This is a genomic window from Vulcanisaeta distributa JCM 11217 (genome assembly GCF_001316005.1).
In the GTDB taxonomy this organism is placed as follows: domain Archaea; phylum Thermoproteota; class Thermoprotei; order Thermoproteales; family Thermocladiaceae; genus Vulcanisaeta; species Vulcanisaeta distributa_B.
Map to the genome: position 1 here is coordinate 1 of NZ_BBBJ01000002.1, position 53,629 is coordinate 53,629.

The window sequence follows — 53,629 nt, forward strand, 5'->3', positions numbered from 1 at the left end:
CCCCAGTATAGGCCTCCTCCACCGCCACCATACTCACAGCCCATACCAACCCCCCCCACCACAGCCACCCCCCCCAAGGCAGGTACCAGTTACTAGGCCTATAACTCAGCAGCGAGAATTGAGGAGTTAACACCGAGTTTGAGTAAGCTTGTGCTTTACCTAGGCGTACCACTGGCATTAATAGCCATTGTTTTCGTAATAACTGCCATAGCCCTATTCCCCCCCACAACAAGTGATGCCTACGTTCCATACTCATCAATAGCCTTCATGCGTCCCTAATAACGGTGGCCGCCGCATTGATAGTAAGCTTCATAGCCATGTACCAAATAGCCATGGGCCTTGATAGGAGGTTCGAATACCTAATAAGGATGGTAAGGCAGCAATCATCCACTGCCCAGACCGTAACAACCACACCAACAACCCCGCAATACCTGCCTCAACCACAGCAAAGCCCCCCCGAAAGAATACTGGCGCCTCCACCGAGACCACCGCAGGTAAAGCCACAGCAGGTTCAGCAACCTCAACAGCAGGCTACGCAGGAGGAAGGCGTTAGTGAGGAGCAGCAACAGCAGGAAGGTTCTGAGGAGGGGGGGCTTAATGAGGAGTGAGGTTAAAGTTCGAGACCTCATTAATTAATTCATTCTCATTAACAATCACGTACTTACCAAAATAATCCTCAAAGATTTTCGCTAACCTGGCTTCCCTGAATCTGCGATCCATGAGTATTATCAAGGCCCTATCACTCTCCGACCTAAACGCCCTACCAACTGCCTGCTTAATCCTAACAATGGCGGGCCATTGGTAAGTCAGCTCCCAAGCCAGCTTCCTATCATTAAGCCTGGCCGCAAGTATCTCCATGACATCATCCAGATAATCATTCGGTTCTGGGTATGGAACGCCAACGATTATTATAAGGCCGAGCAAGTTTTCGGTCCCGAGCCTATACTCAACCCCCTCAACGAGTTTTCCACCTGCTACGGCCATTATCAACCTTTTACGGTCATTCCTTAAATCCTTAATTAAATCATCGATTGAGGTACTACCGAGCTCCATTATGTACTTAACTCCTGGATTTAGGTACTTCCTAACGGACTTAAGTACTGTGTATGATGGGAATATTGATAATATGGCCTTATCAAGTGCGTATGCCTGGTAAATCCTGCTTAGCACATTGGCTATCTTCGCATACTCCTCCTCATCCCTCTCCACGTATCTTGTGGTTACGCCATCATAAATCAGTACGCCGTAGTTCTCAGGCCTTACGTAATCCCTAAAGCCAATCCTGTACTCCACAATACCCCTACTTATGCCGAGCATGCTCATTACGTAATCCCTCGGTGGTAATGTACCGCTCATGAGAACCACACCATTTGCCTCATTAATCACGGGACTACTCACCACTGATGGGTCAATACACTTATAGACTAAGGATACGCCCTGCTCGTCCCTAGCGAGGAATACACCGAATCCACTTACCTTATTAAGTATGGCTCTGTGGAAATCTAATAGTCGGGAGAGTGGCGTGTATGGTATTGGCACGCCGGCACTTCTCTTTTTCCTAATTATTTCGTAATAGGAATCAGTTATTGCCTGGAAGTCCTCAAAGAATTGAAGAACATCCCCCAACTCTAGGGATACCATAGTCTCCTCCTCAAGTACCTTGCTTAGCTTGACCATGTATGTTTGAAGACCCCTCAATATCTTAATGGCCCTATTCCTCAACTCCTCATCATCAACCAACTTCTTAACCTCGGTAATTGACGCAATCACCGAGGTTAGGGGGGGCAAGTCAATACTATTCAACCCACTTATCGCATCCGGTAGGTTATGTGCCTCATCAATTATTAACACGGAATTCCTTATATCGATACTTACGGATTCAGGCCTATTAATACTGAAGATGTAGTAATACGTCATTATACCCACCTAGCCCTGTCCAGGTACATCCTAGAAATCTCATATGGACAGACATTAAGCTTGCATAGGGTTGATACGTACTCCTTCACATTGCCTACCTCATCCATTATGTGAAGCATTAAGTCGTTGAGATTAATCATCCTAATATTAAGGTAGTATGGGCACTCACCACTTGATCTTAGGAACTTGCACTCCTCAAGGAATTCCTCATACGGGAGCTTACGCGTACTAGTTAGGCAGCACATGTCTGGCCTATTCCTAATTACCACGAAATCAACATCAACACCCTTGTCTCTTAACTTACGTAACTCCCTAATTGGCGCCTGAGCCTCATTCTTGGTCCTGACGAGAAACAGCACCTTAACGCCACTCTCCTCTGCATAAGCCAATGATGCAGCCAGGGCACTCGCGGTCTTGCCGACGCCCGTAGCGCCTCAATAAGCGCCACCTTACCACTCGATAATGCATCGTATATGCTCTTGGCTATCTCCCATTGATACCTCCTAAATACGTCATACGGGAAGTACCTCCTAATTAGTGTCTCGATCCCCGACACTACTAAATCAAAATAATAAGGCGCTTCTTGATTTAAAAACCTATGATGCGGTTACTAATGAATTATCACCTAGGCAGGTTGATAAAGCGTTTTAAAGGCCAATAAAGCCATAACTATGAATAATGAGCAGCGTTAATGCATTATTAAATAGGTTGAAACCGACCAGGACGATATCAGGGGTAGTCCCAATCGCCATAATGGTCGAGCCCGTGGCATGCCCATTCAACTGCACATACTGCTGGCGGGAAGAAAACAAACACCCCAAAGAGTTACCTCCCAGACTCGCCTGTGGTTCTTAGGGCTGCTCCATTGAATTACGACCCATATAGACAAGTCGTGGCCAGGATAAAGCAGTACGAGGCTCTCCACCACCCAGTATCCAAGGTTGAGTTAATAATAATGGGTGGTACGGTAACGTCACTACCCGAATCATACCTAACGTGGTTCATCGGCAATGCGTTCAAGGCCATTAATGACTACCCCCCCTTCATAAATTCAGGATCCGTGGATAACCCGGACATTGAGTATGAGCATAGGCGTAATGAGAAGGCCAGGATTAGGGTCGTAGCCCTTGAACTTGAGACGAGGCCTGACTTTGCGAGGCCAAGGCATATAGACCTAATGCTTAGGCTTGGATTTACGAGGGTCGAGATTGGCGTTCAATCGATATATGATGATGTCCTAAGGAGGGTTAAGAGGGGGTCACGGTGTTAAGGAGATTATTGAGGCAACGCAGTACCTAAAGGATGCTGCCTACAAGGTCTGCTACCACATAATGCCTGGACTCCCTGGCTCAACGCCAGATAGGGATCTTGAGATGGTCAAGACGATATTCAGTGACCCAAGCTTCATGCCCGACTGCGTTAAGGTTTACCCAACCTTTGTTGTTAAGGACACGGAATTATACGAGGAGTGGTTAAAGGGCCTATATAGGAGCTATGATGAGGAGACCTGGCATTGGTTATTGGCTAACATCATGGCATCAATACCCAGGTGGGTCAGGGTTATGAGGTTCGGCAGGGACATACCACTTCACTGGGTTGTTGACGGCCCGAAGATAGGCAATATGAGGGAGGTCGTGCTTAGTGACATGGAGAGGCTAGGCCTTAAATGCGTGGAGATTAGGTGCCGTGAGGTTGGCCATAAGTACGTAAAGAAGGGCCTAGTGCCAATGCCCAGGAAATTAATGATTAATAGAATTGATTATGAAGCATCCGGTGGTCATGAGGTCTTCCTGGAGGCGATCGATGATGACGACACACTCTATGGAATACTGAGACTTAGGATACCAAGTAGTAATGCGCATAGGCCTGAGATTAGGATTGGTAGGGCAGCCCTAATTAGGGAGTTGCATGTTTATGGGCCTGAGCTACCAGTTGGTAGTAGGGCGACGGACCTATTCTGGTGGCAGCACCGTGGTATTGGTAGGGCGTTGATGGCGAGGGCTGAGCACATAGCTCTTGAGGAGTTCAATGCCTATAGGATGTTCGTTATATCGGGCGTGGGCGTTAGAGAATACTATAGGAGACTTGGTTATAGGAAGTACCCAGGTAGCTTCTACATGTTTAAGGACCTTAGGAGATCAATATTGAGTGAGAACGATATAAACGAGGTGTTCTTAAGCAGCGAAAACCTGATAACGGGTTGATATGGACAAAATTAGGCTATCGTTGGCTCAAACCAGGAGGTTTGGTAATTATAATGACGGTATTACGTGGCTGAAATCCCAGGTCAGGGGGGGTCTTAACACAGACCTAATAGTATTACCGGAAAATTGGGTTGGTACGAGGGTACTCAGCAATGAGGAGTTTAATGAGTATGTAGAGATGCTTAAGGCCATTGCTAAGGATATTAATGCCTTGATAATTGGCGGCGCCGTCTACGTTAATATTAACGGAAAAAACGTGAGTGTATGCCCCCCCATGGTTAGTGGGAGGGGGGGCCTAATTAATTACTCAGAGAAGGTATACCCGTCAAGAGCAACCGGCGAGAGGGTAGAGATAAGTGGCGGTACTAGGCTTGGAATTGTTGAGGTTAACGGCTGGCGCGTTGGCTGCATCATATGCGTTGATGCAATGTATCCAGAATTAACCAGGCTATTAGCTAAGCACGGAGTAGACCTAATAGTTAACCCCAGTAGTATAAGCGTTGATAGGGTGTCCCTATGGAGGAGTTTAGGCTTAATTAGGGCCTTTGAGAACTCCGCATACTTCGCATCAGCCATGGGCACGGGGGGGTATAAGTACCCGGATGGCCGCGACGTACTTGGCGGAAGCTTTGCGGCATCACCAAATGGTGAGTTCGTATTAACGGTCGACTTGGTGCTGAGGGTTTATTCACGACGGTGATTAATTACAACGAAATAAAGTATGCACGTTCCAGGAGGGGGGGTTACGTTGATGATCTCAGGAATAACGCCTTAATAAGCAGTATTTTAGTGAGCATTACTAATGCTTAAGTTATCGCCCTAGCAACGTCTTGACTTACAACGCCCTTCTTCATCAACGTCCTTATCAACTGCCTAAAGGCAACGAGCCTCTGAATGTTGTTCGCACCCTCGTAAATCTCCGTTATCTTAACATCCCTAAGGAACCTCTCAATGCCGGTCTCATGAATAACGCCGACACCTCCATGAATATCTATTGCCCTGGAGATTATCCTTTCGGCGGTCTCTGTTGCGTAGAACTTCGCGAGACTAGCCACGTACTTAAACTCCTCCCTACCCTGATCAGCTAGGTAAGCTGCTAAATACACTAAATACCTGGCAGTCATTAACTCCGCCATCATCTCGGCAAGGCTGAATTGAATGGCTTCAAAACTAGCGAGGTATTGGCCAAAGGCCGTGCGCTGTAGTGAGTATTGGAATGCCTTCTCAAAGGCCGCCTGCGCCATTCCAAGTGCCTGGGCCGCAACCCCCCCAACTCTGGTCCTGTCGTAGGTCTCCATGGCTATTATAAAGCCCATGCCAACCTCACCAACCCTATTCTCATCAGGAACCTCGACATCATCCAGTATGACCTCCATTGCATGACTGCCCCTCAAACCCCTCTTCTCAAACTTGGCACCAATCTTGAGGCCGGGCGTGCCTTTCTCGACTATGAAGGCTGTTATTCCAAACCAACGCCTATTAGGCTGTGGCTCACTGGTCCTTGCAAAGACCATTATATAGTCAGCAATGTCAGCATTACTAATGAAAATCTTCCTACCATTAATAACCCACTTATCACCCTTTTTAACGGCCTTCGTCTGTATACCAGCAACGTCACTACCGCAGCATGGCTCCGTCATTGCGTGGGCACCAAAGGCCTCACCCCCCCTAGCTATTGGTGGTATGTACCTCCTCTTTAGCTCATCACTGCCAAATAAGAGTAGTGGTATTGCGAATAGGTCATTGGTGCCGCGGATGACCGCGAGAGGCGGCGCCACCCTACTCAACTCCTCCATTAATATAACGGCCGATATCGTATCGCCACCCTGCCCGCCAAGGCTCTCATCAATGCCGATGCCCCATAAACCCTGCTCACCAAGCTTCCTCAATACATCTCTAGGCACCTCATCCTTATCATCAAACTCAAGCGCATGCGGTGCAACCTCCCTCTCAAGAAACTCCCTGATGCTCTTCCTCAGCATTTCATGTTCTGGCTTAAATATTAATTGATAGTCCTGGAGACTATCGAGTGGGAATACCATATGAAAATCAACAATGACCTTACTTTATAAGTTATCTCAGAATATAGATTTAATAGGTCTGGACACTTACGTAAATTATGATGGAGCTTAAACTCGGTAAAGATGAAATCCTCGAGAACTATAGGGATGAATTAACGGATGCCGAGATCTACGCAGCATTAGCCAGGGTAGAGAGCAATGATAAATTAAGGGAGGAGTTGCTAAAGCTGTCTCAGTACGAGGTTAGTCATGCGGAGTTTTGGAAATTCATTGCGAAGCAGGCGGGTATTGATGTTGGTGGGATTAAGCCGTCGAGGTTCTCGGTGACGTTCTCGGTATTAATTAGGAGATTATTTGGTCTTGGCTTTCTCGTGAAGTTGAGGGAGAGTGCTGAGGTTGAGGCTATAAAGAGGTACGGTGAGATGGTTAGGAGAAAGGCGCTTGGGCCGTATACCGATAGGCTCAGGGAGATATTACTTGATGAGGTTTCCCATGAGGAGGTATTTAAGGAGGAGGAGTCGAGGTTCGAGGCTTTCATCGATAATATTAGGGATGCCATGTACGGAATGAGTGATGGGCTGGTGGAGGTACTGGCGGCGGTAGCGGCTTGGCGCCCGTCGTCGCCAACCCCCCCATGCTCATAACACTAGCCGGTTTAATAGTTGGTACTGCGGGCACGCTTTCAATGGCTGTGGGCGCCTACATGTCAACAAAGGCCCAGAGGGACATTAGGGAAACCATGCTGTCGAAAATAGACATAGAGCTTGAGAACCTCAACATGGAGGATAGGACGAAGAGGGTTAAGGATGCCCTAAATAAGATGGGCATTGATGAGAAGACAGCCAGCGAGATAGCCCCCCCTAGCCTATCGACAGACATAAACATTAGTAAGAAAATAACTGAGGTGAGTGAGGTGGGACTGTCGGAGGAGGCCCTTGAAAGCCTGGAAGGTCAGCCCTATACACGGGCATATTTTACCTAATAGGCGCATTACTCGTCATCGCGCCATTCCCACTGCTCGGCCACGTAATTGGGAATGTAGGCTCATTATACGTATCAATAGTGCTCGTGGCCCTTGCACAAGCCATAAGCGGTCTATTAACGGCAATATCAGGGAGTGGCCGCATAGCCCATATAATGGCCATGAACATAGCGCTATCCCTAGGTGCAGCCGCAGCCACATACACAATAGGCACGATAGCGCATCAAATACTGCATATAGCAATAACCTAACTAGGTGTGCATGGATTCCTAAAAAGCCTCCCTAACTCATCCCTAAAGCACCAAATGCCATTGTCGCGTCAATAATCACTATGCCTAACTCTGTCAAAGCCTTATCGCTAAGGAGTACGTAATCCACAGACTCAGAAACAATGGGCGTCAACCTAATGATGGGCGCATCTCTATCATCAACCAATACCTTAACGTTGATACTCTCCCTAAAACGATATATTGGAGGCGATCCCTGAAGCCGTACGAATGGCGTAAGCCTCAGCATCACCACCCGATAAGTTAAGCCCAAGCCTCTGGGCAGCATCAATAGGGATTAATACATCAGGGCCTAAACCTTCAAACCCAGTATTGGCTAGGGCACAAGTAATGACTTCATTATTTCCTCTTCTCATTACGATCCTTAACCAGGTGGTCATCCCTCCTCAAGCCCCCCCTAATATACTCATCATAAGTCCCTAAATAAGCAATATACCTAATATAACCAACGAAGCCCTTAACCTCAAGCTTGGGAAGCTCCTTCTTACTACTCATCTGCTGCACCAAGATAGTACTAAATGAGGATATTTAAAAGCTGACTCATTTCCTAGGTCAGGGATTTAAACACCCCTGTGTATAATGCACAGAGGTGAGTATTTCATGTTATTCGACATAGAGCCGAAAACGAGGAGAGAAGACCTCTTTAGCAGAGACAATGAGGTGGATAGCATCCTAAACTTCATAAAGGGTAGGTCAAGGTTCCTTGCGATATACGGAATTAGGCGTGTCGGTAAGACATCGGTGCTGAGGGTTGCCTTAAATGAATCAAACATACCGTATTGCTACATTGACGCTAGGGCTCTCGAGAATGACTTCACGAAAAGGAGGTTCTATCAACTATTATCGAATTGCCTAACTGAGTTATCCATTAAGTGGCGCCTTGAGAATGTCATTAGGAATATTGCGAAGATTATTCGAGGCATAAGCATATTCGGTAGCGGCATTGAACTTAATATTGAGGTTGATTGGAGGAGCATCTACCTAACAGACTTACTAAACGCCTTATCCAAGAACCTAGACCAAATAGTGATCGCGATAGACGAGGCCCAAACACTTAGGATGTTAAAGGGGGGGTTTGGCAAGATTGACCTCACGCAGATACTCGCCTACACATACGATAACCTAAGCAATATTAAGGTGATATTAACAGGCTCTGAAGTTGGTCTGTTACACGATTTCCTAGGTCTCGAAAACCCCAAGTCACCACTTTACGGAAGATTCATCGAGGAACTAACGATAACCCCATTCAACAGAGACGCATCAATTCAATTCTTAATAACAGGCTTTAGGCAATACGGAATCGAGATAACAATGAGCGAAATACTCGACGCAGTCGATAAGCTCGATGGCATTGTGGGGTGGTTAACGTACTACGGCAATGCCAGGGTACGCGGAATAACAAACATTGATGAGATTTACAGGAGGGCTATGGAACTCGTCAATGAAGAATTAAGGTCATTATTAAGTAGGTCCACGTACTATGGATTAGCACTTGAAGCAATAGCCAGAGGTAAGAAGCAATTCGGCGAAATCAGGGAATACATAACACTAAAACTCAATAAATACGTGGCACCAAGCGAAATCGAGAGAGTATTAAACAACCTCATGAAAATGAACATAATAAGTAGAGTCTCACACGGCGAATACGAGATAGCGGACCCAATAATAAGGATGAAATTCAGCCAGATTTAACTACGACTCGCCATGAAAGCCGTAACTAGGTATTAAATGGCGTTCTATAGTTTTGCTTCCTCGCCTCATACTCCTCAAGATCCTTCTTTACCCTCTCATACGTGAACCTGCTAATCCTACCCTCTATACGCCTCCTCAATCACACGCTTACTCTTCTCCTCAAGCCTATCAATGATTGGTATCCTAACACCCTTCTCCCTGGCAACCATTAAGGACTTCGGATAGCCAGCGTGGGCATGCCTAACAATGCCTGATCCAGGGTCTACAGTGAAGACCCTGAGAGCCTTCTCCTCAGCGAGCTCAGTACCATCAACAACCATGCCAAAACCAGCGTGGATGGCGTAACCGATACCGACACCACCACCGTGGTGGAAGCAAGTCCAGGTTGCGCCAGCAGCAGTGTTTAGCGCGTAGTTCAGTATTGGCCAGTCTCCAATTGCGTCTGAGCCGTCGAGCATTCCCTCGGTCTCCCTATAGGGTGAAGCGACTGATCCACTATCCAGGTGGTCTCTGCCGAACCATATTGGCCCACTCAGCTCGCCCTTCCTGACCATTTCGCTAACGATCTTGCCGAACAATGCCCTCTCCCCCCCATAGCCTAGGTAAACTACCCTGGCGGGTAGTCCCTGGAACTTCACGTACTGGTGAGCGTTCTTAATCCACCTGACCAGCCTTGGGTTCTTTTTCTCGAAAAGCGTTATTAATACGTCATCCAGCTTGTATATGTCGTTTGGGTCACCGACTAGGCTCGTCCACCTGAATGGTCCACGGCCCTCCTCAAATAACGGCCTCATGTACTCCATCTGTCCCGGTATCTTGAATGCGTCCTCAACGCCGGCATCATATGCCTGCTTCCTGAGGTTGTTGCCGTACTCGAAGGTCACGGCGCCCCCCTAGCCTGTAACTGGAGCATTAATTGCACGTGCTTCTTCATAGTCTCCTTAGCCAGTAGCATGTACTTCTCGGGATCACTCTTCCTCAACTGCTCAGCCTGCTCTACAGTAAATCCCTGGGGGGGTACATAGGACAATGGGTCGTGGGCAGGGGGGGTCTGGTCTGTTAGTATGTCGGGAACTATGTTCTCCTTAACCAACTTCTCGAGTAGATCCACGGCATTGGCGAGAACACCAATACTTGTTGCCTGCCGCCTCTCCTTGGCATCGAGTGCCATGTCTATGGCCTTGTCTAAGTTGTCTGTCCACGTGTCGAGGTAGCCGGTGTCTATCATCCTCTGTATCATCCTCTTATCAACATCCGCTATCAAAGCCACACCACCAAGCATCTTAATGGCCAGCGGCTGTGCGCCACCCATGTTACCGAGTCCAGCACTAACCACTAATCTGCCCTCTAGCGAGCCGCCGAAGTGCCTATCTGCGGCTGCCCCCCCAATTGTTTCGTAGGTTCCTTGGAGAATACCCTGGGTGCCGATGTAAGCCCAGCAGCCGGCAGTCATCTGGTGGAAGCTTATCAATCCCTTGGCCTCGAGCTCCCAGAATATCTTCCAATCAGCCCACTTGGGGACGAGCATGGCATTGCTCATTAAGACCCTCGGCGCTTGCCTTCCAAGTCTCCAAATGGCCACGGGCTGGCCACTCTGTATCACCAGCGTGTCCTCACTATCCATCGTGAGTAGGGAATCCACGATAGCCTCGAAGTCATCCCACGAGCGGGCAGCCTTACCCGTACCACCATAGACAATTAGGTTCTTTGGATCCTTAGCAACCGCGGGATCAAGCACATGGAAGAGCATCCGTAGTGGGCCCTCAAGCTGCCAGTCACGGCTATGTACATGAAGTTCTGTGCCGGTGATGGCGTGAACGGTCCTGGTCTCAGGATCATAATAACCAGCCGAGATCAACTCCTCAATGGGTCTACCTCTATATTTTTGAGGGACGGACATAATGTCTCGAATTATTTTATACCATGTTTCTTTAAAGTTTTATCTATTTAATATCCTTTTATATTAATTTAATATTATTGAAAAGAATAATATATTGAAAATTAATACTATAAAATATATCATTTTTACTTAATATATACGTTTTAATATTTATACTGAGAACAAGCCTAACTTGGCTATGGTCTCCGGTCTCCTTCTCTTCTCAATATAATATGCTACTATGCCCAAGGCTATCCATATAAATGCCGCATAGGGTGCGTAGGTTATCGGTGGAGGTGGTGCTGGGTATATTGAGAATACTATGAATGTTATTAAGGCACCAACTACTATAGCTGGTACTATTATATGCTTAACTATGCCAAAACCACCATATTTATGCCTATATCTCGCTATGCCTACTGCCGCTAATAAATGATTTAATGCCATGAATACGGCATTAAAGGTTATTAACCATACACCACCCATAATGGGCCTAGAGCTAATCCTGCAGCTATGGCAACTATGGCATTTAGTATTGCTAGGAATATTATAGCATCTCCAGGTACTCCATATTTATTAATCCTAACGAAACGCCTTGGGAATATGACACCATCTCTCGCCAAACCAAATGCCATCCTAACCTCATTATTGAAGAAGGCTAATGCGGATGAGTTAAAACTATTTATAACAAAGGCTATTAATAAGGCCGCACCAACAATTCCTAAGTACTTTTCATAAATTATAACGCCGGGATCAGGCAGTTGTGAATACTGCGACATATTACTTACACCATATATAATCTCTTGCGCATAGCCATTTAATATTATGGTCACACCAAGTATTATAGCTATGGCTGCTAAGGCTCTAGGTACGTTACGTTTAGGATCTTTAGTTTCTTCAGCCAAAGGAATTACTTGATTCATACCTCCGAAGGTGGTTATGCCAAATATCATAGTTGTTAAAATTAAGGTCCAATTATTATTAACGGGCTCTGCGGTGAACGGCAGTATACTATTCTTAGGACCTGCCATTGCTATTAATATTAACGCTGTTATTATTAAGAAGGGAACTTCCATGTAAAGGCCTGTATAGAGTATGTATCTATTCGATGGTTTTACCCCTAAGTAAGCCAATGCCGACGTCTCTATTATAATGATTAATGCTATTGGTATCCAAAGCCATGAAGGTGCCTTAGGTATGAGAAGGTAGATAAATGATGATAGTCCAAGTACTGCGAATCCCACGGAGCCCGTTAAATAATAAGCCCAATACGTCCAGCCAGCAAAGTACGCAGCTAATGTACTATTGAATCCTTTTCTTTGTATTACTGTCCAAGAATGAGCAGCAGCAACGTCCTTGGACCAGTCATAAATAACTACGGTCATAGCAACATAAATTAACCAGGCCAATAAGATATCAAGCATCATAGACCCGCCGACAAGTCCGGCAAGGCTAGTAAAATACAACGCGGTTACAGCAGCTGGTCCATTGGCACCAAGAGCGCCCGCTAAGGCTTCCCACATACTTAATACAGGCTTTAGCTGTGGGATTTCGGAATTATTTTGACTTGTTACCATGAAATAACTTATTTTTAATAGAAATTTAAAGTTTTACCTTAAAAAATTCATTGACTTTAATTATTATAAACTATATATTTAAGATTTAGATAAAATTTTAAAATAAATTATAGATTAAGAATTAGTAAAATAAAATTAATTTTTTAAATTAATCCAAGTATAATAGGTATAAATTAAATTAATAATATGTCTTCAAAAACTATTCATTTTCATAATTTTTATGCTTATAATACTTATTTTCTTTAACGATTCTAATCACGTTATCTATATGCCGTATATTCATTAGTGATAGGTCTCCTATTGGATAGTGAGTGAGGCGTAAGTAGTACGATGAATATGTTAATATCGTACTTACTAGAGAGTGACGAAACATAATTATACCGACTGGGCACTAATTAAGCGTCGGTCAAGGCGCCACTTGCCGCAGCCGCGCCATCAGTCTTAACGGATAGGCCCATCCAGCACCGGCCGCATATGGTGCCTACTTTAGGAACGTAGCAGCCACGAATGGCAGTATCACCAGTTCCACCACTGCGAATAGTACTATTATTGAGGCAATAGTGGCTGGCACTATAGATGGGGGCTCCTATCGCGGCGGCTGTGGCTATGGCCGCAGATACACCGCATATACTAACACCTGACGCGAGTGTTGCTGTCCATTTAATGTCGAGCTTAAATACCTTATGTGATATTAAGTATGAGATTGGCCAGTAAATTAAGTAGGCGGCAATTATCGCTATTAATGACCTCTCAACGAGACCAACGGCCAATGATATGTATCTAAGGGATGAGGCACCAACTAGGCTCCGAGGAGGACTATTGCAGTCTTTATGTACCACTCAGTCCTGGCCCCCCCTGTTTCCAGGACTGCCGGTAGCTTCTTGTAAAATATTACATTGAATATGAATAGGCCCACGAGTAGTAGGTAGATTAATATGCCGTCTGCTCCCACGGGTATTGACCAGGTAATGTAAAGCTTCGCGTATTGATCAGGCGTAGCGTTGAAGTAAGCGTATCCAAAGAGCCACCAGAAGCCAAAGGTTAGTATGAACATTATTGTGAAGCCGGCCATAAACCTCTTGACGTTATGGCCCATTAACCATGCCGCGAATGTTAAAATTGCTAATAGGAATAGGTAGAAGAGGAGAACACTAAGTAATGGGCTTAGGCCCAGATATGCCTTGGTCATTGTTAATACCTGCCCAACAATTATAATACTTTTTGATGGGTCCAGCCACGGTGCTGAGACCCTAGGCGCCCAACCAAGGAGGTAAATACCATAATAACCAGGTAGTGATAGAAAGAATATAAGGAGACCAATCCACAGCGCCCACCAATCCTCCTTCTTCCATAGTGATGACCAGTCAATCTTTGCCGTTACCTGGGTCGCCATACTTATCGAGACTTAATCGTAAATGTCAAAAATAAGACTTATTGCACTTCCTATAATATTTATACGTGGAATAATATTTAAAAATTATATCTAGATTAACTAAATTATTGATAAAAATTCTTAGAATTATAATAATAAATATGAATTAATTATAAGGAAGTTAAGAATATTTAGGAATATGCTTTAGGCATTATTTATTTTAACTTGGTAGAAATACTTTTATAGAAGTAATTATTTAGTTTATTGTGAAGACCCTAGTTAAGGTTACTAGGAATTTTCAGGTTACGATACCCGCGGGCATTAGGGAGAGGCTTGGTATTAAGGTTGGTGATCTACTGAGTGTTGAGGTTGATGGTGATCGTATTATTCTTAGGAAGGTTGTTCAGGAGATACCAATGATTAGGTTGGGTAGGGATTTAACGATTGATGATATTAATAGGCTCATTGAGGAGGGTTTGATGAAGAATGTCGGAGGCAGTGATTGATACTAATGCGTTGATATTTTACATAGTTGAGGATTCGAGGGAGCATGCTAGGGCTGTCGAGGTTTTAAACAATCTGAATAAGTGGTTCCTACCTCACATTGTTATTTATGAGTTAGCTTGGTTTTTTAGGTCTGTCAATGTGCCGAGGGATCGTGCTATTGATATCTTAAGTAACCTAATTAATTATAGGAAGGTGGTTTTAGTATGTGATAATGACGTTATTAAATGGGTATTGCGTATAATGCGGGATGCTGGCTGGGGGGGCTTGGTAGTTTTAATGACCTGGTGATACTTGGAACTGCGTATGTACTTGGTAAGCCTTTATTCACGTTTGATGAGGAATTAAGGAGGAGGGCTAAGAGGGTGGGTGTTGAGGTTCTTGGGGGGGGTTTAGTTCGTGATGTAGTGCTTTTAATGCTATTGGCATTGCTTGATTTTTGTATGCGGTTTGTTAGGGGAGTCCATGTATAAGTTCATTAAGGATCCTGGCGATGTTAGGGTTGGCGAGGTCGTGAGGAGGGGGGGCTGGGTAAATGGCGATGTTGGCATTCTCGGTGTTCCCTGGGATGGGGGGGCAGTGGGTACGAGGCCTGGCTCTAGGCTTGCCCCTGCCAGGATTAGGTCCTGGCTTTACTCCTCGCCCTACATCTTCAAGGATGTTTCGATTGTTGATCTTGGTGATGTTGATGTGGTTGTTGGTGATCATAATGAGACTTGGCGTAGGGTTGAGGAGACTGTCAATGAGGCGTTAGGGCTTGTTAAGGAGTTGATCGTGATTGGTGGTGATAGTACTTCATCCTACGCCACGTTTAGGGGGGGTTTGAGGAGGGCGGTTAATGGTGGGTTAGCGTATATACTGCTTGATGCTCACCCTGATGTTAGGGTTGTTACTGAGGGTTTAACTAGTGGGCAAGTAATTAGGTGGATTAGGGATGTCGATCCTAATGCCTACATAGCCATAATCGGTGTCAGGACGCACTCAAATGCTCCTTACTTATTTAGTGAGGCTAGGAAATTGGGCGTCAATATATATACCATTGACCAGGTCGATTCCATGGGCGTTGATGCGTGATTAGCGAGGTCACGAACAACATTGGTGGCAGGACTACTCACATAAGCATTAACCTCGATGTTGTCGACCCAGCCTTCGCACCTGGCGTCAATAGTCCATCACCAGGCGGCTTCACATCAAGGGAGGTAATTAGGCTCATTCGTGAATTAAGCACTAGGTTAAGGCCTAGGGTTTTTGATGTTGTTGAGGTCACACCACCCTTTGATGTTAATGACGTGACGAGCATGCTCGCCTCTACGTTAATAATGAATGCCGTATGGATTGGTAAGGCGTGATTTTGAAGAAATTGAAAAATAATTTAATTTTAAAGTTATTGAATTACTTTATGTACTTCCTAAGCCTATTCTCTGCCTCCTCCCAATTTAATACGTTCCAAATGGCGTCTATGTAGCCATTCCTATTATTCTTATATTGTAGGTAATATGCATGTTCGAATTCGTCAACTATCAATAAAACTGGTAGCTCTGCGATGTGTTGGTTGTAGTGGTTTTCGAAGGTTGTGAATTCCAGGTTTCCGGTCTCTGGATCGTAGTATAGCACGGTCCATCCACAGCCTGGTAATGACCTCATGACCTCCGTGAACAGCGCCTTAAACTTATCGAAACTCCCAAATTGCTTATTTATTAGGTCGCCGAGATAGCCACCTGGTGTTCCTCCACCCTTTCCTGGTGGTGCCATTGAGTACCAATAAAGTGTGTGGAGTTTGTGACCGTTAACATTAAAGAATAGGTTCCTCAGTAGCCCCTGTATGTCGTAGCTTGTTACCTCCCCCCCCTTAATGATTTTCTCGAGCCTCTCGATGGTTGCGTTGGCACCGTTTACGTAGCCTTGTGATGCCCGTTATAGTGCACGTCAATTACCTGACCACTTATGTGGGGGGGTTCAAGGGCATTTATTGAATATGGTAGTGGTGGTAGTTCATATCTTTTGAAGAGTGTTGCTGGGAGACTCATCAAGCCTTGCGCGGGTTGGACTTATTAAATATTGTCTTTTCATTATTTTAGCTGGGTTGGTAAAGTGCTAATGATTATTCTATACATAATTGCTGGATTCTTCTCAGTACTTATTGGTGGTTGGCTCTTTACTAATGCAATGGAATATGTAAGTCATAGGTATAGGGTTGGGGCCTCCTTCGTTGGTGCCGTGTTATCGCCAATCCTCACATCACTCCCCCCCGAGCTTGTGGTATTCTTGGTTGCTCTCCTGATTTACGGTGGTGTGTCTGGCGAGGACGTTGCAGTGGGCACGGTGATTGGGGAACCCTTTGTGGTATCTACTATAATATACCCAATAATCTTCGTTATCGCCATCATCGGGTTTTACCTGCATTATAGGAGTGACATGGTTCTCGAGGTTGATAGGGTATTGATGATACCGTTTATCGTAGTCACCACGTTTTTCCCCACCGTTCTCCTACCAGCCTTTATAAATTCACCCCCCCTGGTTAGGTTAGTAATAGCGTTTCTTCTGCTTACGATTTACTTATTGTATATCTATGCGATGAGGGTTAGGCAGGGCTTAATTATTGAGGATTATGAGGGGCTTTACGTGCTTAAAGTCATCAAGTCATCAAGGCTTAATGAATGGCTTTTACTCATGGCTCAACTTGTTGTTTCGGTAGCACTGTTATTTATGGGCTCTAGGGCTATGGTTGAGGGAATAATTGACTTATCACGTAGTCTCATGCTTAATGTGATGGGCTTATCGATAATAATCGTGCCTACGGCTACGGTACTGCCTGAGTCAATAACCGCGGCGATATGGACCTTGAGGGGGCGTGATACTATGGCTATTGCCGCGTTAATTGGCGAGAAGGTTCTTTACTCAACCGTGTACCCAGCCATAGCCTTAATCGTCACTAGGTGGTCTTTGGATATTGAGGCTTTAATTAGTGTTATCGTGGTTGAGGCCGTATCCTCCGTAATGCTTTACCACGTAGTTAAGGGAAGACTTACATGGGATGTGGCGGTGATAGGGCTTCTTGGTTATATGATTTACGTGCTCATTTTCATGCGTGGTATCTAATGGCCGTGGATTATTATCGGCCCCCATAAGCAGCGCATCAAGGCCCATCAGCATCAATAGTTCGAGCGGTATTAGGTTTAGGAGTATCATTAGTGGTATTAACGAAAGATACTGGTTAAGTAATTCCTCAAGCTCCTCATCACTCATATTATTTATCTGGCTGATTATTCTTTCTGATAGACTTTTCAGCTTCTCATATGCCTTTTGAGCCTCTTCAAGGCCTGTTGGCGTTAAGTCAAAGGCCTCTTTCTTAAATATAAAGCCCCCTCTTAACCCTCGTAACTAGTTTATCATGCTCAAGGTACTGAAGCTCCTCGGTGATTTCCCCAACATCCCTCCTTAAATAGTAAGCCATTTCCTCAGCGGTTAATGGGCCTTTCTCCCTAATTAGGATGAGTATTTGTTCACCTAGTGATAGTTCCATCATTAATTCATAAATATAGGCAATAATAAGCCTTGCTCACTAAGGGAGTTAAGTATGCCGAGGGCTAGGCTTGGCCGTGTTTGGGTTGGGGGGGATGGCGAGCCTGTTAGGTTGGTTGGGGGGGTTATTAATGTTAGTCCTGAGTCCTTCTTTAAGGGTTCAGTGAGGAGGACAGTTGATGATGCACTTAAGGCTGCCGAAGCCATGGTCTCCAGCGGTGTTGACATAATTGATGTTGGTGGGATGTCCACGGCGCCGTATAATAAGACAGTGATCAGCACTGATGAGGAGGTGAATAGGGTAGTACCAGTGATTAAGGCCTTGAGGAGAGAGTTTCCTGAATTAACAATATCCATCGATACATTTAGGTCTAGGGTCGCCGAGGAGGCGTTGAACGCAGGTGCTGACGTTGTTAATGACGTCACTGGGTTAAAGGGCGATAGCGACATTGCTCGCGTGATATCTAATCATGGGGCGTCCGTAATCATCATGGCTAGGGAGAGAGTGCCAGGCCTGGGTGGTAACCCCCATCAGCAGGACCATAGATGCCTTGAGGGAGAGCCTGGGGGGGATTGCATTAAGTAATGGCATTAATGAGGATGGTATTGTTATTGATCCTGGTGTTGGCGCGTGGCCTCCACTTAGTATGGATCCAATATTCACTGGTGGTGAGCCATTAAGGGGCGATTACATACGCGGTGATAGCACTTACCCATGGTATTCCTGGGACTCAATAATTATAATGAATATTAATAGGATAAGGAATGAGTTGAATAGGCCTGTTCTCGTTGGTATTTCGAGGAAGTCGTTTCTTGAGAGGTTGATGCGTAGGAGGGCGCCACCTGAGGAGAGGTTATTCGCATCAGTATCTGCCGAGGCCATTGCCGTGCTTATGGGCGCTGACGCCGTTAGGACGCATAATGTTAACGAAAGTAGGGATGCCATTAGGGTTGCTGAGGCGCTTAGGCTATGTTTAAACAAGGAATCTTCTATGTGTAATGATGAGTTGATCAAGCTTGTGGGTGCAGGTAATCGTTAAATTTATTGATTAGTCATAATTATCGTGGGTAGTGCTGATGTTGCGAGAGAGGCTGCGGCTAGGGAGTCTCTTAAGTATGTTAGGGATGGTTATGTTGTTGGTGTTGGTACCGGGTCCACAGCAATGACCTTCCTTAGGGAACTTCATAGGTTAATAATTAATGGGGTCGTAAATAACGTGCTTTTGGTACCAACGTCTACGGAGACCGAGATTGAAATAGTGAGGTTGGGGGGGTTGGCTAATTTATTGCGTTATCCCTGGCAGGTCGATAGGATTGACGTTGCTATTGATGGCGCAGATGAAGTTGATAGGAGGAAGAACCTGATTAAGGGTGGTGGTGCCGCCCTGACTAGGGAGAAGGTAATTGATTATTGGGCTAGGGAGTTCGTGGTAATAGTTGATGAGTCTAAGGTGTTTGATTCAATACCGAGTAAGCACCCAATACCTATTGAGGTAATACCCTTTGCCTGGACCATAGTTAAGGCAAGATTAGAAGAGCTCGGTGGTACGGCTGAGCTTAGGTTTGGTGGTGGTAAGAGGGGGGGGCCTGTGGTGACTGATAATGGTAATTACATAATCGATTACATGCCCAGGGCTGGAGTTAATGTTGAGGATTTAGAGAGGGTAATCAAGGAGTTGCCAGGTGTTGTTGAGGTTGGCGTATTTAGTGGTAAGAGGGTTTCCAGGGTGATAATTGGTAGGGTTGATGGGTCTACGGTTACGATGGATTAATCCCTAGGTTAACGAGACTTGAAAGCTCATCAATCGCACTCACTAGCTTCGTTATCGCCTCACTATGTGATTGAGTGCCTGCCACGTACCTACTAATAATGCCATATACGTGGGTGGCGGCTTTACCGCAACTTCCACATGCATTATTAGCGCTAGCCACCACGTAGGCATCGTAGGCGAGTATAGCTATTAACTGCGCAATTAATGAGTTCACCTCGTGAAGCTTTATCGCGGAGTTCGCACTCATTGAGTTAACATCCTCCTGAAAACCACTGGTTGGTATGTTCTGTACGGTGGACGGCATCGATAACTCCCTAAGCCTTGCCGATAATGCAGCCGCCGTATATTGGGTTAGCATTAAACCGACACGCAAGGACCACTGGCTAAGTAATTACCGACGTTGTTAATTTCCTTCCTAAGTAATTGAGCGATCTGTCTCTCGATTAAATTGCCGAGAACAGCAAGGGACATATTAAGCGAATCCGTTGATAAGGCTATGTATTGACCGTGGAAGTGACAGGTTGAGTAAACATTATTATTAATTATTATTGGATTATCACTTACAGAATTGGCCTCGTTCAATACGTTACGTAATGCCCAACTAAGCGTGTCAAATATCGAGCCCAATACCTGGGGTATACACCTAATCGAGTATGGTCCTGGGTCCTACCGCTGGTATTCACGTTCTTACTATCGATTACTAACTCACTAATGGCTCTTGCAACCTCAAGTTCACCCCCCCTATGTAACTTAGTGGAGTTTGCCTCAGTGCTTAATGGCGCTGTGCTTGCCCGCGATGCCTCTATCATCAATGCCATGACCGCCACAGCAGCTCGTAATAATCGGTAGGAATCCCAAATACCTAATGAGGCTACGGCAGTGCTATAACTTGTCCCATTAATTAGTGATAGCGCCTCTTTATAACTGAGCTTTAACTCATCAAGCCCAGCCAGTTTAAGGGCTTCAGTGCTCGGCAACACCCTGCCTGGTACTTGACAAATCCCTTACCTAATAGGGTCAATGCCATGTGAGCCAGTGGTGCTAGGTCTCCTGAAGCACCGACTGAGCCGTACTTCGGGATTAATGGTGTTATCCTCATGTTCAGAAAATCCACCAGTCTCTCAACCACAATACTCCTAATGCCACTATACCCCCCCAGTGATAGTTGATGTGCTCTAATGAGCATCGTCGCCCGAACCCAATCATCCGGTGCGTAATCACCAACACCCGTTGAGTGATCAATGAGCATCTCCAGCGAGTACTTCGCAACATCCTCGGGATTTACAGTCACACTGTATAGGTCACCAAGCCCCGTGTTAACGCCATATATCCTCACATTACCATGAATGAGCTCCTCAAGGACTTTACGGGACCGCTCCATCGCGTTTAAAGCATCATTACTCAACTTAACCTCCTCATAATTCCTAGAAACTCTAATAACATCCTCCAGGGTTAAATACGTGCCCACGCCAATCCTCGTAACCATACGATCCTAGGCATGTAATGGATCTATTAATTATTTTCCTCAATATAGTCATTTAGACTTCCCTAAAACCCTCAATATGTAATCGGCCATTACCTTAATTCCCGCCTCAATATCTCGTTCATTCTCTCTGGCAAATGTCATCCTAACGTGCAACTTACCTGCCTCACCAAAGGCTGATCCAGGTACCACAGCAACATGAGCCTCCTTAACCAATTTCATTGCGAACTCATAATCATCAAGCCGAGCCTCTCAAGATATGGCCTTAAGTTTGGGAACATGAATAGTCCGGCCTTTGGTTTTACGACTGTGGCCTCGGGTAGGTACTCCCTGATGGCTTTGTACATGGCCTCCATCCTCGACTTATAGATTGGCAGGGTCTCGCTTATGTACTTCTCCTTATACTTCCTGAGATATAGAAGTCCAGCATACTGGGCTGGTGTTGGTGGATTTAGATTCGTGTACTGCTTAACCCTATTGAACACCTTCATGAACTCTTCATGAGCAACCACATAGCCAAGTCTCCATCCAGGCATTGCTGGGTCCTTCGAAAACGTGTTCAGGGCAATGACATTCTCAAGACCATACCTAACGGCGTATGTGTGAGAGCCTCGTAATAAAGGTGCCTATACGCCTCATCGTATATAAGGAACGCATCATAGTCACGGGCTAAGTCAACCAATAACTTAATCATTGATTCACTCAAGACCCTGCCCGTTGGATTATCTGGATTAACAACTATTATTGCCTTAACCCTCCTACTCATTACGGCCTTAACATCCTCCTCACCCGGCTCCCAGCCAAGCTCCTCCCTAGCCCTAACCCTAACAACCCTACCACCCAGGTAATTAATGACAGGCTCATACATTAAGTATGTTGGGTCGAAGAGTACGACCTCATCACCTTCATCAATAATAGCCATAAAGGCAGCCAAAATAGCCTCCGCGGAACCCGCAGTGACCGAGACATTGGCACTGCTTACCTTAACCCCCCCTGAATATTTTGTGTAGTCTTCGGCTATTGCCTCCCTAAGTTCCTCAATACCGCTACTCGGCGTGTACATGCTGTACTCGAAGGGCTTCTCGAGAAGCCCCCCCTTCGTAAACTCAAGGAGCAACTCCCTACTAGGCGGAAGACCAGGCTGACCAATATGAAAACCAAAAACCCTAACACCAGAACCCTCAAGCCCAACAACCTCCTCATTAACACCCCTAATCGCGGATCCAGGGAATGCGTTACTCCTTGCTGAGATCCTCACGGTGCGTAGGGAATTGTACGTGTTTATAAAGGTTACTCCTGTTAAATATATTTCATTATATTTTACTCATTATATCTATATACTTTAAGCCACTACCCGTTAGTACTATCACAGTCTCATCATCCTTACTCAAATAGTTATTGTTTAACAGCTTTATGTAACCTGAAAGAGCTATCGCACTACTCGGCTCAATAATGAACCCCCTCCTTAGTAATGATTTCCATGATTGTAGAAGCTCATCATCGGTAACTACCAAGACATCACCATTACTTCCTCTAATAGCGTTAACTAACTGCTCAATCCTAGGTGGATTAAGCACCCTAAGCGCATCTGCGAACTTCGTAGGCTCTCTAACGTAGTCACCATGCACTCTCTCATAGAGGGTTGCAAAACCCTGCGCCTGCACCGCGTAGAGTCGTGGTATCCCACTGATAAGGCCTAGATTCAATAACTCATTGAAACCAATCCATAGGCCAAGTAATAATGTGCCAGCTGACACGGGGGGGAGAATCACGGCATTAGGAACATGCCCCAGCTGATCAATTAATTCATAGGCTAGGGTTTTCGTGCCCTGTAGAAACCAGGGATTCCATGCATGGCCGATGTAGCCTCGCCAGGTTTTACGGATTCAACGGCTAACTTTCCCGCCTCATCTCTGGATTGAGCCTCGATTAACTCAGCCCCCAACGACCTTATGAGACTCTTCTTACCCTCAGGCGCATCCCCGGGTACGTAGATCCTAGCCTTAATCCCAGCCGCAGCAGCGTAGGCTGCTATGGATATTCCTGCATTACCACTTGAATCCTCAACAACGGTCTTAACGCCGAACTCGAGCGCCTTCGATATTGCGACGGCAGAGCCCTATCCTTAAACGAGCCTGTTGGGTTTAGGTACTCAAGCTTAAGGTAAACATTATTGCCAAGGAAGTCGGCATTAATTAACGGCGTAAAGCCCTCACCTAAACTAACCAGTGGCTTGGCAGGTATTACGCTGGTAAACCTCCATAAACCCCCTACGTTCACTAAGCGTAAGTTTCAAACCATCAATAACTATGTCAAGCGGATTACCGCACCTTGGGCATCGCCAAAGCCATGAAGACGCCTCAGCGGTGTAACCGCACCTTGAACACTTGTACCATACCCTCATACACTGGCTTACTGAATTTATGGATTAAATTATTTTTCGTAGATCGTAGACGCGATGTATAATCTCAATCATGAACGTAAATAAACCTATCATGCCCAACCTTCTTAACAAAGCCATATCTCATGAACTGTATTATCTCATCATTAGCCACCTGACCCACGGCTGGCTCAGCAAGCCCCCCCACATCTTCAATAAGCTTTAAGTCCTCAGGCCTTACAACCCTTATCGGCAATCCATCGGGTGGTACCCACTGAATAATTGGAGCATTAACCTTCCTGGCGCTCTCGAGATCCTTACTATGCATCCTCACGGTCAAGGTATCCTCACCTTTACTCATAACCTCTATGTTAACGAGCTCCATAAGTCGAATTACGGAGCCCGGACCTACCTTATCATAGTCGGCTCTGCTTATGAAAATCGTCACCTTATTATCGACTGGCTTTAGAGTTATTACCCTAAATCCGCGTTCAGGAAATGATGGGTGCATTGGTAGCTTAGCGGTTAATTCCTCCGTAATCCCCCCCTCAATCACTACCTTAACGGGATCTATCACGGCCATGTACCTATTAGCCCTTGGCTCTATTATCTTCCTATTCTCAGCAAATAGGTTGGCTGAGGATATCGTGGCATCCGTGGGTTTAACACCAACTTGAAGCATTATATTCCAAATGGCCTCTGGTTGAATACCCCCCCTATTCCGAAGGCCCGCGAGTGTCGGTAATCTAATGTCATCCCACTTAATACCGAGCGCCTTCAGCTTCGTCTTACTCAGTGTCATACCAACAATCTTAAGCCTGCCAAAGTGTATTGCCTCCGGTTGTTCCCAGCCCATGTGAGCATAAATAAAGGATTGCTTGACGGTGTTCACTGAGTGTTCCTGCGCCCTTAGTATATGCGTTATACCCATTAGGTGGTCATCAATGGACACGGAGAAGTTATACGTAGGCCAAACAATGTACTTAGAACCAACCCTTGGGTGTGGGTACTTATTCGTGTCTATGATTCTCATGGCAACCCAATCCCTAACGCTTGGGTCTGGGTGTTGTAGGTCGGTTTTTATTACCATGACAGCCTCACCCTCCTTATAATAACCCTCAAGCATCTTATCAAAGAGCTCAAGGTTGACGCTTGGGTCAGCATCCCTATTTCTACATGGCTTACCTGTTACCTTAGACCTCTTCCAATCATCGGGTGTGCACTCGGTATTCTCCGCAGCAACGTAGGCGCCTCCCTTCCCAATAATTTTCTTAGCAATGTCGTAATAGATCTCCATCCTATCCGACTGTACGTACTCCTCATCCCACTTAATTCCAAGCCACCTTAAGTCCTCCTTAATCGCATCATAAGCCTCAGGAAGTGGTCTCTTCGTCCTTGGGTCGGTATCCTCAAACCTAAGTATGAACTTCGCCCTCTTACCCAGGCCCTCGTACTTCAATTTATATGCGTAATTGATAATGGCTGGCCTGGCGCTACCTAGGTGAAGCACGAAGTCTGGGTTTGGCGCGAATCTGAGTGTTATTACCTCGTACTTACTATCGTTGGGTAGTGGCGGTAGGTCCTCAATCCCCCCCTTTCTATATGACTCAACCTTCCTCTCCCCCCCAAGGGCTTCAGGCCACCTACTCATTAGTAGGTTTCTTTGTTCGTCAATGCTTAGGGAGTTCACGTAATCAATGACCTCCTTAACTATTTGTGCGACTTCCCTGGCCATGGACCTAAGTGAGGGGTCTTCAGCAAATACCTTGGAAATTACTGCGTTCATACTCGCCCTTCCATCGAACTTTACGGCGTTAATCAATGCATGCTTTAGGGCAATATCCCTAATCCTATCCCTATTCACGGACACGCCAGTTAGTTAAAATGGAATCTTTTTAAACATACGCTAAACAACCACATTATGAATAAGGTATCCCTACTCATTGGCCCGATTAAGCAGTTAGTTACTGCAAAATCAATGCCCTGGAGGTATGGAGACCCCGTGCTGGTTATTGAAGATGCAGGCATAGCCGTTGACGGCGATAAAATAGTGGATGTTGGCTCGTGGAACTCAATAAGCAGGAAATACGAAGGTAAGTGCAGAATACCTGCCGAGGAATCCCTAGTAACGGCCGGACTCGTGGATCCACACACGCACCTCCTCTTTGCTGGTTCTAGGGAGGATGAGCTTGAGCTTAAGCTTGAGGGTGTTCCATACGAGGAAATACTCAGGAAGGGTGGCGGTATTTACAGGACTGTTAACGCCACTGTTGGCGCAACGGATGAAGAGCTTAGGAAGATACTCCTTAACAGGTTGTTTGAGGTTGCGAAGTACGGCACGACCACGATAGAGGTTAAGAGTGGTTATGGGATTGATCCAAACCAGGAAATGAGACTTCTTAAGATAATTAATGAATCATTGGTGAAATCACCCATTGATGTTGTACCGACGTACTTAATTCACGTGCCACCGAGGGACATGGATAGGAGGGTTTACGTTAATGCCGTGATAAACTCTCTCGATAAGGCGAGGGACCTGGCGAGGTTTGTTGATGTATTTTGCGATGAGGGCGCATTCACGGTGGAGGAGACCAGGGAAATACTTAGGGAGGCGTCAAGAAGGGGGGGTTTTGGACTTAGGCTTCATGCCGATGAAATAGCGTATATCGGATGTAGTGACTTGGTCAGGGAGTTTAGTATTGCATCTCTTGATCACTTATTGAATTTACCTGAACAAAATGCAAGATTGATTGCGGAGAGGGGTTCCGTAGCGACCCTATTGCCCGTGACCATACTCTCGTTAATGAGTAGTAAGAGACCGCCGATTAAGGCATTGAGGAGTGCAAGCGTCCCCCCCATCGCGCTTGGTACGGACTTCAGCCCAAATTCCTGGTCCTTAAGTATGCAATATGTAATGGAATTAGCCACATACCTACTCGGCATGACGCCCATGGAGGTCATAATGGCCTCTACGACTAACGCGGCATACAGCCTCGGCCTCAGAGACAGAGGTATCTTACAGCCTGGTTACTTGGCGGATATCGTTATTTGGGATGTACCTAACTATAGGTGGTTAAGCTATGAGTTGGGTAGGAATAAGGTCCTAGTCGTAATAAAGAGGGGCGCGGTGCTTGAATCAACGCCGATGGGCACCATGATTAGTAAGGAATGTGCTTGAAAACTTTATTTATTAACTCCACAGGGCTTTTAATGACCATTGATGGAGATTAGGCTTGACCCTGAGGAGGAGTACGTAGTGATGCCGTTAAGTATCCTGGAGAGGATTTTGAGATATGCAATGGTCGTTTGCCAGGAGCATTGTCCAGCCGGTAGGGACCCGGCAACGTGCCCGTACATAGTTAACCTAACGAGGCAGGTTGGCCTGAGCCCACCACCATGTATTAATGATTATGGCGAGTATAAGCCGAGACATTTAGGGTTATGATTAAGGACTTGGAGCGTAAGTATAGTATGAGCATTGAGGATTTCGTGAATATGATTAGAAAGAGGAAGCCGAGAAGCCTTGAGGAACAAACGGATTTCATGGAGGCCACGTTCTATCTTGGCGTACTCAGGGAGTTGAGTAATATGAGGAGTATCTACATTACGAGAGGTTCGAACATAAGCATAAAGGAGGCTGTTGTGGTTAAATAATAAATGCCAAGAGCGAGAGTGATGCGAGACTCGTTATTAGGAATAATAGTAATACATCACGAACAACCTCCTTCTCAGTCTTTGGTCTCCTCATTACCATCAACTTAACCAGGGTAGTTGGCGATCCAGGGGGTCTTATTTGCGTGGATTATGCCATCATTCACAATTACGGGCCTCTTCAAGGTCTCCCTAGGCTTAAAGCCCCCCCTTGCTGTTATGACTATTAGGAAGCCATTTATTATGTATGGTAGTGCCGATATCACGCCCTGGGTTCCAGCATTGTATAAAACCATGAATGCGCCCATCATTGCCCCCCCAAGCGCGTAGCTGCCAACGTTGCCATTGAATACCCTGGCAGGGTACCAATTAAATACGGCCAGCGGCAACACCGTGAGCACGAGTATTAATGTTGCCGGTAAGGCATAGCTAAAACCAGCCATGTATGAAATAAACCCACTAACGGTCAATATCATTAATGTTGAGACGGGGACTATCCCATTCATCACATCGAGCATGTTGACGGCATTAGCCATAACAGTCACAGCAAGCATTGAGAGAAAGGCTACTACGAAGAAGTTATGTACGTGACCAATCAAGAGTATGTATATATAGCCATGAACAACCACGGGAATGATCAATGACGGCACCAACGGTAAGAAAACCCTGACACTGACGGGCAATCCCCCCCTGAGATCATCAGCAAGCCCTATCAAACCCACAGTCAAGGTCACAAGACCCAGCGCGAGTAACCTTGCATCGTTAATCAAGTAGGCGATCAACGTGACAACGCCCATGGCGATCAGTACGGAAACACCGCCTATCTTAGGCACAAGAGCCCTGTATGGCTTATGGACATCCGGCGCCAATAATTTTGGATTTCTTAACCTGGATATTGCATATACCGTGATCAACGAGATTACGAAGGATACTACCGCAATTAATACGTAGTTAATGTTCATAGATTTCGCCTAAACCAATCAATTGTAGCCCTCAAGCCGCTCACCAAGTCATATTTAGGCTTAAAGCCGAGGATCCTCATGGCCTTACTAATGTCTGGATAACTTCTAAATGGCTCGGATGTCTTCGGTTGAACATTAATTTTAGAATTTGAACCAACCAACTTAACCACCACCCTAGCTAAGTCGAGTATTGAGGTCTCAACACCAAGCCCAATATTGAAGGCTTGACCAACCGTCTCATCCTTCCTAAGCGCTAGTTCAGTGGCATCGCATAGATCCTCAACGTATAGGAAGTCCGTTGTGTCGACACCGCCATTATTAACCACGAGATCCTCATTCCTCAATGCCCTGGTTATAAATATACCAACGACACCATTGTCGTAGGGGCCATAGGGCTTCCACAACCTGAATATTGTTACTGGGACTCCATGAACGACGTGGTAAGACATGGATACGGCCTCTGCGGCCACCTTACTCCAGCCATAACCCTCAAAGGGCCTTAGTGGGTCATCCTCAGTAACGGGTAATTTAATGGGCTTACCATAGACATTCGATGTTGAGTAGAGTAGGAATTTAGCGTTCAAGATTCTCGCGAGTTCCAGCATATTTATTGTGCCGACGACATTAACATCAAGGCCCTTGAGAGCGCCTGCATTTGTGAATGACCTTGGGTTTGGGTACGCTGCCAGGTGTATAATTGCGTCAAAGCCCTCCTTAGAAAGACCGGTGATCTCATCCCTCCTTGTTATATCGATTATGTAGTCCGTGGTCTCCGCCTTAACGATATCGAGGCCCCCCCTCGCATCATATCCTTTAGCTCTTAGGCAACTAACGATGTTCCTTCCTAGGAATCCTGAGGAACCGCTCACTAGTATTTTCATCAAATCATCGATTATAGGCTACCTTAATAATAATTACCCACTAGGGGGGGCCTACTTACCCTCGTTCGCAAGTCTCCTTATTTCATTGATGATGAGCTCTGTCGGGTCCTCCATTCTACTTAGTACTGAGCTCGTATCGACATGTGTGGTATCCGATTTAAGGATTGAATCAAGAACAACCAGGCAATCCTCATCAACGCACCTATATAGCGGTAATCCCTTACTCATTAAGTAATCATCTATGTAGTAATGCTGTGGGAAATAGCTAATGGCAGGCGTACCCAGTAGTGCTGACTCGTGGGCCATCGTCGAGCCACCTGTAATCACGAGCCTGGCATGCCACGATAGGTCAAGGCCATCTAACTTCATGTTCCTTGGTATCACTAATTTACCAAGCTTAAGGAAAAGACCAAGTTCAGACTTTATCAATTCCTCTTGATATGGATATCGCGGAAACATAACTACATAATAACCATTCTCAAGCACCTTCTTAGCCATTCTAATTAATAATCGTGATTTATCACCATAACCATAATACGAAGCCCTAGACTCCTCAAACCTAATTACAACGAACTCCTTACTCTTAAGCCCCCCCAGCCTATTAATAGAGTCGCCGGTCGGTTTAAACCTATTAATCCACATGAGCTCAAAAACCCCCCCATCAAATGCCCTAACCTTATCAATCTCGGCACTGGTATGTAACGAGCCCACTCACTCATTGGTATTGCCAACGGCGCTATTACCGTATTCGCCAGCGGTAATGTTAGTTTATTAACGAAGTACGAATGAGCAGTATCCGTCAATGCTATTATCGGTTTACCAAGACCAAAGGCGACCCTAACCGCGTCCGGCGATGTTAATGATACGTGAACATCGAAGTCCCTAACCACATCAAGTAATGCGAGCTGCCTTTCAATACCCCTCAGCAACTTCTCCTTAGGGTCCTCACCATGGTAACCAACGCATTCATAGTGAAGATTGAACATATCCAGGACCTCCTCGACGTAATCATACTTCCTACACGTTATTATGAAATCTATATTATTCCTCCTACCCTCCATACTTAATACTGCGGCGATCCTAGCCTGCTTAGCTGTTAATGCATCGAACCACGCCTTAACAACCATGGCCTAAAGACACAGTTAATAGGTTTATTTTAATTTTAATGCGAATTGCTTTGATAACTTATCCTTTAACACGCATAGCAATTGGTGCCTTGCTCAATGGGCTTAAACAGACTGGGCATCTATAGCCCCCCCACTGCCTGAGCACCTCATCAACGCTCTTAAGCTGCTGGTCATTATAAAACACGAAGCCGCATGAATGGCACTTAATTATTATCGGCATCATAAATCCCCCCCATAGTGATTATTTTATAAGAATTACCATTATTATACGCATTATATTACAGATATTCTACAGGTATTATATAAGTAATATGTATAGAATATCTCATCATTAAGTCTAATTAAGTAATTACTCATGGGAACTCGTTGCAAGGCCGGTATATGCGTAAACTAGTCCATCAAGTTCATCCAGCGTTAGGTATGGATACCTGGACCTGAATACATCCTTCTTTCCATAGGCCAAGCCCTCACTAATCACCCTAACCCTAACATTCACGTCATTCAATGAATCTACGAAGACCCTAACGAGCTCTGAGACGCCGGGGCTCGTGCCAATTACTAAGTTAATGATTGACCGCCTAGCCAACCTCCTTATAACTTTAATGAGCTTTACGAAACTAAGTGTTACGTGAATCAATGGTGTATCGTTGGCAAGTATGATGGCGCCACACCTGGAGTTACCAATATCAACCCCCCCGATGTTCAATTCATTAAGGCCTAACCCATTAATCACAGCCTCAATTATACCATCAATACTTGGGTCATTCAATACAAATACCCTGGAACAATTAACTAAATCCGCCATATACCTCTCAACGATCACGAAGTCAAGCCCTAGGCAGTCATCCTCATTACTTACGTACCTCAAGGCCACATGCTCAGGAAAAATAAGCTTTCTAAGTAGGTTCCAGGTGGATGACCTACCAGCAAAGCCGAGTTTAAAGTCATCCACTGAGCTTAGTGTGAAACTAAAGACATTATAAATCTTACAGTGGTAATTATGTGTATGGAGGTTATACCAATCGCCGAGGAGAGCCTTGGTGTTAGGTCAATGGCGATGTTCATAAGAACGAAGGACTTATCAATACTTCTAGACCCTGGGATTAGCCTATCGCCGAATAGGTATGGTTTACCGCCCCCATCCTCGTGAAATAGAGAGAGTTAGAGCGTTGAGGAGTATTCTTGAGAGGTACGCGGAGGATGCTAATTATGTATTCATTAGTCATTATCATAGAGACCACTTCACAGTACCATACCCAAGCATTTACATGGGAACCACAAACGAGAGTTATAAGAAGATATACAGTGGTAAGGTACTGCTCATGAAATCACCTAGTGATGAGAATTGGAGCCAGAGGAGGCGTTATTATGGGTTGAGGAAGGCTATTGAGGGTATTACGAGAGATCTCGTGTTTGCTGACGGTAAGGAGTTCATAATAGGCTCCACGAGGCTCATAATATCGCAATCACTACCGCATGGTGAGGATAATGCGAAGACAGGTAGGGTAATAGCAATTACGATAGTAGACGATGATGAGTCATTAACATTTATGCCTGATGTCGAGGGACCCGTATCGCAATTAGCCGTTGATTACGTAATGAGTATGAAACCACAAACATTAGTAGTTGGTGGACCACCCCCCCTGTACTTATCGAGGAGAGGGTTCGGCGAGGAATACCTTAGTAATGCCCTGAGGAATCTTATGGCAATCCTAAGGGCTGGCTTTCTCAATAAGTTGGTTATAGCGCACCATACATTGAGAGACTTGCATTGGAGGGATTCATTGAAGGCATTGTTTGAGGAGGCAGGTAAGTTGGGGGTATTAATCACGACGTACGCGGGGTTACTTAATCGTGAAGACGAATTACTTGAGGCTATGAGGAAGGATCTATACTCAAAAGAACCGCCGCCTAATGATTACCTGGAACAGTTCAAGAGAGTTAAGGATGAGGTTGAGGATTAGCGTATCCTAACCTTATTAACCTTCTTATTCTGCCATGAGTAGCGCCTAATCCTCTTTGACCTACCCCAGCCACAGGCTGCGCAGTAGCCCTTAACTGGGTTGTAGGCGTGTCTGCCACATCTTGGACATCTAATGTGCGTCCAACCCTTATTCATCTTGCCAAAGCTTGGCGTGCCCTTTACCATATCGAGTCATGCTAATTTCAGTGGTTTTTAACTTTTGCCGCCATTGATCTATACAGCGGTAATTAATTATGAAATTGAGTTAATTACATGCGAGAGGTTAGAGTGAAGGCTTATGGCGGTAAGAGGGTAAGGAGTAAGGTAAGGAAGGTGTATGGTTATGTATTAAGGTTCGCATTAATCCTAAAAAGGGAATTAAGTAAGGTTTTCTTAGTATGGATAAACTTCCACTTGAGGGTATTAAGGTTATTGACCTAACCCACTCTGCGGCTGGTCCCTTCGCAACCTCGATACTGGGTGATTTAGGTGCTGAGGTTATTAAGGTTGAGTCGCCTGAAGGTGACATGACTAGGACGTGGGGGCCACGTAATTAGGGATAATGTTAGTACGTATTACCTGGCAATGAATAGGAATAAGCACGTGATTAGGCTTGACTTGAAGAATGAGGGTGATAGGAACAGGCTTTATGAGATGGTTAAGGGCGCCGATGTGCTTATTGAGAATTATAGGCCTGGCGTTGCGAGAGGCTCGGTGTTGATTATAACTCAGTGAGTAGGGTCAATCCAAGGATCATCTACGTATCGATTAAGGGCTTCATGCCTGGTAGTGAGTATGAGGATTACCCGGCCTTCGACGTTGTTATTCAGGGCATGAGCGGTTTAATGAGTGTCACTGGCTGTGAAGATGGGACCTTGTTAAGGTCGGTGTTCCAATAACCGACATGGTGACGGGCTTCTTCTCGGTAATAGCAATACTATCCGCGCTCAGGATTAGGGATAGGGAGGGTAGGGGGGGTGTTAGGATTACCGTACCAATGTTAGACTCAGCTATACGTAATGGGTATACACATCCTTTACTACCTCTTCACTGGTAATGTACCAAGGCCATTGGCACTAAGTACATGAGTGTCGTTGCTCCTTACCAAGCCTTTAGGGCTAAGGATGGTAAGATGTTCATACTCGCGGTTGGTAATGATAGGATTTGGAGGAGGTTCTGCGAGGTTATTGGCAGGCCTGAGTTGATTGATGACCCTAGGTTTAGAACTAACCCTGACAGGGTCAGGAATCAGAACGAACTTGAGAGGATACTCCAGGAAGTATTCCTAACAAGGGATAGAGACTACTGGGTAAATCTATTCCTAAGCAATGGAATACCGGCAGGCCCCCCCGTCTATGACATGGCCGATATAGCGAGGGACCCCCCCTATGTGAATAAGTACGTATTAACCGAGGCGAACCACCCTGAGTTGGGTACGGTAAAGCTCGTTAGAAACCCCCATTAGATTTAATGATGAATCCACTGGCGTTAGGCTCCTTGAGTATTAGCCGCGTCGAGGGTCCTTCTCCAAGCATTAACAAGTTCTTCAGGCATGGAATAGCCCTTAATTCACCACCTTCATTACTAACGCAGGTAAATACCAGGTAACCCTCAGCGGCGTTTTTACCGGTTGTCTCATTGATTATCCTAAACCTATACCTAATAGCCCTAGTTCTCGCCTCATCAAGCCACAACTCAACCACAGCAACATCACCCCTTTTTAATGGTGCTGTGTATGTTATGAAGACCTCCCTGCGCGGCGCAATTGAGTGGTAGTGAAGTATCCCATTCTCTCTATAGAAGTCCTCCTCCGCGCGCTCAACGAGCCTTAGGAATGATGTGAAGTGAGCGATACCGGCTGCGTCGGTATCGGCCCAATAAACATAGTACTTAGCCCTAAATGGCATTTCTATAATTAATTAAGCACCTAACTTATTAAGTATTAGCTCGTACATATCAATGTGAATTGCATACCTAAGGACATAATTAATGAGGTGATTGATAGGTTTAGAAATGCGTATGCTATATACGTATACGGTGGGTCACTTGACTGTAGTGGCGGTGATGTCGATATTGCGGTATTCATGGAAGAATTACCTAAGGAGATTCCCAGGATGGGGGGATAATGTGGATTTACAGGTTTTTAGGAAGCCACGTAACACCCTATTCTTCGTCTACGTAATTAAGACTGGCAGGTTAATCTACGGTAATCCCCTAGACATTGATGTTAATTCAGCCATTAGAAATGAGTTGGGGGGGATGATCGATGAGAGGGAGTTCCTCTTCCTCAATAGTGATGATGAGGTTATGGTGTGCAAGTCTCTTAAGGAATTAATGTTTCTCCTTGCCGCAATTAAGTGCGGTATCTATGAATCGAGTAATTGGTATAGGATGGCCCGGTGTTTAAGCGGGCTTGGCATAAATGTACCCGTTGAGTTCAAGCATTGCCTAAAGCCGCCAGGTATTGATGTGCTTAGGAGTGTTGGCGAACCAATACTTAATAGGGTAATGCAGGAACTTAAAACTATTAGGCAAGTTATGGAGCATAATTATTCATTATAATTTTATTATTTCATTAAATGTGCCATTGAATTGGTAATACCTTTAAGTCTATACTTAGGTATTATCTCATGGTTTGGTTATTAATAAGTATTTCGAGAGACAGGCCTGGTCTACTTAACGACATCACCGGTGTGATTAGGTCTCGGAATTTAAACATAAGGAATATCGTGGGTAATAACTACGCAATACTCATTGAAATTAATGGTGAGGTGAGTAATGAATTACTGAGTAGTATTGGTAATGTTGATGGGGTAAATACGGTGAATGTGTTAGACTTACCATTTACAATACTTGGCTTTATCCAGGAGAATTTCATGAAGGCGTTGGTCTTCTACGTAATGGAGAGGGAGCCTGAGTTTATTGAGCGCCTTGGTTATGAGTATGGTAAGGAATTAATGAGGTACATACTGAATTCAATGAGGGACTTTAAGGACGCTCTTTACTCCTCATTAAGAATACTCACAGCACTAGGGGGGGTCATAGCCCTAATCAACGTGCAGTTCATGCCAAATAAAACCGTAATCTCTATAGCAAGGTCCTTTGATGAGGATGTTGGAATGCCAATGACTAAGGGAATTATTAAAGGGTTATTCGAGGCCATAGGCAATATTAGGCATTATGTAAAGATAGAGAGAAGGGATTCTTATCGTGACATAATAATTACATAAGGCATCAAGTAGCGGGCATGAACTCATCCTTGAACTATCCCTAAGTATTTTCTTGTCGATCTTTCCTGTGCTTGTTTTTGGCAATTCGGACTCAACAATTATCACCTTGTCCGGTATCCACCACTTCGGTATCTCACCCCTCTCCACAAACTGCATCAGGTAACTCCTAATCTCATCCTCAGTAAGCCTTTGTCCTAGTTTAGGTACGACTATCGCTATTGGTCTTTCACCCCCCCACTTTGGGTGAGGAACACCAATCACGGCAACCTCACCAACCGCAGGATGAGTACTAATGATACTTTCCAACTTAACACTTGATATCCATTCTCCACCACTCTTAATCACATCCTTAAGCCTATCAACAATTACCACATAACCATCTGGTAGCCAAACCGCTACATCGCCCGTGTGGAACCAGCCGTTGCGCCATGCATTCCTCGTCTTCTCAGGATCATTCAAATACTCCCTGGCAACCCATGGAGACCAAACCACTAACTCGCCCATTGTTTTACCATCTCTTGGGACATCCCTATCCTGCTCATCAACAACACGCAACTGAACAAGAGGTATGGGTAGGCCTGTCCTAAGCACTATTTGCTTCTTCTCATCTTCGGAAAGACTCAGATGCTCAGGCCTTAGGTAGGCCATTGTTAGTACTGGCGCCGTTTCGGTCATTCCATAACCAGAGGCCACGGTAATGCCCCCCCTAGCCCTTGCCGCATTATAGAGGCCTTCGGGCATTGCCGAACCGCCATTGCCGAACCTCAACCCACTTAGGTCATACTTAGGTGAGTCAGGATGGGTAAGGAGTAGGTATAGTATCGTTGGCACACCGCCTGTGTACGTGACTCCCTCCTCATGTATTAGCTTGAGTATGTGACCCCAATCATACCTACCTGGCAGTACGTACTTCCTGGTTCCCGAAAGCATCACTACGTATGGTGTTCCCCAACCATGTACGTGGAATAATGGTATTAAGGGCATGGCGACATCTCTAATACCGACATTGTATGGTGGGTAACTCAATGCTATTGTTAAGGACATTGCATGAAGCATTAACTGCCTATGTGTGAAATAAACACCCTTTGGCGGACCCGTAGTACCTGATGTGAATAACATTGTGGCAGGGGTTCTCTCATCAATCTCAGGGAATTCCTTTAGTGGTTCGTGTTTTAGGAGTTCCTCGTACGGTATCATCTTAACGCCGTAGTCCTGGCTCGGCACCTTACCCCTATCACTCATATAAATAACGAGCTTTATTGTCTTAATATTGTCGAGGATTGGCTTTATGAATAATTCGAAGTCGTCGATATTTATCATTAAAACATCTGGCTTTGCAATGTTCATTATATACATTATTTCGTGTGGTGCCAACCTAATGTTCACTGTAAATAAAGTAGCGCCTATTGACGGTACTGCATAGAACAAATCAACATACCTAAGCGTATCCCATTCCATAACCGCAACCTTAGAGCCGAATTCCCATGATTTACCTGGTTGTAGACCTAAGTCCATCAGCGCCGCGGCAACTCTCCGGACCCTATCCGCGAATTGCGCGAATGTGACTGATGTCCTGGAGCCGCCAGGGGGCCAATAAACAATCTCATTATTTGGGAAAGAGTATGAGGCCCAGGTAAGTACTTTATCAACCGTTAACGAGTAATCTCTAAATCCACTGAAGAATTCTCTTTGTTCCGTCATAGTTTTATCTTTGTAAATTTTACTTTAAAGTTTTAGCACTAAATAAAATATATATTTGATAAGACTATCTCTTGGGTAAGTATACATTACTTCCCGACGCTAATTCCACGGCGTCTATAAAGAGTTCCGTGAAGACTGGGTGCGAGAATACCCACTCCTTTAACTCATCAAGTGTTAGCCCCCCCTTTCTAATGGCTATTGATGCCGTATTAACGATCTCCGAGGCCCACGGACCAATCATGTGAAAGCCAACAATTCTCCTACTAATCCTATCAGCCACAATCTTCGTCCAGCCATAAGGCTTATTATACGCTATTGCCCTATAATTTATGGCATTAGGCATCTTGGTAACTATGTACCTTGGGTCATCCTTACTCGCTACAATCCCCACAGAGGCGATTTCAGGGTCTGAAAATACGACCATGGGTATTAGTTCATAGTCAATCCTTGTGTTTAGGCCTGCCGCGTTTTCGGCAGCCACAATACCCTGAACCTTAGCTACACTCGCCAGCATATACTTACCAGTCACGTCGCCGGCTGCGTAGATGCTCGGTACGTTAGTCCTGGAGTGGTCATCAACCACGACAGCGCCATTCCTAACCTCAACACCAACACCCTCAAGATTAAGTCCCTCAGTATTCGGCACCCTCCCAACAGCAACCAGAACCCTATCAACTAACCGCCTCACCACTCGATAAACGAACAAGCCCACTATCGGGGGGGTCTACCTCCGTTACGGATGTACCTACTCTAACGTCGATCCCATACATCTCCCTCATGACCCTATTGGCGAGATAATTACCTAATTCAGCGTCTGCAAATGTTGGTAGTAATCTATCCATGATCTCGACGATCATGACCTTAGAACCAAGCTTATGAAGCAATGTTCCCAATTCAACGCCTATCGCCCCACCGCCAATAATTAATATGCTCTCGGGAATTGAGTCAAGGGAAAAGAAGTCATCGCTTGTTATGACGAAACCTCTTCTCAATCCATTCTCAATCCCTCTTATTGATGGTATCTTAGGCCTGGAGCCCGTTGCTATCAATATGCTCCTCGCCTCTATTATTGAATCACCAACCTAACGGAATTCGGAGACCTCAACCTAGCCTCACCAAACAACATCTTGATATCCCAACTCGGGAATACTCTGAATACGTACCATGCAATTATTTGGTTAATTAATTGGTCCTTAGCCCTAAACATAGCCTTCACGTCAAGCTTAGTGCTAGCTATCAATCCCTCATTGCAGGTACTTGCTTAATTCATGATAATGGTCTGCTATATACAATAGCTTCTTCGTTGGTACACAACCAACATTTACGCAGGTCCCACCCAGCCTATCCCTATTCTTCTCTATGAGTAGTACCTTAAGCCCCCCCAACTGCGCAGCACGTACTGCAGCATCTGCACCCGCGGTTCCCGACCCAATAACTACGAGATCCCACTTCGTGCCCTCCGCCTCCCTGCCTGTGATCTCAACGCTCATTTAGAACCACCTAGTAATGATCTCAGGGTTATCTCAACAGACTTCCTAACAATGACTGTGCACCTCTTCCTCTGCTCAGGCGATACAAGGTCGAACTTGGGGGGGTTCAGGTCCTTGCAATTTGGTGATCCAAACATATTCACGAATTGTTTATAGACATCTGCAACCTTGTTGTGAAGCTCGATATGATACGCTATGAAGGGCTCGCCTGACCGCTTACCACCCTTCTCCTCATCAATCTTCCTCTTCATGTAAATACTCACGGCAGCAACGGAGGCCCACAGGGCGCCGCAGAGATGCCCAGAACCACTTAATCCACCGGCAAAGCCTATTGATACCGCTAGTAACTCTGGCGATGCCTTAATATTTAAGGCCTCGAGTAAGGCCACAAAGGGTGAGTATGCGCAATTCTCAGTCTCAATAAGTAACTGCGTAGCTCTTTCCTTGGCATTTTTAATTAATTGATCAAGTTCCTCGTCCCTCACCCGCACCACCCCCCCTCTCCTTCCTCACCTTCTCATCAACCTCCTTAAGGAACTTATCATATAAAGGCCCAATAACCGGTATGGCGCTAAAGTCAACCCTATAGAATATGCTTGGCATTGGTGGATAGACAATGAAGTTGGTCTTGCTCTGCTCCTTAAGGGCATCAATAAGATCGCCTAATAGACTTGCGGGGGTAACAAAGAGCATTTCATAATCCTCCACATGCCCAACAATTCTATCGCCATAGCCAGGTAACGCAAGCCTTGGCTTACCAGTGAGAAGAACCTCGGCAACTGCCGTGTCGGACCCCCCCGCCTTACCGCTGGCGCTCAGTGTAACCTTCTCACCACTGATGTACACGTATGCGGTGACTAACTTCACCATTTGACCTGGGGTCCCGTAAATCATCACGACCTGAGGCTCATAAATAACGTTGTCCAGGGGGGGCATAGTTAACAATGCCTTATACCTACCCACTGGAAGCCTTGGTAAACTATTGTCAAGCGCCTTACCCGCCTCCTTCGTCCTCGTGTAAAGACCGTAACTAAGACTACCATCAAGAAAATAATCAGGCGGTTCAGCAAACCCAAATATTATTATTTCACCAGGGCATGCCATATCCTCGAGGGTAGCGACCATGCCCATGCCGTAATACCTAGCCGCAGCAGTCATTTGGCAAAACGTTAACTTCCTACGGAAATGCCTAAAAGGGCGAAATGCACTAATGCCGATCTCGTCAGGATCCCTATCTAATAATGCAACACCAACGGGCTTTGTTCTAAGCCTAAGTATCTCCATTAAATCATTTGAATAACGTCTATATCTCTCAAGAACTTCCTGAGAACTTATGGTCATTAATAATTAATTACTTAATAACTTATAAGTAGCGTATGTACATAATCTATATATTACTATGATTAATGAGCCAATCCATGAAATGCTTATAAAGCCTCACACTACCCGTGCTTGATGCCTAGGGTCTTTGATATTGGTAGGGTATGCGTGAAGGTTGCCGGTAGGGAGGCTGGCAGGAAGTGCGTTATTGTGGATATTAAGGATGAGAACTTCGTAATAATAACGGGGCCCAAATCCCTAACGGGCGTTAAGAGGAGAGCCGTTAATGTAAAGCACATTGAACCAACGGAGTACAAGATAAACATTAAGAAGGGAGCCAGCGATGAGGAGGTCCTCAAGGCGCTTGAGGAGGCTAACCTAATTGATTACATGAAGCAGGTGGTTAAGCCTAGGCTTTCCATGATACCAACACAACAACAGTAATCAGCCGGTCCTACCTCTTCATCGAATCATGCTCGAGGCTCACTCATCACCTAGGTATTAAGTACGACCTGCCTTTTAATCCCTTAAAGGAATTCCTTAACCTCATTTGGATCCTTTGCATGTTCAGCGGCCACTCTCTCGTTTAGTTCTACCCCCCCGAGACCAGGCCTTTTAGATGGTGTTATGTAGCCTTCCTTTATAATCATGCCCTCCTTAACCATGTCAGACCACCAGGGCAAGTCAATGGCGTGCCACTCAATGGCTATGAAGTCCCCTATAGTGGCTGCCACGTGGGCGTTAGCATCGTCCCTATTGGGCTTGAGATGTTGTGTATCGCCACCGGCACGTAGTACTCCTCGGCTAGGTAGGCTATCTTCTTCATCTCGAGTAAACCACCGAGCCTCTGCACATCAGGTGTATAATGTCCGTAGCCCCCCCCTCCTCAATCAACTCCCTAAACTGCGAAAGCCTATACAACTTCTCGCCGGTGGCTATAGGCACCGGCGACTTAAGCCTGACCTCCCTCATCGCATCGATGTTCTCAGGCGGTACTGGGTCCTCAAACCAGAAAACGTCGTATTTCGCCAACTCCCTGGCTATGGCTATGGCTGTGGGCACGCTGAATGCCCAGTGCCCATCAATCATTATGTCCACATCGTACTTAACGGCATCCCTAACACCACCTATGAACGAGGTCACGAACTTAACAATCCTCATGCCGAAGGTCCTATCGAACTCTGTCTCCATCATGCCCTCCGGCACATCAACATCAAACTTAATGTACCTGAACCCCCCCATGTTCATGGCCTCCCTAGCCCTCCTTACGTAATTCTCAACGTTATAGGCAACCTCAGTACTAGCTAACTCAACCCACCTCCTACTACCAGTCTCGATTATGCCCGCGCCAGCGTGCAGGTCCGCATAAACCGCAACCCTATCCCTAACCTTACCACCAAGTAATTCATAAACGGGGAGACCCGTTAACTTACCCTTCAAATCCCAGAGGGCTGTTTCTAAGCCGCTGATTGCGTTATTAACCACACCCCCCCACTCGGAGTTCGGTATATGCTTCCTAATGAGCCTCAATAGGTACTCAATATTAACCTCCTTACCCCCCCTAATCAACTCCTCAGCTCTCCTCAAAACCTCCTTAATGCCCGGGCCCCCTATGGCACTCACCATAACCAACAAGGCCATTACTAAGCTCAACCTTCACAATTGGCCACTCGAAATTCCCCATAACGGTTAAAACCCTAACCGACTTAATGGTTGGTTCACTCATACTCGGTTACTCGATGTATTAATCATTAATAAGTATTTCAGGCGGATAAAGCATTAATAGTCTAATGCGTTCCTAATTGGGTATGGAGGTCAACATAATTGGTTTGATTGACAATACGTATTTAAGGCCCTACGGCTCAACCAGGGAGATTGAGGCTTTAATTGAGGATACGGCTAAGTACGGCGCGTACTCAATAACGATAAATCCAATATTCCTTCGGTATGCGAGAGAGTACATGTCTCGTAAGGGCTACAACTTTAAGGTTGTTGCGTGGTTGACTTTCCATTTGGCGCCGGCACCACGGAGGCTAGGGTAGACGCTATTAAACGCTACTCGCAGTATGCGGATGAGCTCGACATCGTGGCCCCCAATAGGCCTTGTTAAGTCCGGGCTTTGGAGTGAGGTTGAGCATGACATAAACGCCGTGGTTGAAGCAGCGCATAGGGAGGGTAAGGTCATAAAGATCATTGTTGAGGATGCCTACACGACAAGGGAGGAGAAGCTTGAGCTGTATAGGATCGTAATGCAGTCAGGCGCTGATTTCATTAAGACAAGCACTGGGTTTGAGGAGAAGGATTACGCGGAGAGGATCGGTAATAAGACCGGCGCTCAAATCGAGAATGTAAAATTAATGGCTGAGCTATCTAGGAAGTATAACCCAAAGATTGGCATTAAGATCGCGGGCGGCGTCAGGACTTATCAACAGGTTCTTGAATTAATGAGGGCAGCAGAGAGGGAACCTGACCCCCCCATGAGGTTTAGGATTGGCACGAGCCACATGATGAGCATTATCGAGAGCATGAAGGGCACTCACTAGTCAATGGCGAGAAAATTTATAAAATGAGTTAAAATGCCAACCACCGAATGTCAGAGGAAAGCACGGAAAAGACGACGGAGGAGGTTCAGGGAGAGGCGCAGCCGGCGCCGCCGCAACCAACGCAGTTACCCGAGATAAAGCCAACGCAGGTTAGTGGGGGGGCTAGGAAGCTTAGGTGGGGGGGCGTTGCGTATGTTTACTCCAGTTATAATAATACGATAATAATAATCACTGATTTAACAGGTGCGGAGACGGTTGCGAGGGTTAGTGGTGGGCAGGTTGTTAAGGCCGATAGGGATAAGCCCAGCCCATATGCGGCGATGATGGCCGCGTATAAGGCTGCCCAAATAGCCATGAGTAGGGGGGGCATAAATGCAGTGCACATAAAGGTTAAGGCACCCGGTGGTTACGGACCAAAGACTCCAGGTCCTGGCGCAGCCGCTGCCATTAGGGCTTTAGCCAGGGCTGGCTTGATAATTGGCCGTATTGAGGACGTGACGCCGATACCCACGGATACCATTAGGCCACCTGGAGGTAGGCGTGGTAGGAGAGTGTAAGCCACCACTACCTACTTTCTTCCATCAATTCAGGTTTACGCATTATACAATATTAGGTGGTTTTTGTGAGCTGTTATGGCCCAATCACAGTCCTCATAGGCAGTAGGGAATTAATGAGTCACGCAGAGCCTATATTGAGGAATTTCTTCGGCTCAGCCTATAGATACGCAAAGGCCGTTGTTGATTATGGGGGGGTTGGCTCTGTGGCGTTGGCCGTAATTAATGGGTCGAGTGTTGGCGCCGCTGTTTATTACAGCATTAACGTTGGCGCAGTTAAGTTATGCGTTATTTACTACATAGCCGTTATTGAGGAGTGTAGGGGGGGCTTGGGTATTGGTAAGGTCTTAGTGAGTACGATTGAGGAGGTTTGTACGGACTCGGATGTTTACATTGCCACTACGTGGTTCGGTAATGAGCCCGCCGATAGGCTCTATAGGTCGTTGGGGGGGTACGTTGGTTATGCATGGGATGAGTTAAGGAGGCTCATTGGTAGGAGGGCTGTTGATAGGCTGCTTAAGGCTACCTGCGCTATGATGATGACATAGCTACGTAAAGCCCGTCGTCATGGGTAATGACGCGTTGAGCGTTCTTAGGCGTATTGTTGAAGGTGATGATAATGATGTTAATAGGCTTTGGCGCGAGACATGCTTAGGCGTTTGGCTTAGGCTTAGGGCTGGCCTTCGGTGAATTCCCTGCATCATCACTGCTTAGTTTTTTAAGTAATAACCATTTATTTTTAGTGGAGAATATGCCAAAGGGGGGGAGGAGGAAGGTGCAGGAGCAGGAAGTTGAGGAAGAGAAGGAGGAGGAACCTGTCGAGGAGGTTGAGGATACAGAGGAGGAAAGCGGTGAGAAGGGTACCGTCGTTACGGCAACGGTCAGCGGTGGCTATCCTGTGATTGATGTCGAGGAGATCGAGGGCGTTGGTAGGGTCACGGCTCAGAAGCTTAGGGAGCTGGTTATAACACGGCTAGGGACGTGGCCTTCGCGAGCGTTAAGGAGCTTGCCGAGATACTTGGTAGTGAGGATAGGGCTAAGCAGATCATTGCCGCTGCTCAGAAGCTCATTGGCTTGACGCCGTTCATAACGGCCTACGAGCTTTATGAGAAGAGGAGGGGGGGTATTCGGAGGATTAGTACTGGCGTTAAGTCGCTTGATGAGTTGCTTGGTGGTGGTATTGAGACTAAGGCCATTACGGAGCTCGTTGGCGAGTTCGGTAGTGGTAAGACTCAGCTTTGCCATCAATTGAGCGTTATGGTTCAATTGCCCGAGGATAAGGGTGGGCTCAAGGCTAAGGCGCTGTATGTCGATACCGAGAACACCTTCAGGCCTGAGAGGATAATGCAGATGGCTAAGTACAGGGGTTTGGATCCACAGGAGGCTCTTAAGAATATTCTCTATGCCAGGGCTTACAACAGTGATCACCAAATGATGATTATTGAGGAAAGTAAGAAGATCATTGAGAAGGAGAATATCGGCTTAATAGTCATTGACTCATTGGTAGCCCACTTCAGGAGTGAGTACCCAGGTAGGGAGAACCTAGCCGAGAGACAGCAGAAGCTTAATCACCACATTGCCCAGTTGCTTAGGATCGCAGATATCTACAACGTGGCTGTCGTCGTCACAAACCAAGTGGTTGCGCAGCCAGACGTATTCTTTGGGAACCCGCTTAAGCCCGCTGGCGGTAATGTGATTGCTCACGGAGCTACTTATAGGGTTTGGCTGAGAAAGGGTAAGGAGAATGTCAGGATCGCCAAGATCTTCGACTCGCCGTATCACCCTGAGAGGGAGGTTACGTTTAGAATCACTGAGGAGGGCGTTGTTGATTAAAATCAATAACCATCAAACACCAACTTAGGCGCGCATGTTACGCTTCATGATTAAAACTATTTAATTAAGGTAATTATGAATGCCTAATGGTTTTTGTTAAGGTTAGGGCTGGCATATTCAATCCACTAGCGCCAGAGAGGACTGTGGAAGTTGATGGTATTGTAGATACTGGTGCGATTTATACCGTTATACGTAGGGACATACTTGAGGGACTTGGAATAAAACCGAGTAGGAGAAGAAGGTTTAAGGCGTTTGGTGGTTATGTGGAGCGTGATGTTGGTGATGCAGGCTTAATACTCATGGGTGAAAGGAGGGTTGTACCCGTGATATTTGGCGAGACTGAGGATACGATGGTGATTGGCGTAACCGCGCTCGAGATTTTTGGACTTGAGGTGGATCCAGTCAGGGGGGGAACGCTTAAGGAGGCTGAATTACTCCTGCTTTAACTCCCTAGTCCATGACTAAACATCATTAGAGGTTGTCGAGTCTCTCAATCAACGAATCCTCATCGCCCAAGTACCTAATGTTAATCCTCTTCTCAAAACTAATCAACTCAAAGTTAAGGCCCAAATCCCTCGCGTATCTATAAACCTCCATCAACTCCTCCTACTCGGCCTCCTAGCCAACTCCCTAAATTCAGGGTTGAACCTCGGTGAGTTAGGGTCAGTCTCGTTCTCCGGCCTGTACTGATCCATTATGTTAACCAAGACCCCAGGCATGTTATCAGCGATCCACCTAAGCACGGGCTTTGAATCATCCTCAACATGCCCTGGCATTACCAAGTGCCTAATTATCATGTCCTCGCCCCAGTCATAGACGAGCTTGTGATTCCTCGAGACAACCTCGAAGTACCTCGGTACCCTGGAGATCCTAAAGGCACACTTATCATTGCCGTACTTAAAATCGGGGGGGAGCCAAATATCCATTAAGACCCTAAGCAGTTTCGTGGTTTCTACGGTCATGTAAAAGTTGCTGTTCCATAGCATGGGCACGTTAAGCTCATTTCCGTAGAACGCCCAATCCCTGGAGAAGTTGTAGGGTATGAAGTCCGCCTTAACCGAGAGTACGGCATCGTACTCCTCATCACTCAGTTCATCGAGGACCTTAATGCCATCCCTGGCAATAAGCCTTATAGCCTCGGCAATATTATGCAGGTGCGGCGTTGGTTCGCCGCCAACCCAATTAATGTTGTGAACACCCTCGAGCCTGAGTATGATGGCTGACGAGGCTATCTGCCTTGGACTCATGACAATGCCATTGAATCTATCCCTGCTTATGTCTGCATTTTGGCAGAAGGCGCAGCGGAAGTTGCAGGACGTGAAGAATATTGTCCCAGAACCCATCACACCACGAAGTGGTAACTCCTCACCAAGGTGGTGGAAGTATGTGGATACCCTACTCGTGGAGTCGAGCATGCATACACCAAGCCTCTTATTACCCGTCCTATCGACCTACAACGCCACTCACAAAATTCGCAGTGCCTAATCATCCTTCTAGTGATTTCGGCAACCAGATCCAGCAGTGATGGTGATGCCTTGGGCATGCCCCTAATATCCACCTCATTACTTCTGACCCTGCGCCACAACTCGAGGAAGTCCTTTAGGGCCCTCTCGAACTCCCTCCACAACTCACCCTCGCCTAACTCGGTTATTTTCTCGTTAACGGGTATTCGCGCGGCTATTAAGTACTTGGCTGGTTTCCTGTTAATGGCTACTTCATAGTACCAGGGCAGTTTATCCCTAATGTACTTCCAAATCCATAACCTTGAGAAATTAAGCACTAGAGTTAATGCATCATTGAGACTTTAAAAACGCTATAACGTGGCAAGGTTTATAACTACATACCTATGTAGTAACTACATAGGTATGTCGTTTCTCGACAGGCCGGCTGAAGACCCAAGTGAGTTGTACGATAGGGAAGCTGAGATTAGGCAATTGAGATTTTCAGCATTGAATAGGGCGGTCACATTGGTGGTTGGCTTTAGGCGTGTTGGTAAAACGTCGCTTGTTAAGGCAGCCACAAAGGATATGGTCAGGGTATACATCGATGCGAGGAGGTTTGAGGGCATGAGCTACATGACAATTAGAGACTTCCTAAGTGAGCTTGCGAAATCCTTAAGTCAATTATTACCAATTAGCAAACGGCTAATTGATTTCCTAAGTAGGGTTAGGGGGGGTTTATCAATAATGGGCCTTACCATTGAGCTCAGCGGATTGGCTAGGGAGGTGTCAATACCGTCATTGTTTGATGCCCTTAATGACTGGGCATCATCTGAGGGTAAGCACTTAGTCGTGATAATCGATGAGGTACAGGAATTGAGTAAGATGAGGGGGTTTCAATTTACTTCCGGTATTTGCCTACGTGTATGATAATCTGAGGAACATATCCTTCGTATTTGCCGGGTCAAAGATTGGCATGCTCTATAATTATCTGAGAGTTAATGATCCTGATTCGCCACTGTATGGCAGGTATATGGAGGTGATAGAGTTAAAGCCATTCACACGTGAGCAATCACTGGACTTCTTAAAGCGTGGATTTAGTAAGGCGGGGGTTGTCATTGGCGAGGATATGATTAATAAAGCTGTGGATGAACTGGACGGCATTGTTGGTTGGCTATCATTGTTTGGTCTCACTTACATAAATAACCCAGGGCCTGAGGCTCTTGATAGAACCGTGAACATAGCCTCAGGTATTGTTGAAGAGGAGTTTTGTAACTTCGTTAGGACCATGGGCTCGAGGAGGTATGTATTAGTAATTAACGCTCTTAAGCAGGGCGCCACCTGGTCCGAGGTTAAGAGGTATCTTGAGTTGAGGGAGGGTAGGGCAATAAGTGATAGTGAGGTTACGAAGCTCCTCAGGAGGCTTATGGACAATGGATTTGTGATGAAGGTTAATAATCAGTACGTGATTGCCGACCCAATACTTAGGAGGATTAGTGATAGGGTTAGGTGTCGGGATTAAGCTTTAATTTTGGCCTGCCCTAACCATGGCGTATGGCGGATAGGGTTAGACTCGCGATTGTGGTTGCGGAGTTCAATTACGACGTTACATACCTAATGCTTCAAAAGGCCCTTGAACACGCGAGGTTTTTGGGTGCCGAGGTCACTTACGTGGCCAAGGTGCCGGGCACGTACGACATGCCGATAATAGTTGATGAGTTGCTTAGGAGGGACGATGTTGATGCCGTGGCGGCTATAGGCGCGTGATTCAGGGCGAGACTAAGCATGATGAGGTTGTGGCTCATCAAACGGCTAGGAAGTTGATGGACCTATCCGTGGAGCACAGGAAGCCGGTTGGCATGGGGATAATTGGTCCTGGAGCCAATAGAATGCAGGCTCTGGAGAGGGCTGAGGAGTACGCTAGGAGGGCTGTGGAGGCCGCGGTTAAGTTGGCGAGGAGGCTCGAGTTATTGAGGGGGGGTAGTAAGTACACGGGTACCACGGTATTCATAGAGTGAGGAATGACGTATTAAACTCCCGAGGATTTTTACGAAATTCCAATCAGCATTGGAGTCACTCTTCATCATTTCGGTAGGCGACTGAGCATCATCACAAGTTAAAACCCTTATAACCCTAGATTTATTTTTACTCGCCGTGATACTCGTAGCCCTTGGTTCAAGGAACCCAAACAAGATTAGGGGGCACGGAGTTGGCATTCAGACTCGCCGGCTTTAGGGCTAACGTGGTATCCATAGAACCACCTGGCGACATAACCCCCCCCGAACCCATTGGCCTTGATGAAATCATTAATGGGGCAGTTAGGAGGTCTCAGTACGCGATTAATGTCGTGAGGAATGCCGAGTTCGGCGTTGGTATTGAGGCAGGGATAATCAGGGTTAAGGGGTTTGAGGAGGGCATTGATGTGACTATTGCGGCAGTGATTGATGGAAGCGGTAAGGTAACCCTTGGCTTTAGTCCCGGGTTTATGGTTCCCAGGAAATTCATGAACGAAGTATTGCAGGGAGTCGAGTTAAATGATGTTGTTAGTAGGTATTATGGGGGGGAGCCAAACATAGGCAGGAAGTACGGACTAATTGGCGCATTAACTAGGAGGTTCATAGACAGGGTCATACTGAATACAGAGGCTGTTTATATGGCGTTGATTCCCAGGTTGCCGTGGAATGCGGAATTATTTAGGGATTGATGGTTGGGCAGGCAGAGTGGAGGTAAGATTATTCTTACCTCCACTCTGCATATCCAAAGTGTTCAATTACTCAATACCCTGCTCACCCTCACTCAATTCCTTAATCTCCTCACCACCCTCCCTCTCACTTAATTCCAGGTATATTAATGCCTCGACCTCATCCTTATTATTCAAGCCTAGGTTCTCTATTACGGTGGTTGGTAGGCTGGCTCCATACTGTGACTTGTGTATCCTCCTTATGTTTCCCTCATAGGCCATGTACCTATTATCCTTAAACAGCCAAATCCTCACTGGCGCCCCCCCATTCCTAAAGCCGAAGTACTTAACGGTTGTTGGCAATGGTATGTACGCATTAATCACCTTATACTCCCTATCACCAACCCTCCTATTACTCTCATAAATCCTAACCCTAGCCCTAACCCAAACAGCATTACCAAAGCCAATATCAAGCACAGTCATACAGTATAGCCAGGAAAAGCCGCCTTAAATCCCTGACCATCATACAGAGGTCGAGACTTGGATATGCAGAGTGGAGGTAAGATTATTCTTACCTCCACTCTGCCTGCCCAAACTTTGGCACATCATTAATAAATAGATACTTCACCAATACTTTCGCTTATGTTTCTATTTTTTATTAGAGTAAAACTTATAAGCCCCCCCTGGGTTATTTTAATCCCTGATGTACATAGTCACTGGCTACACACGTGGTAAGTCCTCGAGGAGTTTTGAGGTAGGTATAAGGATGTTGATGATGTTAGGGATGTCCATGAAACCCTAGCCATTAAGTTGAGGAGGGATTTGCAGTACTTCGTGGTTACGAATGATGATAGGGACCTTGTTCTTTGGACCTTTGATATACCTGGTTATGAGACCCACATATACTCAATGATTAAGGAAACAGCAACTCTAATGCTCTGCCCGAGGATTGACAACTCCACATACCTACTACCCGACGCATCGATGCTGGGTTACTTAACAAGTGCCCTATCACGCTATGAGTACAGGGACATGGTGTACTTCGTGAAACCGCTAAATAGGGAATTCGTGATTAGGGCTTTGAGGTCTACCTACGACTCGGCAATGGCTATAATCATGAAAATGCTGATGAGTGCGAGTAGGGCTAGGGGTATCGCCCTGAGGGTTCTCATGGATAAGGTCGACTACGTCGAGGAGTCAATAAGTAGGGCATTGAGCATGTGGAGAGGCAAGGGTTATGACATAGACTCCTCAGGTATTGAAAGTGCAATAAGCAGTGCTAGGGAGGTGCTTAGGAGGAAGGTCAGTAAAACTAACCGATAAGGTCATTAGTTAATTACTCAAAATAAGGCAGTGGGTATGGAATAGATAGGCAGGTTATTAGGGCAGTAATCGACGAGTTAAGGATTAGGTACCAGGCAAGTCAAGGTCCTGGGTAAGGAGGTCACTCAGAAGATTCCTGAGCAATGGCGTTAAGGCCTTGGGCAGTGATACGTGGGTTGTCAGGGGGGGTGAGCCATCAATGGGCGACAAGCTGCCTCAGTACATCGTTAGGTTCGTGAATGGCAAATACACCTGTGATTGCCAGGTAAGCGCTTGGGGGGGCGAGAGCAGGGGGGGGCTATGTACCCACATTGGTGCGGTTATCATAAGTCAATTGTATAATGAATTCACGAAAACCGTGTACGCGGCGGTAGTGAGGGCTGAGTGCCTTGACAATGAGTTATTAATACCTGGTAATAATGAGGTCATGGTGAATAAGGCTGTTCAGGGCAGTACAACCATATACATAATAAGGACTAGGCAGGAAACCACCGTAAAGGCCCTACTCGCCTGTAATGATGAGGTTAGGGAATTATTAATAGAAACAAAGCCCACAAAAAGCTGGGAGGTAATGAAAATACTGAGGAGTAAAACCGCGTGATTCACGATGTAACTCCTAGATAAGGAGAATGCCTGGGAGGCAATGAGCGAGGACAATATCGAGCGGACTTAGGTAACAACAAAGACGATGGAGAACTTAAAACAACCCTGCCGGAACTCATGGATAAACGACCAAAGCAAAAACTTATTGAGTATAGCGGCCCCGCCGGGATTTGAACCCGGGTCCTACGGCTCCGCAGGCCGCCGCTCTATCCATGCTGAGCTACGGGGGGGCCTGTTTGTTGTTTCGCTCATTGGTTTTAAGTCTTTGCTTTGTGGTAATCCTTATAATGATTCTTGGTGTTTCTTATTTGATATGGGGGGGTTTGGTGGTGCTGTGGCTGAGGTCTTCATACCGCTTAATGCCGGTGGTGATGTTGATGAGAGTAGGGTTGGCTCAATGCTTGATTTCTTGCTTAAGCGCGGTGTTGAGGGTTTCTACGTTGGTGTGTTTGGCGCCGAGGCCTTTGCATTCACTACCGAGGAGAGGCTTTGGTTTTTTGAGGCTGGTTGTTGATTATGTACGTGATAGGGTCCCCCCCGTGTCATTCCTAGTCTCTGAGATGAGTATTAAGAGGGCTATTGAGGTTGTTAAGGAGGTTGGTAAGATTGGTATTGATGTATTGGCAATACCGCAGCCATACCCACAACAGTTTGGTGAGAGGGGTATCCTGGACTACGTGTGCACCTTGTCTAGGGAGTTTGGCGGTGACGTCATGCTGTATAACGAGCCTGCCGTTGGAAATCCCCTGAGTCCGTCAATGGTAATTAAAATCCTTGATAAGTGCCCAGGCATTAAGTACCTTAAGGACAGCTCGCATGACATGATAGGGCTGCACACGGTATTATCGGCGCACCCTGAGTTGAGGGTTATGGCTGGCAGTGATGGTTTGATATACGACATAATGCTCGCCGGCGGCGTTGGTGTGGTGTCCCTGGTGATAAACCCGTTCCCCGAGTTAATTGTTAGGATTGTTAATGAAATAAGGAGTGGTAATTACATGGAGGCGAGGAGACTCCAGGAATTCATAATAAGGGTTAGGAGCGTGCTAAAGGCTGGTGGCTTAAGCGGTGGTTATAGGTACGCAATGTCCCTGGTGGGTATTGACATTGGTAAGCCGAGGCCACCTTATGAGGACCCGGACGAAAAGACTAAGGAGTTCATTAGGAACTCATTGATTTCATTGGGCCTCATTAAACAGTGATCAGTGGGTTAACCCAAGGCCCGAGTCAAGCGTTTCCTTAAACCTCCTCCACCAATTAATGTAGTCCTCATAATCCTCAAACCTCCACTCCTTGGAACCGACCTCCCTAGCCATCGTTGAGACCACATCCCTAGCCCTCTCACTCTCCCATGGCTTGGCTCCGCATTAGCTTCATGGAGTACTCAACGATCTCCCTATAAATGTCCTTATTGGTCGACATACCCGTTACTTCAAGGTACAGCTTATCAAGGACTGGCTCAGCCCATCCCCCCCTATGGAATCTACAAAGCCCTGCATCATCAATTAACGCCTCGGCAATAGCCTGCTAAGCGATGACTTCGCGAAGTCCTCAGGACCCATGAAGGTGGGCGTGTAATTCGTCCAGTACCTGCCGAGCACGTACATTGGAGCGACCATGCCAGGGGGGGCCCAGTATAGGTTTGGTGTCATGTAGCCGTCGTTCCCGTATGCTACGTAAACCACCAAGTCCCTGAAGGACTTACCAACCCTTAAGACCCTGTCGTGAAACATCTCATCAAGCTTCCTTGCGGCGACCCTGATTCCGTTTTCAGCAATTATCTTAAGAACCTCATTGGACTTCTCAACAAAGCCCTTAATAACTTCCTTAGCCAGGCTCGCGTTTCTCCCTGAGTCGGTCTCTGGGTTAAACCTCATTGGGTCGAACACGGGCTTATCACCAAGCCCAACCTCATCTGGCCTCAATAGTCCATGCTCAATCGCATCAAAGATCCAGGCAACCACGTGTCCCATCTCAATGGCGTCTAAGCGTACTGATCTATTAAGTCCACGAGTGGTACGGCCTCCTCAAATATGTAATTACCAATGAAGGGGCCCATGGCGTGGAACGGTTCGTAATCCACCTTCTTACCGTGCCAAACCTTCTTACAAACAACTGAGCATCCGAAGTCACCGCAGTTATACCAACTCTTACTCCTGACAAAGACCTCGTCATTAAAGGGTTTCCAGAAAAGCCTCAGTATTGCTTCAACGTGTTGAATCCTCACCTCCCTGGGTAGGTATATGGACTTATAACCAAAGAGGGGCAGCAGCTCGCGGTAATGTGGGTAATTAACGCCGAAGGTGCCTCCAGTACCCATGCTCGGGTCAAACCTATACTTAATGGTCTTTTCATCCATGACCTGCCTAAAGGGCTTCTTAAAGGACTCAATCATTAACTTATTGATGAATTCCATATCATTGACCTTAGCGTACCTCGCCTTATGCGTACCACCAGCCACAAGGCCAACCACGTTATGGCCCATGGCGAGTGCGGTGCCTGGTCCACCCCTGGCAGCGAAGTCCTCGGCGCCAAGCCTAAACTCACCCTTTATTGGATTAACATCAATGGACACTAAGGCGCCGTTATACGTACTCAGTGCCGCTGGACCAACAACCACGGCCCTCGCGTTATACTTAACGAAGAAGTCCCTATAGGTGTCAAGCAGGTACTTCGTGAAGGCATAGGCGCCGTGGTAATTACCATACTCAAAGACTGGGTCAATACTCCTCAACTC

The 53,629-nt window shown here is 46.1% G+C and carries 68 protein-coding genes, 1 tRNA gene and 15 pseudogenes (1 of these 84 cut by a window edge); 40 read left to right on the forward strand and 44 right to left on the reverse strand.

Annotation, left to right across the window (positions count from 1 at the left end; genetic code table 11):
* Positions 1-138: 138 nt before the first annotated feature.
* Together JCM11217_RS12745 and JCM11217_RS12750 are read left to right on the forward strand one after the other, a co-directional pair.
* Positions 139-279 carry a hypothetical protein gene (locus tag JCM11217_RS12745; RefSeq protein WP_243678033.1) on the forward strand — a complete coding sequence of 47 codons (141 nt, stop codon included), beginning with the start codon at positions 139-141 and terminating at the stop codon, positions 277-279.
* 5 nt (positions 280-284) lie between these two features.
* Positions 285-608 (forward strand): hypothetical protein, encoded by a 324-nt coding sequence (locus JCM11217_RS12750; protein ID WP_243678034.1) that lies wholly within the window; start codon positions 285-287, stop codon positions 606-608.
* On the opposite strand, the gene JCM11217_RS12755 is transcribed toward JCM11217_RS12750, so the two are convergent.
* The 3 genes and pseudogenes from JCM11217_RS12755 to JCM11217_RS12765 form a co-directional block, all read right to left on the reverse strand.
* The gene (locus JCM11217_RS12755; protein ID WP_243678220.1) at positions 595-1,641 is read right to left on the reverse strand and encodes a helicase C-terminal domain-containing protein; all 1,047 of its coding nucleotides are present in this window, start codon (positions 1,639-1,641) and stop codon (positions 595-597) included. The two genes, JCM11217_RS12750 and JCM11217_RS12755, sit on opposite strands and share 14 nt — an antisense overlap.
* Before the next feature lie 204 nt (positions 1,642-1,845).
* Positions 1,846-2,276 (reverse strand): annotated as a pseudogene (locus JCM11217_RS12760) (ATP-dependent DNA helicase); the annotation flags it as partial.
* Positions 2,213-2,473: a hypothetical protein gene (locus JCM11217_RS12765; protein ID WP_243678035.1), complete on the reverse strand. Its 261-nt coding sequence runs from the start codon at positions 2,471-2,473 to the stop codon at positions 2,213-2,215. The gene JCM11217_RS12765 and the pseudogene JCM11217_RS12760, both read right to left, overlap by 64 nt.
* 122 nt (positions 2,474-2,595) lie before the next feature.
* Between JCM11217_RS12765 and JCM11217_RS01980 the strand changes: the two are divergent.
* Both JCM11217_RS01980 and JCM11217_RS01985 read left to right on the forward strand, forming a co-directional pair.
* Positions 2,596-4,121: pseudogene (locus JCM11217_RS01980) on the forward strand (tRNA uridine(34) 5-carboxymethylaminomethyl modification radical SAM/GNAT enzyme Elp3).
* A gap of 1 nt (position 4,122) precedes the next feature.
* Positions 4,123-4,821 carry a carbon-nitrogen hydrolase family protein gene (locus tag JCM11217_RS01985; protein WP_243678036.1) on the forward strand — a complete coding sequence of 233 codons (699 nt, stop codon included), beginning with the start codon at positions 4,123-4,125 and terminating at the stop codon, positions 4,819-4,821.
* Between the two features lie 106 nt (positions 4,822-4,927).
* Here JCM11217_RS01985 and JCM11217_RS01990 read toward each other — a convergent pair whose 3' ends face one another.
* Complete coding sequence (locus JCM11217_RS01990) at positions 4,928-6,163, reverse strand: acyl-CoA dehydrogenase family protein (RefSeq protein WP_054841910.1); 1,236 nt, start codon at positions 6,161-6,163, stop codon at positions 4,928-4,930.
* A gap of 77 nt (positions 6,164-6,240) precedes the next feature.
* Between JCM11217_RS01990 and JCM11217_RS12770 the strand changes: the two genes are divergently transcribed.
* The 3 genes from JCM11217_RS12770 to JCM11217_RS12780 all read left to right on the forward strand — a co-directional run bounded on the left by JCM11217_RS12770 (position 6,241) and on the right by JCM11217_RS12780 (position 7,375).
* Positions 6,241-6,786 (forward strand): VIT1/CCC1 family protein, encoded by a 546-nt coding sequence (locus tag JCM11217_RS12770; protein ID WP_243678037.1) that lies wholly within the window; start codon positions 6,241-6,243, stop codon positions 6,784-6,786.
* Positions 6,750-7,124, forward strand: coding sequence for a VIT1/CCC1 transporter family protein (locus JCM11217_RS12775; protein ID WP_243678038.1), 375 nt, complete (start codon positions 6,750-6,752; stop codon positions 7,122-7,124). Before JCM11217_RS12770 ends, JCM11217_RS12775 begins: the two co-directional genes overlap by 37 nt.
* An 86-nt stretch (positions 7,125-7,210) precedes the next feature.
* The gene (locus JCM11217_RS12780) at positions 7,211-7,375 is read left to right on the forward strand and encodes a hypothetical protein (protein ID WP_243678039.1); all 165 of its coding nucleotides are present in this window, start codon (positions 7,211-7,213) and stop codon (positions 7,373-7,375) included.
* 31 nt (positions 7,376-7,406) lie between these two features.
* On the opposite strand, the gene JCM11217_RS02000 is transcribed toward JCM11217_RS12780, so the two are convergent.
* On the reverse strand, positions 7,407-7,640 hold the full coding sequence (locus JCM11217_RS02000; protein WP_243678040.1) for a hypothetical protein: 234 nt from the start codon (positions 7,638-7,640) through the stop codon (positions 7,407-7,409).
* 110 nt (positions 7,641-7,750) lie between these two features.
* Complete coding sequence (locus tag JCM11217_RS12785; RefSeq protein WP_243678234.1) at positions 7,751-7,915, reverse strand: hypothetical protein; 165 nt, start codon at positions 7,913-7,915, stop codon at positions 7,751-7,753.
* A 96-nt stretch (positions 7,916-8,011) separates the two neighbouring features.
* On the opposite strand from JCM11217_RS12785, the gene JCM11217_RS02005 reads away from it, so the two are divergent.
* On the forward strand, positions 8,012-9,103 hold the full coding sequence (locus tag JCM11217_RS02005; protein ID WP_243678041.1) for an ATP-binding protein: 1,092 nt from the start codon (positions 8,012-8,014) through the stop codon (positions 9,101-9,103).
* 116 nt (positions 9,104-9,219) lie between these two features.
* Here the strand turns inward: JCM11217_RS02005 and JCM11217_RS12790 are convergent, their stop codons facing one another.
* The 6 genes from JCM11217_RS12790 to JCM11217_RS12805 form a co-directional block, all read right to left on the reverse strand.
* On the reverse strand, positions 9,220-9,987 hold the full coding sequence (locus JCM11217_RS12790) for a hypothetical protein (protein ID WP_243678042.1): 768 nt from the start codon (positions 9,985-9,987) through the stop codon (positions 9,220-9,222).
* Positions 9,984-11,003 (reverse strand): hypothetical protein, encoded by a 1,020-nt coding sequence (locus tag JCM11217_RS12795; protein ID WP_243678043.1) that lies wholly within the window; start codon positions 11,001-11,003, stop codon positions 9,984-9,986. The genes JCM11217_RS12790 and JCM11217_RS12795 overlap by 4 nt, the downstream gene beginning before the upstream one ends.
* Positions 11,004-11,153: 150 nt before the next feature.
* On the reverse strand, positions 11,154-11,468 hold the full coding sequence (locus tag JCM11217_RS02015) for a hypothetical protein (RefSeq protein WP_054841913.1): 315 nt from the start codon (positions 11,466-11,468) through the stop codon (positions 11,154-11,156).
* The gene (locus JCM11217_RS02020; protein WP_243678044.1) at positions 11,450-12,559 is read right to left on the reverse strand and encodes an APC family permease; all 1,110 of its coding nucleotides are present in this window, start codon (positions 12,557-12,559) and stop codon (positions 11,450-11,452) included. The genes JCM11217_RS02015 and JCM11217_RS02020 overlap by 19 nt, the downstream gene beginning before the upstream one ends.
* 395 nt (positions 12,560-12,954) lie before the next feature.
* Positions 12,955-13,398: a putative sulfate exporter family transporter gene (locus JCM11217_RS12800; RefSeq protein ID WP_243678045.1), complete on the reverse strand. Its 444-nt coding sequence runs from the start codon at positions 13,396-13,398 to the stop codon at positions 12,955-12,957.
* Positions 13,359-13,952 (reverse strand): hypothetical protein, encoded by a 594-nt coding sequence (locus JCM11217_RS12805; protein ID WP_243678046.1) that lies wholly within the window; start codon positions 13,950-13,952, stop codon positions 13,359-13,361. The genes JCM11217_RS12800 and JCM11217_RS12805 overlap by 40 nt, the downstream gene beginning before the upstream one ends.
* Positions 13,953-14,197: 245 nt before the next feature.
* Between JCM11217_RS12805 and JCM11217_RS02030 the strand changes: the two genes are divergently transcribed.
* The 4 genes and pseudogenes from JCM11217_RS02030 (at position 14,198) to JCM11217_RS02040 (ending at position 15,784) form a co-directional block, all read left to right on the forward strand.
* On the forward strand, positions 14,198-14,437 hold the full coding sequence (locus JCM11217_RS02030) for an AbrB/MazE/SpoVT family DNA-binding domain-containing protein (RefSeq protein ID WP_054841915.1): 240 nt from the start codon (positions 14,198-14,200) through the stop codon (positions 14,435-14,437).
* Positions 14,418-14,726: a PIN domain-containing protein gene (locus JCM11217_RS02035; protein WP_243678047.1), complete on the forward strand. Its 309-nt coding sequence runs from the start codon at positions 14,418-14,420 to the stop codon at positions 14,724-14,726. The genes JCM11217_RS02030 and JCM11217_RS02035 overlap by 20 nt, the downstream gene beginning before the upstream one ends.
* On the forward strand, positions 14,723-14,908 hold the full coding sequence (locus tag JCM11217_RS12810; protein ID WP_243678048.1) for a hypothetical protein: 186 nt from the start codon (positions 14,723-14,725) through the stop codon (positions 14,906-14,908). The genes JCM11217_RS02035 and JCM11217_RS12810 overlap by 4 nt, the downstream gene beginning before the upstream one ends.
* Positions 14,901-15,784 (forward strand): annotated as a pseudogene (locus JCM11217_RS02040) (arginase family protein). The gene JCM11217_RS12810 and the pseudogene JCM11217_RS02040 overlap by 8 nt, the downstream one beginning before the upstream one ends.
* Positions 15,785-15,827: 43 nt before the next feature.
* On the opposite strand, the pseudogene JCM11217_RS02045 reads toward JCM11217_RS02040, so the two are convergent.
* A pseudogene (locus tag JCM11217_RS02045) lies at positions 15,828-16,462 on the reverse strand (superoxide dismutase).
* A 70-nt stretch (positions 16,463-16,532) separates the two neighbouring features.
* Between JCM11217_RS02045 and JCM11217_RS02050 the strand changes: the two are divergent.
* Positions 16,533-17,534: a sodium:proton exchanger gene (locus tag JCM11217_RS02050; RefSeq protein WP_054841916.1), complete on the forward strand. Its 1,002-nt coding sequence runs from the start codon at positions 16,533-16,535 to the stop codon at positions 17,532-17,534.
* 250 nt (positions 17,535-17,784) lie between these two features.
* On the opposite strand, the gene JCM11217_RS12815 is transcribed toward JCM11217_RS02050, so the two are convergent.
* Entirely contained in the window at positions 17,785-17,961 is a 177-nt protein-coding gene (locus JCM11217_RS12815; protein ID WP_243678049.1) for a hypothetical protein, read from the reverse strand.
* Positions 17,962-18,012: 51 nt separating this feature from the next.
* Between JCM11217_RS12815 and JCM11217_RS12820 the strand changes: the two genes are divergently transcribed.
* From JCM11217_RS12820 to rpiA, 3 genes are read left to right on the forward strand one after another with little or no spacing between them, the layout of a single operon-like run.
* Complete coding sequence (locus tag JCM11217_RS12820; protein WP_243678050.1) at positions 18,013-18,543, forward strand: dihydropteroate synthase; 531 nt, start codon at positions 18,013-18,015, stop codon at positions 18,541-18,543.
* Positions 18,509-18,997: a dihydropteroate synthase gene (locus JCM11217_RS12825; RefSeq protein WP_243678051.1), complete on the forward strand. Its 489-nt coding sequence runs from the start codon at positions 18,509-18,511 to the stop codon at positions 18,995-18,997. Before JCM11217_RS12820 ends, JCM11217_RS12825 begins: the two co-directional genes overlap by 35 nt.
* Positions 18,998-19,021: 24 nt before the next feature.
* Positions 19,022-19,729, forward strand: a complete 708-nt coding sequence (rpiA, locus tag JCM11217_RS02065; RefSeq protein ID WP_054841917.1) for a ribose-5-phosphate isomerase RpiA — start codon at positions 19,022-19,024, stop codon at positions 19,727-19,729.
* On the opposite strand, the pseudogene JCM11217_RS12830 reads toward rpiA, so the two are convergent.
* The 9 genes and pseudogenes from JCM11217_RS12830 to JCM11217_RS02085 all read right to left on the reverse strand — a co-directional run bounded on the left by JCM11217_RS12830 (position 19,716) and on the right by JCM11217_RS02085 (position 25,462).
* Positions 19,716-20,356 (reverse strand): annotated as a pseudogene (locus JCM11217_RS12830) (aromatic amino acid ammonia-lyase). The gene rpiA and the pseudogene JCM11217_RS12830 overlap by 14 nt on opposite strands.
* Entirely contained in the window at positions 20,308-20,706 is a 399-nt protein-coding gene (locus tag JCM11217_RS12835) for an aromatic amino acid lyase (protein ID WP_243678052.1), read from the reverse strand. The pseudogene JCM11217_RS12830 and the gene JCM11217_RS12835 overlap by 49 nt, the downstream one beginning before the upstream one ends.
* Positions 20,661-21,215: an aromatic amino acid lyase gene (locus tag JCM11217_RS12840; protein WP_243678053.1), complete on the reverse strand. Its 555-nt coding sequence runs from the start codon at positions 21,213-21,215 to the stop codon at positions 20,661-20,663. The genes JCM11217_RS12835 and JCM11217_RS12840 overlap by 46 nt, the downstream gene beginning before the upstream one ends.
* A 48-nt stretch (positions 21,216-21,263) precedes the next feature.
* Positions 21,264-21,434 (reverse strand): hypothetical protein, encoded by a 171-nt coding sequence (locus JCM11217_RS12845; protein WP_243678054.1) that lies wholly within the window; start codon positions 21,432-21,434, stop codon positions 21,264-21,266.
* Positions 21,431-22,275 (reverse strand): annotated as a pseudogene (locus JCM11217_RS02075) (pyridoxal phosphate-dependent aminotransferase). The gene JCM11217_RS12845 and the pseudogene JCM11217_RS02075 overlap by 4 nt, the downstream one beginning before the upstream one ends.
* A gap of 250 nt (positions 22,276-22,525) precedes the next feature.
* Positions 22,526-23,316, reverse strand: a pseudogene (locus JCM11217_RS02080) (pyridoxal-phosphate dependent enzyme).
* On the reverse strand, positions 23,244-23,492 hold the full coding sequence (locus JCM11217_RS12850; protein ID WP_243678055.1) for a pyridoxal-phosphate dependent enzyme: 249 nt from the start codon (positions 23,490-23,492) through the stop codon (positions 23,244-23,246). Before JCM11217_RS12850 ends, JCM11217_RS02080 begins: the two are co-directional and overlap by 73 nt.
* Positions 23,434-23,616, reverse strand: a complete 183-nt coding sequence (locus JCM11217_RS12855) for a hypothetical protein (protein WP_243678056.1) — start codon at positions 23,614-23,616, stop codon at positions 23,434-23,436. Before JCM11217_RS12855 ends, JCM11217_RS12850 begins: the two co-directional genes overlap by 59 nt.
* 64 nt (positions 23,617-23,680) lie before the next feature.
* Complete coding sequence (locus JCM11217_RS02085; protein WP_054841918.1) at positions 23,681-25,462, reverse strand: glutamate--tRNA ligase; 1,782 nt, start codon at positions 25,460-25,462, stop codon at positions 23,681-23,683.
* Between the two features lie 51 nt (positions 25,463-25,513).
* On the opposite strand from JCM11217_RS02085, the gene hutI reads away from it, so the two are divergent.
* Genes hutI through JCM11217_RS12865 form a run of 3 tightly spaced genes read left to right on the forward strand, consistent with a single transcriptional unit; the run spans position 25,514 to position 27,246 of the window.
* Positions 25,514-26,770 (forward strand): imidazolonepropionase, encoded by a 1,257-nt coding sequence (gene hutI, locus JCM11217_RS02090; protein ID WP_054841919.1) that lies wholly within the window; start codon positions 25,514-25,516, stop codon positions 26,768-26,770.
* 39 nt (positions 26,771-26,809) lie between these two features.
* Complete coding sequence (locus JCM11217_RS12860; RefSeq protein WP_243678057.1) at positions 26,810-27,037, forward strand: hypothetical protein; 228 nt, start codon at positions 26,810-26,812, stop codon at positions 27,035-27,037.
* Positions 27,034-27,246: a hypothetical protein gene (locus tag JCM11217_RS12865; protein WP_243678058.1), complete on the forward strand. Its 213-nt coding sequence runs from the start codon at positions 27,034-27,036 to the stop codon at positions 27,244-27,246. The genes JCM11217_RS12860 and JCM11217_RS12865 overlap by 4 nt, the downstream gene beginning before the upstream one ends.
* 104 nt (positions 27,247-27,350) lie before the next feature.
* Here the strand turns inward: JCM11217_RS12865 and JCM11217_RS02100 are convergent, their stop codons facing one another.
* The 5 genes and pseudogenes from JCM11217_RS02100 to JCM11217_RS02120 form a co-directional block, all read right to left on the reverse strand.
* Positions 27,351-28,205, reverse strand: a complete 855-nt coding sequence (locus JCM11217_RS02100; RefSeq protein ID WP_243678059.1) for a glycosyl hydrolase family 4 — start codon at positions 28,203-28,205, stop codon at positions 27,351-27,353.
* Positions 28,202-29,086 (reverse strand): NAD-dependent epimerase/dehydratase family protein, encoded by an 885-nt coding sequence (locus tag JCM11217_RS02105; protein ID WP_054841920.1) that lies wholly within the window; start codon positions 29,084-29,086, stop codon positions 28,202-28,204. Before JCM11217_RS02105 ends, JCM11217_RS02100 begins: the two co-directional genes overlap by 4 nt.
* Positions 29,087-29,137: 51 nt before the next feature.
* A pseudogene (locus JCM11217_RS12870) lies at positions 29,138-30,147 on the reverse strand (DUF354 domain-containing protein).
* 124 nt (positions 30,148-30,271) lie between these two features.
* Positions 30,272-30,436, reverse strand: coding sequence for a hypothetical protein (locus JCM11217_RS12875; protein WP_243678060.1), 165 nt, complete (start codon positions 30,434-30,436; stop codon positions 30,272-30,274).
* Positions 30,437-30,562: 126 nt separating this feature from the next.
* Positions 30,563-31,165, reverse strand: coding sequence for a hypothetical protein (locus JCM11217_RS02120; RefSeq protein WP_054841923.1), 603 nt, complete (start codon positions 31,163-31,165; stop codon positions 30,563-30,565).
* Positions 31,166-31,219: 54 nt separating this feature from the next.
* Between JCM11217_RS02120 and JCM11217_RS02125 the strand changes: the two are divergent.
* A pseudogene (locus JCM11217_RS02125) lies at positions 31,220-32,177 on the forward strand (hypothetical protein).
* Here JCM11217_RS02125 and JCM11217_RS02130 read toward each other — a convergent pair.
* The gene (locus JCM11217_RS02130) at positions 32,174-32,362 is read right to left on the reverse strand and encodes a 50S ribosomal protein L37e (protein ID WP_013337593.1); all 189 of its coding nucleotides are present in this window, start codon (positions 32,360-32,362) and stop codon (positions 32,174-32,176) included. The pseudogene JCM11217_RS02125 and the gene JCM11217_RS02130 sit on opposite strands and share 4 nt — an antisense overlap.
* An 87-nt stretch (positions 32,363-32,449) precedes the next feature.
* Here JCM11217_RS02130 and JCM11217_RS12880 point away from each other — a divergent pair, with 87 nt between their 5' ends.
* Both JCM11217_RS12880 and JCM11217_RS02135 read left to right on the forward strand, forming a co-directional pair.
* Positions 32,450-32,617 (forward strand): hypothetical protein, encoded by a 168-nt coding sequence (locus JCM11217_RS12880; RefSeq protein ID WP_243678061.1) that lies wholly within the window; start codon positions 32,450-32,452, stop codon positions 32,615-32,617.
* Positions 32,575-33,641, forward strand: a pseudogene (locus JCM11217_RS02135) (CoA transferase). The gene JCM11217_RS12880 and the pseudogene JCM11217_RS02135 overlap by 43 nt, the downstream one beginning before the upstream one ends.
* Here JCM11217_RS02135 and JCM11217_RS02140 read toward each other — a convergent pair.
* Positions 33,625-34,083 (reverse strand): thioesterase family protein, encoded by a 459-nt coding sequence (locus JCM11217_RS02140; RefSeq protein WP_243678062.1) that lies wholly within the window; start codon positions 34,081-34,083, stop codon positions 33,625-33,627. The pseudogene JCM11217_RS02135 and the gene JCM11217_RS02140 overlap by 17 nt on opposite strands.
* A gap of 54 nt (positions 34,084-34,137) precedes the next feature.
* Between JCM11217_RS02140 and JCM11217_RS12885 the strand changes: the two genes are divergently transcribed.
* From JCM11217_RS12885 to JCM11217_RS02150, 3 genes are all read left to right on the forward strand, one after another.
* Positions 34,138-34,302 carry a hypothetical protein gene (locus JCM11217_RS12885; RefSeq protein ID WP_243678063.1) on the forward strand — a complete coding sequence of 55 codons (165 nt, stop codon included), beginning with the start codon at positions 34,138-34,140 and terminating at the stop codon, positions 34,300-34,302.
* A gap of 1 nt (position 34,303) precedes the next feature.
* A complete protein-coding gene (locus JCM11217_RS02145; RefSeq protein ID WP_243678064.1) occupies positions 34,304-34,738 on the forward strand; it encodes a hypothetical protein in 435 nt (144 codons plus the stop codon).
* A 68-nt stretch (positions 34,739-34,806) separates the two neighbouring features.
* A complete protein-coding gene (locus JCM11217_RS02150) occupies positions 34,807-35,406 on the forward strand; it encodes an amino acid-binding protein (protein WP_054841924.1) in 600 nt (199 codons plus the stop codon).
* On the opposite strand, the gene JCM11217_RS02155 is transcribed toward JCM11217_RS02150, so the two are convergent.
* The 7 genes and pseudogenes from JCM11217_RS02155 to JCM11217_RS02180 form a co-directional block, all read right to left on the reverse strand.
* The gene (locus tag JCM11217_RS02155) at positions 35,326-37,107 is read right to left on the reverse strand and encodes a long-chain-fatty-acid--CoA ligase (protein WP_243678065.1); all 1,782 of its coding nucleotides are present in this window, start codon (positions 37,105-37,107) and stop codon (positions 35,326-35,328) included. The two genes, JCM11217_RS02150 and JCM11217_RS02155, sit on opposite strands and share 81 nt — an antisense overlap.
* Positions 37,108-37,171: 64 nt before the next feature.
* Complete coding sequence (locus JCM11217_RS12890; RefSeq protein ID WP_243678221.1) at positions 37,172-37,531, reverse strand: hypothetical protein; 360 nt, start codon at positions 37,529-37,531, stop codon at positions 37,172-37,174.
* 120 nt (positions 37,532-37,651) lie between these two features.
* A pseudogene (locus JCM11217_RS02165) lies at positions 37,652-38,156 on the reverse strand (FAD-dependent oxidoreductase); the annotation flags it as partial.
* A 17-nt stretch (positions 38,157-38,173) separates the two neighbouring features.
* Positions 38,174-38,347 (reverse strand): hypothetical protein, encoded by a 174-nt coding sequence (locus tag JCM11217_RS12895; protein ID WP_243678066.1) that lies wholly within the window; start codon positions 38,345-38,347, stop codon positions 38,174-38,176.
* 37 nt (positions 38,348-38,384) lie between these two features.
* Positions 38,385-38,597 (reverse strand): annotated as a pseudogene (locus tag JCM11217_RS02170) (FAD-dependent oxidoreductase); the annotation flags it as partial.
* The gene (locus JCM11217_RS02175) at positions 38,594-39,088 is read right to left on the reverse strand and encodes a C-GCAxxG-C-C family (seleno)protein (RefSeq protein ID WP_243678067.1); all 495 of its coding nucleotides are present in this window, start codon (positions 39,086-39,088) and stop codon (positions 38,594-38,596) included. The gene JCM11217_RS02175 and the pseudogene JCM11217_RS02170, both read right to left, overlap by 4 nt.
* Positions 39,063-39,938 carry a DUF169 domain-containing protein gene (locus JCM11217_RS02180; RefSeq protein WP_054841929.1) on the reverse strand — a complete coding sequence of 292 codons (876 nt, stop codon included), beginning with the start codon at positions 39,936-39,938 and terminating at the stop codon, positions 39,063-39,065. The genes JCM11217_RS02175 and JCM11217_RS02180 overlap by 26 nt, the downstream gene beginning before the upstream one ends.
* A gap of 114 nt (positions 39,939-40,052) precedes the next feature.
* Between JCM11217_RS02180 and JCM11217_RS02185 the strand changes: the two genes are divergently transcribed.
* The gene (locus JCM11217_RS02185) at positions 40,053-40,361 is read left to right on the forward strand and encodes a 50S ribosomal protein L14e (protein WP_054841930.1); all 309 of its coding nucleotides are present in this window, start codon (positions 40,053-40,055) and stop codon (positions 40,359-40,361) included.
* A gap of 83 nt (positions 40,362-40,444) precedes the next feature.
* Here the strand turns inward: JCM11217_RS02185 and JCM11217_RS12900 are convergent, their stop codons facing one another.
* Together JCM11217_RS12900 and JCM11217_RS02190 are read right to left on the reverse strand one after the other, a co-directional pair.
* Positions 40,445-40,651 carry a hypothetical protein gene (locus JCM11217_RS12900; protein ID WP_243678068.1) on the reverse strand — a complete coding sequence of 69 codons (207 nt, stop codon included), beginning with the start codon at positions 40,649-40,651 and terminating at the stop codon, positions 40,445-40,447.
* Between the two features lie 88 nt (positions 40,652-40,739).
* Positions 40,740-41,543, reverse strand: a complete 804-nt coding sequence (locus JCM11217_RS02190; RefSeq protein ID WP_243678069.1) for a mandelate racemase/muconate lactonizing enzyme family protein — start codon at positions 41,541-41,543, stop codon at positions 40,740-40,742.
* A 182-nt stretch (positions 41,544-41,725) separates the two neighbouring features.
* Between JCM11217_RS02190 and JCM11217_RS12905 the strand changes: the two genes are divergently transcribed.
* The 6 genes and pseudogenes from JCM11217_RS12905 (at position 41,726) to JCM11217_RS02215 (ending at position 45,293) form a co-directional block, all read left to right on the forward strand.
* On the forward strand, positions 41,726-41,959 hold the full coding sequence (locus tag JCM11217_RS12905; RefSeq protein WP_243678070.1) for a hypothetical protein: 234 nt from the start codon (positions 41,726-41,728) through the stop codon (positions 41,957-41,959).
* Positions 41,960-41,989: 30 nt separating this feature from the next.
* Positions 41,990-42,460: a hypothetical protein gene (locus tag JCM11217_RS12910; RefSeq protein WP_243678071.1), complete on the forward strand. Its 471-nt coding sequence runs from the start codon at positions 41,990-41,992 to the stop codon at positions 42,458-42,460.
* Between the two features lie 47 nt (positions 42,461-42,507).
* Positions 42,508-43,017 (forward strand): 30S ribosomal protein S11, encoded by a 510-nt coding sequence (locus JCM11217_RS02200; protein WP_243678072.1) that lies wholly within the window; start codon positions 42,508-42,510, stop codon positions 43,015-43,017.
* 65 nt (positions 43,018-43,082) lie between these two features.
* Positions 43,083-43,562: a GNAT family N-acetyltransferase gene (locus tag JCM11217_RS02205; protein WP_054841931.1), complete on the forward strand. Its 480-nt coding sequence runs from the start codon at positions 43,083-43,085 to the stop codon at positions 43,560-43,562.
* 203 nt (positions 43,563-43,765) lie between these two features.
* Positions 43,766-44,847, forward strand: a pseudogene (gene radA / locus JCM11217_RS02210) (DNA repair and recombination protein RadA).
* Positions 44,848-44,933: 86 nt separating this feature from the next.
* Complete coding sequence (locus tag JCM11217_RS02215; RefSeq protein WP_054841932.1) at positions 44,934-45,293, forward strand: aspartyl protease family protein; 360 nt, start codon at positions 44,934-44,936, stop codon at positions 45,291-45,293.
* Positions 45,294-45,443: 150 nt separating this feature from the next.
* Here JCM11217_RS02215 and JCM11217_RS12915 read toward each other — a convergent pair whose 3' ends face one another.
* Positions 45,444-46,262, reverse strand: coding sequence for a radical SAM protein (locus tag JCM11217_RS12915; RefSeq protein ID WP_243678073.1), 819 nt, complete (start codon positions 46,260-46,262; stop codon positions 45,444-45,446).
* The gene (locus JCM11217_RS12920; protein ID WP_243678074.1) at positions 46,190-46,627 is read right to left on the reverse strand and encodes a hypothetical protein; all 438 of its coding nucleotides are present in this window, start codon (positions 46,625-46,627) and stop codon (positions 46,190-46,192) included. Before JCM11217_RS12920 ends, JCM11217_RS12915 begins: the two co-directional genes overlap by 73 nt.
* Positions 46,628-46,667: 40 nt before the next feature.
* Between JCM11217_RS12920 and JCM11217_RS12925 the strand changes: the two genes are divergently transcribed.
* From JCM11217_RS12925 to JCM11217_RS02235, 4 genes and pseudogenes are all read left to right on the forward strand, one after another.
* The gene (locus tag JCM11217_RS12925; protein ID WP_243678075.1) at positions 46,668-47,216 is read left to right on the forward strand and encodes an ATP-binding protein; all 549 of its coding nucleotides are present in this window, start codon (positions 46,668-46,670) and stop codon (positions 47,214-47,216) included.
* Positions 47,209-47,808, forward strand: coding sequence for an ATP-binding protein (locus tag JCM11217_RS12930; protein ID WP_243678076.1), 600 nt, complete (start codon positions 47,209-47,211; stop codon positions 47,806-47,808). The genes JCM11217_RS12925 and JCM11217_RS12930 overlap by 8 nt, the downstream gene beginning before the upstream one ends.
* A 32-nt stretch (positions 47,809-47,840) precedes the next feature.
* Positions 47,841-48,304, forward strand: a pseudogene (gene ribH / locus JCM11217_RS02230) (6,7-dimethyl-8-ribityllumazine synthase).
* Between the two features lie 191 nt (positions 48,305-48,495).
* Complete coding sequence (locus tag JCM11217_RS02235; RefSeq protein ID WP_243678077.1) at positions 48,496-48,990, forward strand: inosine/xanthosine triphosphatase; 495 nt, start codon at positions 48,496-48,498, stop codon at positions 48,988-48,990.
* A gap of 66 nt (positions 48,991-49,056) precedes the next feature.
* Here JCM11217_RS02235 and JCM11217_RS02240 read toward each other — a convergent pair whose 3' ends face one another.
* Positions 49,057-49,449 (reverse strand): hypothetical protein, encoded by a 393-nt coding sequence (locus tag JCM11217_RS02240; RefSeq protein WP_054841933.1) that lies wholly within the window; start codon positions 49,447-49,449, stop codon positions 49,057-49,059.
* Positions 49,450-49,776: 327 nt separating this feature from the next.
* Here JCM11217_RS02240 and JCM11217_RS02245 point away from each other — a divergent pair, with 327 nt between their 5' ends.
* Positions 49,777-50,289: a hypothetical protein gene (locus JCM11217_RS02245; protein WP_243678078.1), complete on the forward strand. Its 513-nt coding sequence runs from the start codon at positions 49,777-49,779 to the stop codon at positions 50,287-50,289.
* Between the two features lie 157 nt (positions 50,290-50,446).
* Positions 50,447-50,890 (forward strand): hypothetical protein, encoded by a 444-nt coding sequence (locus tag JCM11217_RS02250; protein WP_243678079.1) that lies wholly within the window; start codon positions 50,447-50,449, stop codon positions 50,888-50,890.
* 157 nt (positions 50,891-51,047) lie between these two features.
* Here JCM11217_RS02250 and JCM11217_RS02255 read toward each other — a convergent pair.
* Positions 51,048-51,125: transfer RNA gene (locus tag JCM11217_RS02255), tRNA-Arg, on the reverse strand.
* Positions 51,126-51,205: 80 nt separating this feature from the next.
* Between JCM11217_RS02255 and JCM11217_RS12935 the strand changes: the two genes are divergently transcribed.
* Positions 51,206-51,406: a dihydrodipicolinate synthase family protein gene (locus JCM11217_RS12935; protein WP_243678080.1), complete on the forward strand. Its 201-nt coding sequence runs from the start codon at positions 51,206-51,208 to the stop codon at positions 51,404-51,406.
* Positions 51,342-52,094, forward strand: coding sequence for a dihydrodipicolinate synthase family protein (locus tag JCM11217_RS02260; RefSeq protein WP_243678081.1), 753 nt, complete (start codon positions 51,342-51,344; stop codon positions 52,092-52,094). The genes JCM11217_RS12935 and JCM11217_RS02260 overlap by 65 nt, the downstream gene beginning before the upstream one ends.
* On the opposite strand, the pseudogene JCM11217_RS02265 reads toward JCM11217_RS02260, so the two are convergent.
* Positions 52,095-53,629: pseudogene (locus tag JCM11217_RS02265) on the reverse strand (aldehyde ferredoxin oxidoreductase); it runs 353 nt beyond the window's last position.

Excerpts from the sequence above, each read along its gene's own strand:
- JCM11217_RS12755 (WP_243678220.1), bottom strand. The coding sequence starts at position 1,641 with ATGGTATCCCTAGAGTTGGGGGATGTTCTTCAATTCTTTGAGGACTTC.
- JCM11217_RS01985 (WP_243678036.1), top strand. The coding sequence starts at position 4,123 with ATGGACAAAATTAGGCTATCGTTGGCTCAAACCAGGAGGTTTGGTAAT.
- JCM11217_RS01990 (WP_054841910.1), bottom strand. The coding sequence starts at position 6,163 with ATGGTATTCCCACTCGATAGTCTCCAGGACTATCAATTAATATTTAAG.
- JCM11217_RS12770 (WP_243678037.1), top strand. The coding sequence starts at position 6,241 with ATGATGGAGCTTAAACTCGGTAAAGATGAAATCCTCGAGAACTATAGG.
- JCM11217_RS02000 (WP_243678040.1), bottom strand. The coding sequence starts at position 7,640 with ATGCTGAGGCTTACGCCATTCGTACGGCTTCAGGGATCGCCTCCAATA.
- JCM11217_RS02005 (WP_243678041.1), top strand. The coding sequence starts at position 8,012 with ATGTTATTCGACATAGAGCCGAAAACGAGGAGAGAAGACCTCTTTAGC.
- JCM11217_RS12795 (WP_243678043.1), bottom strand. The coding sequence starts at position 11,003 with ATGTCCGTCCCTCAAAAATATAGAGGTAGACCCATTGAGGAGTTGATC.
- JCM11217_RS02015 (WP_054841913.1), bottom strand. The coding sequence starts at position 11,468 with ATGGGTGGTGTATGGTTAATAACCTTTAATGCCGTATTCATGGCATTA.
- JCM11217_RS02020 (WP_243678044.1), bottom strand. The coding sequence starts at position 12,559 with ATGGTAACAAGTCAAAATAATTCCGAAATCCCACAGCTAAAGCCTGTA.
- JCM11217_RS12805 (WP_243678046.1), bottom strand. The coding sequence starts at position 13,952 with ATGGCGACCCAGGTAACGGCAAAGATTGACTGGTCATCACTATGGAAG.
- JCM11217_RS02035 (WP_243678047.1), top strand. The coding sequence starts at position 14,418 with ATGTCGGAGGCAGTGATTGATACTAATGCGTTGATATTTTACATAGTT.
- JCM11217_RS02050 (WP_054841916.1), top strand. The coding sequence starts at position 16,533 with ATGATTATTCTATACATAATTGCTGGATTCTTCTCAGTACTTATTGGT.
- JCM11217_RS12815 (WP_243678049.1), bottom strand. The coding sequence starts at position 17,961 with ATGATGGAACTATCACTAGGTGAACAAATACTCATCCTAATTAGGGAG.
- JCM11217_RS12820 (WP_243678050.1), top strand. The coding sequence starts at position 18,013 with ATGCCGAGGGCTAGGCTTGGCCGTGTTTGGGTTGGGGGGGATGGCGAG.
- JCM11217_RS12840 (WP_243678053.1), bottom strand. The coding sequence starts at position 21,215 with ATGGTTACGAGGATTGGCGTGGGCACGTATTTAACCCTGGAGGATGTT.
- JCM11217_RS12845 (WP_243678054.1), bottom strand. The coding sequence starts at position 21,434 with ATGAAATTGGTTAAGGAGGCTCATGTTGCTGTGGTACCTGGATCAGCC.
- JCM11217_RS12855 (WP_243678056.1), bottom strand. The coding sequence starts at position 23,616 with ATGAGGGTATGGTACAAGTGTTCAAGGTGCGGTTACACCGCTGAGGCG.
- hutI (WP_054841919.1), top strand. The coding sequence starts at position 25,514 with ATGAATAAGGTATCCCTACTCATTGGCCCGATTAAGCAGTTAGTTACT.
- JCM11217_RS12865 (WP_243678058.1), top strand. The coding sequence starts at position 27,034 with ATGATTAAGGACTTGGAGCGTAAGTATAGTATGAGCATTGAGGATTTC.
- JCM11217_RS02100 (WP_243678059.1), bottom strand. The coding sequence starts at position 28,205 with ATGAACATTAACTACGTATTAATTGCGGTAGTATCCTTCGTAATCTCG.
- JCM11217_RS02105 (WP_054841920.1), bottom strand. The coding sequence starts at position 29,086 with ATGAAAATACTAGTGAGCGGTTCCTCAGGATTCCTAGGAAGGAACATC.
- JCM11217_RS12875 (WP_243678060.1), bottom strand. The coding sequence starts at position 30,436 with ATGATGCCGATAATAATTAAGTGCCATTCATGCGGCTTCGTGTTTTAT.
- JCM11217_RS02130 (WP_013337593.1), bottom strand. The coding sequence starts at position 32,362 with ATGGTAAAGGGCACGCCAAGCTTTGGCAAGATGAATAAGGGTTGGACG.
- JCM11217_RS12880 (WP_243678061.1), top strand. The coding sequence starts at position 32,450 with ATGCGAGAGGTTAGAGTGAAGGCTTATGGCGGTAAGAGGGTAAGGAGT.
- JCM11217_RS02140 (WP_243678062.1), bottom strand. The coding sequence starts at position 34,083 with ATGCCATTTAGGGCTAAGTACTATGTTTATTGGGCCGATACCGACGCA.
- JCM11217_RS02150 (WP_054841924.1), top strand. The coding sequence starts at position 34,807 with ATGGTTTGGTTATTAATAAGTATTTCGAGAGACAGGCCTGGTCTACTT.
- JCM11217_RS02155 (WP_243678065.1), bottom strand. The coding sequence starts at position 37,107 with ATGACGGAACAAAGAGAATTCTTCAGTGGATTTAGAGATTACTCGTTA.
- JCM11217_RS12890 (WP_243678221.1), bottom strand. The coding sequence starts at position 37,531 with ATGGTCGTATTTTCAGACCCTGAAATCGCCTCTGTGGGGATTGTAGCG.
- JCM11217_RS02180 (WP_054841929.1), bottom strand. The coding sequence starts at position 39,938 with ATGACCATAAGTTCTCAGGAAGTTCTTGAGAGATATAGACGTTATTCA.
- JCM11217_RS02185 (WP_054841930.1), top strand. The coding sequence starts at position 40,053 with ATGCCTAGGGTCTTTGATATTGGTAGGGTATGCGTGAAGGTTGCCGGT.
- JCM11217_RS02190 (WP_243678069.1), bottom strand. The coding sequence starts at position 41,543 with ATGGTGAGTGCCATAGGGGGCCCGGGCATTAAGGAGGTTTTGAGGAGA.
- JCM11217_RS12905 (WP_243678070.1), top strand. The coding sequence starts at position 41,726 with ATGGAGGTCAACATAATTGGTTTGATTGACAATACGTATTTAAGGCCC.
- JCM11217_RS12910 (WP_243678071.1), top strand. The coding sequence starts at position 41,990 with ATGAGCTCGACATCGTGGCCCCCAATAGGCCTTGTTAAGTCCGGGCTT.
- JCM11217_RS02200 (WP_243678072.1), top strand. The coding sequence starts at position 42,508 with ATGTCAGAGGAAAGCACGGAAAAGACGACGGAGGAGGTTCAGGGAGAG.
- JCM11217_RS02215 (WP_054841932.1), top strand. The coding sequence starts at position 44,934 with ATGGTTTTTGTTAAGGTTAGGGCTGGCATATTCAATCCACTAGCGCCA.
- JCM11217_RS12915 (WP_243678073.1), bottom strand. The coding sequence starts at position 46,262 with ATGCTCGACTCCACGAGTAGGGTATCCACATACTTCCACCACCTTGGT.
- JCM11217_RS02240 (WP_054841933.1), bottom strand. The coding sequence starts at position 49,449 with ATGACTGTGCTTGATATTGGCTTTGGTAATGCTGTTTGGGTTAGGGCT.
- JCM11217_RS12935 (WP_243678080.1), top strand. The coding sequence starts at position 51,206 with ATGGGGGGGTTTGGTGGTGCTGTGGCTGAGGTCTTCATACCGCTTAAT.